A 56,233-nucleotide genomic window follows, 5' to 3' on the forward strand; every position below is an offset into this window, starting at 1 on the left:
AGATGATTGACCGCTATATTCACTTCTACAACCATGAGCGCATTCAGCTAAAAACGGGAGAGGCGCCGCTGGCGCGACGCCTCTCCGCTTAAAACTTCATGTTTTCCTATATCGGTGCCTTTTTGTGCTGTCCGCACAATCTGGGGCGGTTCATCCTGTGGCAGGAAAGGGGCTGTTTTGATGAAAATTTATTTCAGAGTGTCCCGGATCAGGCGGAGCATATTACCAGAGCAGATCTTGTCGATCTCGTCGTCGGTGAAATGGGGCTTGAGGGCATCCACGATCAGGGGAAGGCCGGTGTAATCCTTGAACTCCAGCGTGGAAGTGATGCCGTCAAAGTCCGAGCCAAAGCCCAGAGCATCCAGGCCGGCTTTGTCACGGATGTGGAGCATGTGCCGGACCACCGACTGAATGTCGGTATATTCCGCACCTTCGTTGAGGAACTGGGAGGCAAAGTTGATGCCTACGACGCCGCCCTTTTCGCCCAGGGCATGGAGCATCTCGTCGGTCAGGTTGCGGGTGTGGTTGCACAGGGCCCGGCAGCAGGAATGAGAGGCGATGAAGGGCTTTTTGCTGTGCTTCACCACATCCCAGAAACCGCCGTCGGACAGATGGGACACATCCACTAGCATACCCATTTCGTTCATCCGCTCAATGCAGTCCAGGCCGAACTGCTTCAGGCCCCGGTTCATGATCTCCGGATCTTTGGAGTTGGGGAAGCCCAGGCTGTTTTCATAATTCCATGTGAAGGAGATCAGGCGCACGCCTTTCTGATAAAACTCCTCCAGGCGCTCCATTTTGCCCTCCAGGGGCACGCCATCTTCCACGGTGAGAACGCTGGAAACTTTGCCAGCTGCTTTGTTCGCCATGATGTCATCGTAATTGCAGGCCGGAGCCAGCACATCCTTGTTGGCTTCCAGCTCTTTCAGATAAGCCTTGTAGACAAACTGGAAATAGTCATAGGGAGGCAGGGTGACACCTTTGCCGGCACCGCTGTCGTGGGTGGGGATGAAGATGGCAAAAAATTCTGCCATGGCGCCGCCGCGGATCAGTTTTTCCATGTTGATGTGGCCCGGGTTATTTTGCAGGGTCACTTTTCCCTCCGAGCGGGCGATGCACTCGCCCATGGTGTCGCAATGGGTGTCGATGAAACGCATTTCCATGATCTTGTTCACCTTTCTATAATAAATAATATGGAACACCGCAATAAGAATTACAGGGGATAGAGATCGGCCAGAAGGTATCGCTCCCCGCCGTCGGGGAGGATGGTCACCACGGTTTTCCCCGCCGCTTCTTCCCGGCAGGCCACCGATACCGCGGCGGCCAGAGCGGCGCCGGAAGAAATGCCGCACAAAAGACCTTCGGTGCGCCCCAGTTCCCGGCAAAGCTCCAAAGCATCCGGGGTGCGCACCCTTATGATCTCATCGATGAGGGGCACATTGAGGATGGGAGGAACGAACCCTGCTCCCAATCCCCGGATGGCGTGGGAAGAGGGCAGGCCGCCGGAAAGCACCGGGGAGTCATTGGGCTCCACCGCGATCAGACGGCAGTCCATGCACCGGCTTTTGATAAATTCGCCGCAGCCGGTGAAAGTGGCTCCGGTGCCGATGCCGCAGACAAAATAATCCACCTGGGGAACATCCTGCAAAATTTCCGGACCGGTGCACCGGCGGTGGATCTCGCAGCCCTGGTCGTTTTCAAAAGGAGAAGGCATGAAAGCCCCTAGTTCCTTTTGCAGCTGCCGGGCTTTTTCCAAAGCTCCCGGCAGGCCCTCTCTGCCTGGGGTGAGCACTACTTTGGCGCCATAGGCTTTCAGCAGCTGGGTGAGGGGCGGCTCCACTCCCTCCGGCATGACGATATAGGCCCGCAGGCTCAAAGCGGCACAGGCCATGGCCAGAGAAATGGCGGTGTTGCCGCCGGTGGCTTCGATGACGGCGCCCCCCGGCAGAAGATTCCCTTCTTCCATGGCGGCCAGCAGCATGGAAAACACCGCCCGGTCTTTCACCGAGCCGGTGGGGTTAAAGCACTCCAGCTTGGCCAGGATGGGGGTGCGGCAGCCGTAAAGGGCGCTGAGTTTTGTAAGACGCAGAAGGGGCGTACGGCCCGTCAGCTGGGCTACAGAATCGTAAATTGCCATAAAAATACCCCTCCTTCTTGTGTAATTCTACTATTATTCTGAAATACTGGCAACTGCGGAAAAATATATTTAGAAAAAATGTAGAAAATCCAATTTCCAACTTGTTTAAAGTTATCAAGAATGTTAGAATACAAGTGTAAGAAAGAAAAGTAATTGGAGCCAGGGGGGTTTCAATTCTTTTTTCTATGTCGTCAAAGCAGGAGAAAGCTGAAAACGACGATTTTATTGCAGGAGGAATCGTTATGCACAAGAAGCTCTTTATCCCCGGTCCGGTGGACGTGCGCCCGGAAGTTCTGGCCAAGATGTCCACCCCCATGATCTCCCACCGCGGCAAGGCTGCCACGGAGCTGGGCAAGGATGTCTGCACCAAGCTGCAGAAGGTCTTCCAGACCAACAATGTAATCGTGCTGTCCACCACTTCCGGCTCCGGCCTGATGGAAAGCGCCATCAAGTGCTGCACCGCCAAGCGCGCTGCTGTCTTCTCCATCGGCGCCTTCGGCGACAGATGGTATAAGATGGCTGTGGCCAACGGCGTTCCCGCCGACAAGTTCCGCGCCGAAGATGGTCAGGCCACCGATCCCAAGCAGGTGGACGAAGTCCTGGCTACCGGCAACTATGACCTGGTTACCATTACCCACAACGAGACTTCTGTGGGCATCATGAACCCCATCCGCGAGATCGCTGAAGTCGTGAAGAAGTACCCCGATGTGGTCTTCTGCGTGGACACCGTTTCCTCCATGGGCGGCACCAGCATCCCTGTGGACGAGCTGGGCATCGACTTCTGCATCACTTCTACCCAGAAGTGCCTCGGCTGCCCTCCGGGAATGAGCGTGGCTTCCGTTTCCAAGAAGGCCTATGAGCGGGCCAAGACCGTTCCCAACCGCGGCCTGTATCTGGACATCGTGGAAATCTATGACAAGGTCGTCAAGGATGACAAGTATCAGTATCCCTCCACCCCCAGCGAGTCCCATATGTTCGCTCTGCAGGAAGAGCTGACCTACATGCTGGAAGTGGAAGGCCTGGAGAACCGCTATGCCCGTCATCTGGAGATGGCCGAGTATATCCGCGCCTGGGCCAGAAAGTATTTCGCCATCTTCTCCGATGAGAGATACCTGAGCCCCACTCTGACCACCATCAAGAACACCCGCGGCATCAGCGTGGCCGACCTGAACAAGAAGCTGGGCGAGAAGGGCATCGAGATCTCCAACGGCTACGGCGATCTGAAGGAAAAGACCTTCCGTATTTCCCATATGGCTGACATGACCATGGACGACATGAAGCTGGTCACCTCCGCCATCGAAGAGGTTCTGGGCCTCTAAGCCACAGGGCACCACAATAAAAAACAATATGCGGAAAGCAAGTGGCGAATGTTCTGCGTTCGCCACTTGCTCCATCCGCCCCAATGAAAAAAGGAGAATGCAATTATGATCCGTGTACTCGCTTCCGATGGGATGAATAAAGCGGCTGCTGCCGATCTGCGTGCCAAGGGTTATGAAGTTGTAGAGCAGTTCTATGAGCCCGAAGATCTGAAGCGCGAACTGGCCAACTATGATGTGCTGGTCGTTCGTTCTGCCACCAAGGTCCGCGAGCCCATCATCGATGCTGCTGTGGAAGCCGGTCGTCTGAAGCTGGTCATCCGTGGCGGTGTTGGCGTGGACAACATCGATGTGAAGTACGCCGAGAGCAAGGGCCTGAAGGTCACCAACACCCCCAAGGCTTCTTCTGACTCTGTGGCTGAGCTGGCTCTGGGCCACATGCTGGCCATGGCCCGCTATATCAGCATTGCCAATGTGACTATGCGGGAAGGCAAGTGGGAAAAGAAAAAATATGAAGGTGTGGAGCTGGCCGGCAAGACTCTGGGCCTCATCGGCATGGGCCGTATCTCCCAGTCCATCGCCCGCAAGGCTACCGCTCTGGGCATGAAGGTCATGTACACCGATATCTTCGAGATCAAGGGCCTGCCTGAAGAGTATGTGTGCGCCACTCAGGAAGAAGTGCTGAAGAATGCTGACTTCGTCTCCCTGCACATCCCCGCTGCCAAGGACGGCAAGCCTGTGATCACTGCGGAGCATCTGGCTATGATGAAGCCCACTGCCTTTATCGTCAACACCGCCCGGGGCGGCCTGATCGATGAGGACGCTCTGGTGGATGCTCTGGAGCAGGACAAGCTGGCTGGCGCCGCTCTGGATGTGTTTGCCAAGGAGCCCCTGCAGAACGAGCGCGTCATGAACTGCCCCAAGATCTCCCTGACCCCCCATATCGGCGGTTCCACCAAGGAAGCCCAGGGCCGCATCGGCCAGGAGATCGTTGAGATCATCGAGAATTTCTTTAACAAATAAGGAGAGTACAAAATGGCAGTCGTAAGACCCTTCCGGGCGATCCGTCCCACCAGCGAACTGGCTGACAAAGTGGCGGCCCTGCCCTATGATGTAATGAACAGCGAGGAAGCCCGCCAGATGGTGGTGGGAAACCCCTATTCTTTCCTCCATGTGGACAAGGCGGAGATCGACCTTCCCCCCTCCATCGACCACTACGACAAAAAAGTGTATGAGAAGGCCCGTGACAATCTGAATAAGATGATCACCGATGGCGTCTATATCCAGGATGAGAAGCCCTGCTTCTACCTGTACAAGCAGGTGATGGACGGCCGTCCTCAGGTGGGCATCGTGGGCTGCGCTTCCATCGACGATTACATGAACAATGTGATCAAAAAGCATGAGCTCACCCGTGCCGACAAGGAAGAGGACCGGGTCAACCATGTGGACTACTGCAATGCCAACACCGGCCCCATTTTCCTGACCTACAAGGCCAGAGGCGCCATCAATGCCATTGTGGAAAAGACCATGGCTCAGGCTCCTGTGTATGACTTCGTTTCCGACGGCGTGCAGAACACCGTTTGGGTCATCACCGATGAAGCCGACATCGAAACCATCGGCAAGGAGTTTGTGGCAGCCGGCGACCTGTATATCGCTGACGGCCATCACCGCTGCGCTTCTGCGGCCCGCGTGGGCAAGATGCGCCGGGAGCAGAACCCTGGCTACACCGGCGAGGAAGAGTTCAACTACTTCCTGGCTGTGCTCTTCCCCGATGAGCAGCTGTATATCATGGACTACAACCGGGTTGTCAAGGATCTGAACGGTCTGAGCGACGAAGAGTTTATGGAAAAGATGAAGGGTATGTTCCACATCAAGGAGTATTGCGGCGAAGGTCAGTATCGGCCCGAGAGCAAGCACACCTTCGGTATGTATCTGAACGACAAGTGGTATATCCTCACCGCTCATGGCGACATCTATGATCCCAACGATCCTGTGGATCAGCTGGATGTTTCCATCCTCCAGAAGAATGTTCTCGATCCCCTGCTGGGCATCAAGGATCCCCGTACCGACAGCCGCATCGACTTCATCGGCGGTATCCGCGGTCTGGGCGAGCTGGAGAAGAGAGTCCACGAGGGCATGAAGGTGGCATTCGCTATGTATCCCACCTCCATCGAGGAGCTGATCAACATCGCCGACGCCGGCAAGATCATGCCTCCCAAGTCCACTTGGTTTGAGCCCAAGCTGATGAGCGGCCTGTTCGTCCACCAGCTGTAAAAAGAAATATTTTCCCTTGAGGAAAATCAAAACTCCCGCCTGGAAACAGGCGGGAGTTTTTGCGTTTCGTTGACAAGATGATTTTTCTTGTGATAGGACGAAGAAAAAAAGAGAGGGGGGAGGGCGCGAAAATACTGAAAACAACGAAAGAGGATTTTTATGATTATAGAAATGAACGAAGCATACCGCTCCCTGGTGGTGCGGGATGTGGAAGAGGAATGGGCCGGCCCCTTGGTGGTGACCAGAGGACAGGTTTATGATACCCGGCATTGTCCCGGGCTGATCGCGGTGGAAGAGGGAAAGCTGACAGGCTATCTGCTCTATCGGCCTAAAAACGAAGAATGGGAGATCCTAGTGCTCCACGCCTTGGAGAAAAATCGAGGCATCGGCACTGCTTTGATTGACGCATTGGCCGAAAAAATGAAGGCAGCCGGAGGGAAGAGACTTTCAGTGGTGACCACCAATGACAACATTCCGGCCATTCTCTTTTATCAGCGCCGGGGATTTTCTCTGGGTGAAGTGGGATTCAACGCTTTGGAAGAGACGCGAAAGATCAAGCCCGGTGTGCCTGAAATCGGATGGGAAGGGATTCGCCTTTCCCATGAGCTGGTGTTTTTCCGATCTTTGTAAGTATACAAAAAAAGGACGCCTCAGGCGTCCTTTTTTTGTCGTTTTCTGGCATACAGACGGCAAAGAAGATATCGGGCCAGGAAGGCAGCCGCTGTGCCAAGAAGGATGCCGCCCAGAACATCGGAAGGATAATGGACATAAAGGTAAAGGCGGGAGAAGGCCATCAGAGCGGTAAAGATACAGGCGATGATTCCCGCCTTTTTGTGATAAAACAGCAAACTCACTGCCACGGCTGTGGCGCCGAAGGTATGACCGGAAGGGAAGGAAAAATCCCCCAGCCGGGGCACCAGAAGCTGTGTAAATCCGTTGGCTTCATAGGGCCGGATCCGGCCGATCAATGGCTTTAAGGTCAAATTGCCTGCCAGAAGGCAGAAAATCAAGGCCAAAGCGGCGTTTCGGCCGGCACGGCGGGTTTTGGGAAAGCAAAGAAGCAGGGCGGCCACCAGAATATAAAACCAGCCGCCGTTTCCTAAAATCGTAAACCGAGGGAAAAACCAGTCCAGAAAATCACAGCGGAGATGCTGTATGGCATTCAAAATGCCGTTATCCAGAGAAAGAAGAAAATCCATGTCCGCCTCTTAAAACAGTTGGATGGCGCCCAGCAGACCATAGGAAGCCACTGTCATAATGACTCCGGCGGCAAAGACGCCGGCAATAACGGCAGGCAGGGCATACCGCATTTTTATGTCCAGAAGAGCGGCGATCAAAGAGCCGGACCAGGCCCCGGTGCCGGGCAGGGGAACGGCTACAAACAGAAACAGGCCCACGGCAGAATATTTCTGCACGGTCACCTTGTCGGCTTTTTTCATCAGCCGATCCTCCACTTTTTGTGTGAAGCCGGCAAGCAGACGAGTGGTTTTCAGCCAGGTGAAAATGGGCCGGGCCAGCAGAATCAGGAAGGGCACGGGAAAAATGTTCCCCAGGAAGGAGACCAAAAAGGCATGCTGCCAGGGGATCCCCATGGCGGCGCCAAAGATGATAGAGCCGCGCAATTCGATGAAGGGGATCATGGAAATGATGAAAAGTGCAAAGTCCCTGCCACCAAACAGGAAAAAGTCAAAAATCCGTTGAATGATCTGATCCACAGTGTCTCTCCTTTAAAAGTCGTGATGAGGACCCGCTCAAGGGGTCGAATACAATCATTATATCGGATAGCTGGAGTCGATTCAACTGAGAATAAAAAATTTACAATCTTTTGATCCTGGGATTTCTTTCGAAGATTGCAAGAGCAGTGGAAGAATGTTATACTAATATATTATGATAAAATTATGATTAAGCCTCAGCGGCTGTTTCGGAAAGGAATCTTGTTTATGAGTGATTTTGTGTTGAGTTGCTGCTCCACAGCAGATCTTTCCATGGAGCACCTGAAGAGCCGGGATATTCAGTATATCTGCTTTCACTATTCCCTGAATGGACAAAGCTATCCCGATGATCTGGGGCAGACCATTCCTTTTGACCGTTTCTATCAGGCCATGGCCGATGGGGCGGAGACCAAAACATCCCAGGTCAATGCGGAAGAATATGTGGCCTATTTTACTCCCTTTTTGGAGGCGGGAAAGGATATCCTCCATGTGACGCTGTCCTCGGGGATTTCGGGCACCATCAATTCGGCCCATGTGGCCCGCCAGGAACTGGCGGAGAAATTCCCGGATCGGAAGATCTTCATTGTGGATTCTCTGGGAGCTTCCTCGGGATATGGCCTTTTGATGGATAAATTGGCCGATCTGCGGGATGAGGGTATGGAAGTGGAAGAGCTGGCCCGGTGGACCGAAGAAAACCGGCTGAATGTGCACCATTGGTTTTTCTCCACCGACCTTAGCTTCTATGTGAAGGGAGGACGGATCTCCAAGGCTTCCGGTTGGTTTGGTACGCTGCTCAACATTTGTCCGCTGCTGAATATGGATGATCAGGGCCGCCTGATCCCTCGCTTCAAAATCCGGGGGAAAAATGCGGTTATCCGTGAGATTGAAAAAAAGATGGAGGAATTTGCCCAGAACGGCAAGAACTATGACGGCAAATGCTATATCTCCCAGTCGGCTTGCTATGAGGATGCTCGGGCGGTAGCCGATCTGGTGGAGCAGAATTTCCCCCATCTCAATGGCAAAGTGATGATCAACAGCATCGGCACGACCATCGGCAGTCATACCGGCCCCGGCACTGTGGCCCTCTTTTTCTGGGGGAGCAAACGGGAAAAATAGTATTCAGATCAGAAAAGCCCGCCAGAACACGGCGGGCTTGCCCATGTCGAAAAAGTGGCCTTCGCCACTTTTTCGAGTTTTTGCAAGGGTCTGCATGCAGCCGATTGCCCCCTTTCAGCGGTCAACCGGCCACACTTGTCTCTTGAGAGGTGCAAAAACCGATGCACAGGTCGTCGGTTTTTGCGGATTGATGAGGGGTAGGGCAAAAGAGGTTTTTACATAATAATGGTTGGTCGACAGACGGAAGCCCGCCGGAACACGGCGGGCTTTCACTGTTTATTGATTTTTTGCACGGTGCTATGCTATACTTTATAATTGAGGAAATATAGGGCAAAGCCCTTTTGCATGACGCACTTCCCTCCGGGCGGGAGAGGCGATGGATGATTTTGTCCGGGAAAGAGGAAAGAAAATGACAGAACAAAGTAAAATTCGCAATTTTTCCATTGTAGCTCATATTGACCATGGCAAATCCGTCCCCAGTGAGCTGTGCTCCCTGGGGGCCCCTTGGGATTGGAAATTCCAGCCGGAAATCAATTCCGTCTGGAAGGGTTCGGCCCGGAGGGCCGTCCCATCTTCGATGGGGTCCCTGCGTGGATTTGCTGTAAGGAGGAGCCTTGGATGACAGAACAAAGTAAAATTCGCAACTTTTCCATTGTAGCTCATATTGACCATGGCAAATCCGTCCCCAGTGAGCTGCGCTCCCTGGGGGCCCCTTGGGATTGGAAATTCCAGCCGGAAATCAATTCCGTCTGGAAGGGTTCGGCCCGGAGGGCCGTCCCATCTTCGATGGGTCCCTGCGTGGATTTGCTGTAAGGAGGAGCCTTGGATGACAGAACAAAGTAAAATTCGCAATTTTTCCATCGTAGCTCATATTGACCATGGCAAATCCACGCTGGCCGACCGGCTGATGGAGGCCTGCGATGCGGTTTCCGACCGGGAAATGGAAGATCAGCTGCTGGATAACATGGATCTGGAGAGAGAACGGGGCATTACCATCAAAGCCCGGGCCGTACGGCTCAATTACAAGGCCCAGGATGGAGAGACCTATGCCCTCAATCTGATCGATACCCCGGGCCATGTGGACTTCAACTACGAGGTGTCCCGCTCTTTGGCCGCTTGTGAAGGGGCCATTCTGGTGGTGGATGCTGCCCAGGGAATCGAAGCCCAGACTCTGGCCAACACCTATCTGGCTTTGGAGCATGACCTGGAGATTTTGCCGGTGCTGAATAAAATCGATCTCCCCGCCGCTGATCCTCAGCGGGTCAAGGGGGAGATCGAGGATATTATCGGTATCCCTGCTTTGGATGCACCGGAGATCTCGGCCAAGATGGGGCTGAACATTCCGGCGGTGCTGGAGGATATTGTGCAGAATGTTCCGGCGCCCAAGGGCGATGCTCAGGCGCCGCTGCGGGCATTGATCTTTGACAGCCAATATGACCCCTACCGGGGCGTCATTGTCTACTTCCGGATTATGGAAGGCACACTCTCCACCGGTATGAAGGTGAAGCTGATGGCCACCGGCGGAGAATACGAAGTGCTGGAATGCGGTTATCTGCTGCCCATGGGAATGGGCCCCTGTGAGACCCTGACCGCAGGAGAGGTGGGGTATTTCACCGCTTCCATCAAAAATGTGAAAGACACCCGGGTGGGTGATACCATCACAGAGGCCGCGCGTCCCGCTGCGGAGCCTTTGCCCGGTTATCGTCCGGCCCAGGCCATGGTATATTGCGGCGTTTACACCGAGGACGGCTCCAAATATCCCGATTTGCGGGACGCTTTGGAAAAACTCCAGCTGAATGATGCTGCGCTGTCCTTTGAGCCGGAATCGTCAGCGGCCCTGGGCTTTGGCTTCCGCTGCGGCTTTTTGGGGATGCTCCATATGGAGATCATCCAGGAGCGTCTGGAGCGGGAGTTTGATCTGGATCTGGTGACCACCCTGCCTTCGGTTATTTACGAGATCACCAAAACCGATGGTACGGTAGTGCGGGTGGACAATCCCCACAACTATCCGGATCCCGGTTCCATCGCTCTGTCCAAAGAGCCTTATGCCAAGGTATCCATCATTGCGCCGCCCGATTATGTGGGCAATATTATGCCCATGTGCCAGGAGCGGCGGGGCGAATTTAAAGATATGCAGTATCTGGATCAGAATCTGGTGGAGCTGCACTATCAGATGCCCCTGGGTGAGATCATTTACGACTTTTTCGATGCGCTGAAAGCCCGCACCAAGGGATATGCTTCTTTGGATTATGAGATGTCCGATTATCGGGAAAGCGATCTGGTGAAGGTGGATCTGCTGCTCAATGGAGAGCAAGTGGATGCTCTGTCCTTCATTGCCCATCGGGAAAAGGCATACAGCCGGGCCCGGCGAATCTGTGAAAAGCTGAAGGAAAATATTCCCCGTCAGTTGTTTGAGGTTCCCATTCAGGCGGCCATCGGCGGGAAGATCATTGCGCGGGAAACGGTAAAAGCCATGCGGAAGGATGTGCTGGCCAAGTGCTATGGCGGCGACATCACCCGGAAAAAGAAGCTGCTGGAAAAGCAGAAAGAAGGCAAAAAGAAGATGCGGAGCCTGGGAAGTGTGCAGCTTCCCACCGAGGCCTTTATGGCAGTGCTGAAGCTGGACGAAGAATAATTCATCTTCTTTTTGCCTGGGGCCCCACAAAGTGGGGCGGCGCAAGTGCGCCGGAGGGCGCAGGGGCAATTCATTTGCCCCGAGCCAGTCTGATTTAAGGGGCCCCCGCAAAAGGAAAACCTTTTGCGGGGAGATAAAAAGAAGATGCGGAGCCTGGGAAGTGTACAGCTTCCCACCGAGGCCTTTATGGCAGTGCTGAAGCTGGACGAAGAATAGGCCCTGGGCCCGTGGCCTGAGCAGAGTGAGGCAGCTGAAACGAAGCAGCCTGGGTGAAGGCCGACATGGCCGTCCGGACACCGGACCAATTCATTTGCCCCGAGCCAGTCTGATTTAAGGGGCCCCCGCAAAAGGAAAACCTTTTGCGGGGAAATAAAAAGAAGATGCGGAGTCTGGGAAGTGTACAACTTCCCACCGAGGCCTTTATGGCAGTGCTGAAGCTGGACGAAGAATAGGCCTTGGGCCCGTGGCCTGAACGAAGTGAGGCAGCTGAAACGAAGCAGCCTGGGTGAAGGCCGGTATGGCCGTCCGGACACCGGACCAATTCATTTGCCCCGAGCCAGTCTGATTTAAGGGGCCCCCGCAAAAGGAAAACCTTTTGCGGGGAGATAAAAAGAAGATGCGGAGCCTGGGAAGTGTGCAACTTCCCACCGAGGCCTTTATGGCAGTGCTGAAGCTGGACGAAGAATAGGCCCTGGGCCCCGTGGCCTGAACAGAGTGAGGCAGCTGAAACGAAGCAGCCTGGGTGAAGGCCGATATGGCCGTCCGGACACCGGACCTGGACGAAGAATAGGCCCTGGGTCCGTGGCCTGAACGAAGTGAGGCAGCTGAAACGAAGCAGCCTGGGTGAAGGCCGGTATGGGAGGCCGGACACCGGCCCTGGACGAAGAATAGGCCCTGGTCCCTGTGGCCTGAACAGAGTGAGGCAGCTAAAACGAAGCAGCCCGGGTGAAGGCCGATATGGCCGTCCGGACACCGGACCAATTCACTACCGTTCGGACATCGGCCCCGTGGCCTGAACAGAGTGAGGCAGCTGAAACGAAGCAGCCCGGGTGAAGGCCGACATGGCCGTCCGGACACCGGACCTGGATTGGGAGGAATGATGGGGATTATGGGATTTCGCAAAAAGCAGCCGCCCAAGCCGGCGATCCGGCAGAGCCTGGGTGTCTATATCCATGTACCATTCTGCCGGAAGAAATGCGCATATTGCGATTTTTATTCCCGGCCCTGTAAGGATGAAGGGCTGATGGACCGATATGTGCGGGCTGTGGAACGGCATTTTGGTGACTATTTCCGTGGCAGCGAAAGTTTTGATATCGATACCGTTTATTTTGGCGGCGGGACCCCTTCTTTGCTGGGAGGGAAGCGTTTGCGGCAGCTGCTCAATGCTTTGGAGAAAACCGGAGGCATTGCCAAAGGCGCTGAGATCACCGTGGAATGCAATCCGGAAAGCGTGGATAAAAAGATGCTCCGCACCTTGTTCAAGGCTGGAGTCAACCGGCTTTCCATGGGTGTCCAAAGCGCTCACGACGAGGAGCTTCTGGCCCTGGGCCGGCTGCACACCTTTCAGCAAGCCCGCCAGGCGGTGGCCGACGCCAAGGAAGTGGGGTTTTCCAATATCTCTTTGGACCTGATTTACGGTCTGCCCGATCAGACGATGGAACAGTGGAAAGATTCCGTAGAAAAGATCATCGCTCTGGAGCCTCAGCATATCTCTGCCTACGCTCTCAAGCTGGAAAAGGGTACGCCGCTGTATGAAGAAAATCCGGAACTCCCTCCGGAGGATGTACAGGCCGATATGTATTTTTACGCAGTGGAAAGGCTGCAGCAGGCGGGATTTGAGCAATATGAGATCTCCAATTTTGCGCAGAAGGGCTACCGTTCCCGGCATAACAGCCGCTATTGGGATCTGTCCCAGTATCTGGGGTTCGGTCCTTCGGCCCATAGCTTTTTCGGCGGCCGCCGCTTTTCCTTTATCGCCGATACCCAAGGGTATATCGACGGGGTGGAGGGCAACGGCCCGCTGCTGGAAGAGGCCGAGGAAGTGGCCAGTTTCCATCGGCACGGGGAATACATTATGCTGAAACTGCGCACCACCGATGGAGTGGATGAAGAAGAGTTTTACCGCCGCTTCCGGCTGGAGTTTACTCCCTATGCTCAGCGGCTGAGCAAATACATCCAGGCAGGCTACTGCCAGAAAGAAGGAGGAGTGTGGCGGCTGACACCCAAGGGGATGATGGTTTCCAATGCCATTTTGACCGATGTGCTGGAAAGCGAACTGCTGTAACAGAAAAGAAAAATGAAAAACGGGGAAGAGGTTTGAAAAAATGAAGGACAATCACCGTCAGGAAGGCTATGGCCTGCGGATCGTGCTGATGCTGTTGGGGTTGTTTCTGTGTGCTTTGGGCAGCGTGATCACCATGCGGGCCAATCTGGGCTTTGTGCCTTGGAATGTGTTCCATCAGGGCATCCACAATGTGACAGGAATCACCATCGGTACTGCCAATACTTTGGTTGGAGTCTGCATTTTGTGTATCGATCTTTTGCTTCGTGAACGGATCGGATTGGGAAGCATCTGCAATATGCTGCTCATCGGTCCCTTTACTGATTTTGTCATCTGGACCGATTTGCTGCCCACCATGGACACCTGGTATACCGGCCTTCTGATGCTGGTAGCCGGTATGATGGTGGTAGGTTTCGGCACCTATCTCTATATCCGCTCCCAGTTCGGCGCCGGTCCCCGGGACAGCCTGATGGTGGCCACTGCACGGAAGACCCATTTCAAGCCCGGTTACTGCCGGATCGCCATTGAAGCCACGGTCACCCTTCTGGGCTTCTTTATGGGTGGGCCTGTGGGGCTGGGCACTCTGATAGGCGCTTTTGGTCAGGGTCTGTGCCTCCAGCTGATCTTCCAGCTGACTCGCTTTAAACCCACCGAGATCCGCCATGAGAACTTTGTGGATCTGTGGCGCAATCTGAAAGGCGGACAGGCCGCTGGAAAGAAAATCGGATAAGGAAATTATCTTCAAAAACCGTCTGCCTTTTGGTAGGCGGTTTTTTGCTGCGTGCATAATATGAAATTTGTGAACAAAAATATAATTCGTAAAAATGATTATATAAACATCTTGACAAAAGTTGAAATTGGGTGCATCATAAGCATGAGGAAAGCACAGGAGGTGCAAAATGAAAAAGACATTATATAGCCTGATGCTGTCGGAGGATGTGGTACGGGCGGTGGATGAGCGGGCTCACCAGTTGGGCCTGAGCCGTTCGGGACTGGTCAACCAGATCCTGGCCCAAAGCCTTTCCGTAGCCACTCCCGAAAGCCGGATCAACGATATTTTTCAGCAGATGGAGGCCTTGATGGCCCCGGTGAAAGAGTTGGTACCCTTTTTCGCACCCAATTCCCCCACCATGTCCTTAAAGTCCAGCCTGGCCTATAAATACCGGCCCACAGTGAAATACGAAGTGGAGCTGAGCCGGGGCGGAGAAGGAAAACTGGGGGATCTGAGTGTGGTATTCCGTACCCAGTCGGCCCAGCTCATCGCCGATATGACCGATTTCTTCCGCCTGTGGGTGGGCATCGAGAATGCTCATCTGGCTCCCTTGCTGGGGGCAAGGCTGGAATGCGCTTTATACGAAGGAAAATTCCTGCGGCCCATTCCTCTGCCCTGCAGCCGCAACTGCTCGGCCCAGGACATTGCCCAGGCCCTTTCCCAGTATGTGCAGCTGTTTGACCGGCTGCTGAAAGGGTATCTTTCCGGGGATCTTTCTCCCCAGGATGTGGAAAAGGCCTATTGCGAGGACCTGAAAACCAGAACACTGTACCTTTAAAAATGAGGTGAAGAACAATGAATGCCAATCGCTATACACAGAAAACGCTGGATGCCATCCGCACAGCCCAGCAGATGGCCCAGGAAAATCAGAATCAATATGTGATGCCGGAGCATCTGCTGTATGCTCTGGTGGATCAGGACGGCGGGCTCATCGGTTCCCTTTTGCGGAAGATGAATGTGGATCAGGACGGCCTTTTGGCCCAGCTGGATACCATGATCGGCAACCTGCCCAAGGTCACCGGCAGCAACACCCAGGTGTACGCCGCGCCGGAAACCAGCCAGGCTTTGGATTTTTCCGAGAAGATCGCCGAGAAAATGGGAGACAGCTATGTGTCGGTGGAACACCTGATGCTGGCTTTGCTGGACAAAGGCCCGGCTTCCTTGCGGAAAATGCTCTCTTCCCGGGGAGTGACCCAGGATCGTTTCACCCAGGAGCTGGCCAAAGTGAAAAGCGGCCCGGTCAACTCCGACAACCCGGAGGACACCTATGACGCTTTGCAGAAATACGGCACCGATCTGGTGGAACGGGCCCGCAGCCAGAAGCTGGACCCGGTGATCGGCCGGGATACCGAAATCCGCAATGTGGTGCGCATTTTGTCCCGGAAGACCAAGAACAATCCGGTGCTCATCGGTGAGCCTGGTGTGGGCAAGACGGCCATTGCCGAAGGACTGGCCCAGCGGATCGTCCGGGGGGATGTGCCTGAGGGTTTGAAGGACCGGACAATCTTTTCCCTGGATATGGGCGCGCTGATCGCCGGCGCCAAATACCGGGGCGAATTTGAAGAGCGGCTCAAGGCAGTGCTGGAGCAGATCCGTAAATCGGAAGGGAAAATCATCCTGTTCATCGATGAGCTGCACACCATTGTAGGCGCCGGCAAAACCGAAGGCAGCATGGATGCAGGCAATTTGCTCAAGCCCATGCTGGCCCGGGGCGAACTGCACTGCATCGGCGCTACAACCCTGGATGAATACCGGAAATACATCGAAAAAGACGCCGCTTTGGAACGCCGGTTCCAGCCGGTGATGGTGGATGAACCCACAGTGGAGGACACCATTTCCATTCTCCGGGGTCTGAAAGAGCGGTATGAAGTTTTCCATGGCGTGCGCATCCACGACAATGCTTTGGTTGCGGCGGCCACGCTGTCCCATCGTTATATCACCGACCGTTTCCTGCCGGACAAGGCCATCGATCTGGTGGATGAAGCCTGCGCCATGATCCGTACGGAGATCGACTCCATGCCGGCCGAACTGGACGATCTGCGGCGGAAGATCATGCAGCAGGAAATTGAGGAAATGGCCCTGAAGAAGGAAGAAGATCAGTTGTCCAAGGATCGTCTCCAGCAGCTGGCCAAGGAACTGAGCGAGGAAAAAGACCGCTTCAATGCCATGAAAGCCCGCTGGGAGGCCGAAAAAAGCGGCGTAGATCGGGTGAAAGAGCTGAAGAGCCAGATCGAGCAGATGCACGGAGCGATCGAGCAGGCCCAGAACAGCCTGGAATATGAAAAGGCTGCCAAGCTGAAATACTCCGATCTGCCTGCATTGGAAAAGCAGCTCCAGCAGGCCGAGAGCGAAAGCGAGAAGCACACCGAAAACACGCTGGTGCACGACACCGTCACCGAAGGGGAGATCGCCGATATTGTAGCCAAATGGACCGGTATCCCGGTGAGTCGCCTGATGGAAGGAGAACGGGAGAAGCTGCTGCACCTGGACGAAGTGATCCACAAACGGGTGGTGGGCCAGGATGAAGCGGTGCGCCTTGTTACCGAAGCCATTCAGCGTTCCCGGGCAGGTATCGCCGATCCGGGCCGGCCTATCGGCAGCTTCCTGTTCCTGGGCCCCACCGGTGTGGGCAAAACCGAGCTGGCCAAATCCCTGGCCGACTGCCTCTTTGACGATGAACACAATCTGGTGCGCATCGATATGACGGAATATATGGAGAAGTTCTCGGTGTCCCGCCTCATCGGCGCCCCTCCGGGATATGTGGGGTATGATGAGGGCGGACAGCTCACCGAAGCGGTGCGCCGCAAGCCTTACAGCGTGGTGCTTTTTGACGAGGTGGAGAAGGCCCATCCCGATGTGTTCAATATTTTGCTCCAGATCCTGGACGACGGCCATATCACCGACAGCCAGGGCCGGAAGGTGGATTTCAAAAATACTATCATCATCCTCACCTCCAACCTGGGCAGCCAGGAGCTGCTGGGCGGCATCAGCCAGGACGGAGAGATCTCCGAAGGGGCGAGAAACGCCGTGATGGGTCTGCTGAAGCAGTCCTTCCGTCCGGAGTTCCTTAACCGTCTGGACGAAGTGGTTCTCTTCAAGCCCTTGACCAAGGAAAACCTGACGGGCATCATCGATATCCTTATGGCCGGACTGAGAAAGCGGCTGGCGGATAAGACCCTGACCCTGGAAGTGACCGGGCAGGCCAAGGATCTGCTGATCCAGCGGGGATACGATCCCATCTATGGCGCCCGGCCTCTCAAGAGATATCTGCAAAGCAGTGCCGAGACGCTGATTGCAAAATCCATCCTGCGGGGCGACTTGCCTGCGGGCAGCACTCTGGTGCTGGATGTGGAAGATGGAGAGCTTACCTGCCGGAAAAAGTAAAGAAAAAGGACCCGAAAGGGTCCTTTTTTGAGCGTGTCGAAAAACTTATATGATGAAAAAAGACCGTTTGCCCTACTCTTCATCAATCCGCAAAAAGCCGCGACCTGTGCGTGGCTTTTTGCACTTCTCAAGGGGCAAGTGTACGCCAAAGGCGTGCATGCAGCCCCTTGTAAGAACTCGAACAAGTGACCTCCGGCCACTTGTTCGACATGAAAAAAGGACCCGAAAGGGTCCTTTTTTTATGTGCGAAAAGACGGAAAAGACCAGGGAGACAGAGTATGGTAGAGGAAAGGGCCGGAGAAAGGAGGGAAGAAAATCGGCCTGGAAAGGAGGAGAAATGGACATACAGTACAAGGCTTGTGCACCGGAAAACTACACCCGGGGCCGGAAAGAGCCTGTTCGCTTTCTGGTCATTCACTATACGGCCAACGATGGGGATACCGCCCAGGGCAATGCTGCCTATTTTGCAAGGGAAAACGGAGGGCATACCTCGGCTCACTATTTTGTAGATGAAAAGGAGGTATGGCAAAGCGTAGGGGAGGGGGATACCGCCCATCACTGCGGCGCCCAGAACTACCGCCATCCCCTTTGCCGCAACCACAACAGCATTGGCATCGAGCTGTGCAGCCGGAAAGGGGCGGAGGGCTATTATTTTCTTCCCCAGACGGTGGAGCGGGCCATTTTGCTTACCCGTCTGCTCATGGGAAAATACGGTCTGGGACCGGAAGATGTGCTGCGGCATTACGATGTGACGGGAAAAAACTGTCCGGCCCCTTTTGTGGAGAATCCGGAAGCGTGGAAAGATTTTCAAAACAGACTGCAAGAGGAGGAATGGGAAATGGAACTGCCTGCATGGGCAAAAATCACCTATCATTGGCTGGATGAGATGCCGGATTGGGCCAGAAACGCGGTGAGCAAAGCGATCGCCCAAGGCGTGATTGATACCAATGAGGACAACTCAGTAACCCTGCCTGGTCTGAATCTTCAGACCATTGTGTGGATGGACAGGGCGGGGCTGCTGGGTCAGAAAGAGGGATGATGAATGGATAAACTGTTGGAAGTGAAAAAGACGGTTACCGCTTTGATGGCGGCCCTTTCGGCCTTTTTGGGCTGGATGGGCTGGCTGGTGGTGCTCTATGCTGTGAGCATGGGCATCGACTACCTTACCGGCAGCGCTCTTGCGGCCAAAAACGGAGACTGGCAAAGCCAGAAGGCCCGGGAGGGATTGTGGCACAAGGCCGGCAGCATTCTGGCGGTTATCGTGGCCGCTTTGGCCGATTTTCTCCTGGGGCTGGTGCTGAAAAACCTGCCTTTGAGTTTGCCTTTTACCTACACCGTGCTTTTGTGCCCGGTGGTGCTGGTGTGGTATATCCTCACCGAAATGGGAAGCATTGTGGAAAATGTGGGAGAAATGGGAGCACCCGTGCCGGCATTTTTGAAAAATATCATTGCGGCTCTCCATACCGGTGTGGAAGAAAGCGGGGACCATCTGGCGGGGAAAAAATAAAGAAAAGGCGCGGAAACCACGCTCCGCGCCTTTTTTTAATCTTTTCGGTATTTTTTAGGGGTAAATTTCTGTTTGGCCAGCCGCTTGGTCATTTCCAGCTGGTTTTCCAGGCTGGCACGCAGTAGTTGGCGGGTTTCCTCATCCAATGGCTCTCCGTCAAACATCAGACCGTCACCGGCTTCTTCCAGCAGGGCCAGGGTTTCCGACAGCTTTTGGGCCACATCCCGCACCGGTGGATCGTCCGGCAGAGGCGCTTGTCCCGGAGCCTCCACCAACTGGGCTTTGGTAATGCCGAAATATTGGGCCAGCAGTTGGATCTTATCGATGCGGGGATAGGCATTGCCGCTGATCCACTCACACACGGTGGAGTAGGGCACCTGCAAGGCACTGGCGATCTGCTTACGGCTGACACCCAGCCGGGCCATTTGCCGCTTGATATTTTCCCCCATGATTTTTTTATTGCCCAGATCGTTCATACAATCAACCCCTTGATACAATTATACGATATTATCGTATAAAACGCAAGAGCTCAAGGAGAAAATACGATTTAATTGTTGACAAAACGATTAAATCGTATTACAATAAGTGCAAGATCAGAAAAGGAGTGAAGAACAGATGGCATTGACATTGCGTGCGGCCCGGATCAACAAGGGCCTGAGCCGTCAGGAGGCGGCAAAACTGCTGGGGGTGGGAGTTTCCACCATCGGCAATTATGAACGGGGCGTATCCTATCCTGATGTACCGGTGATCCGGAAAATGGAGCAGGTTTACGGCATTCCCTACGGAGAGATGATCTTTGGGACGGGGAAGGAAGAAAATGCAGATGGGGGAGAGTAAGCAGCTGCTTTTTCAGGCGGCTGCTTTGTGGGAACAAATCGGAGAAAAGCGGCTCTACATAGGCCCTGAAGGGGTGATGGTGCCGCCGGAAACCTTTTTCGCTGTGTTTTCCTATTGGGAGGACGGCGGCCAGCAGCTGGAGGACGGCCGGAGGCTGCTTCACACCAAGCTTCAGGGCGTGCCGGTTTATTGCTGGGGCCGGGTGAGCTGAGCCTTTGGAAAACCGTTGCAATCTCCCGTTCCCTTTGCTACAATCAAGACAGAGGAAAGGGGAGGAAAGGCTATGGAAACACTGCATTTTGCCCATATCAGCGATACCCATCTCACCTGTCAGGGCAGCAGCCCTTTTATGCAGCGGGTAGCCCGGGAGGTACGGGATCCCTGGGACAATCTGAGGGACTGCCTTGATCAACTTCAGGGGAAAGCATTGGATTTTGTGCTTCTTACCGGCGATCTTGTCCATGAGGGCGAAGAAGAGGACTACAAGGCGCTGAAACGATTGCTGGAAGAAAAATTGCCGGGCGTGCCTTTGTGCTGTGCCATGGGGAACCATGACCATCGCCTGGCCTTCCGCCGGGGATTTCTGGGAGAGGATACAGGGGATGCCGGGCCCTATCTGGCCTACACCCAGGTGAAGGGATTGGGCATTGTTACATTGGATTCCCCTTACCTCCATGGAACAGAAGGTACATTGCCCCCGGATCAGCTGGAGTTTCTGCGCAAGTCTTTGGAGCAAAATCCGCCCCGGGGAAATATTGTCATCCTCCACCATCCGGTGGTAGGGCAGCAGCCCTGGGGACCGATGAAAGCGCCGGAAGAATATTTTGAGATTCTGAAAAAAGGAAATGTGCGGGGTGTTTTTGCCGGCCATCTCCATTGTTCCTTCCATGGCTGGAGGGGAGATGTGCCCCACTATACCGCCGGCTCTTTGGCTTTCGGCATTGACATGGAAGAAAAAAGCTCGGTGTATACCGACCAGTGGTGTTATCACCTGTGCCGTATGGAGGAGGACGGAAAAGTGTCCTTCTGGCCGGTGGCCCTGTCACCTGCGCGCCAGGTGCTTCAGGTAAAACCGATGGGATCATGAAAAAAGATTCCCCGGAAATTTCCGGGGAATCTTTCTTTTTGTCCCATAAAAGCGCCTTTTGTTGACAAGGTCCCGGGGGCGGTGTAAACTAAAGAATGAATTTATGGGCCTTTATGGCTCTGAACCCAGGAAAGGGGAAGAACAATGAAGGCTCTTTTCAAGAAAACCTCCGGCGGTGCCGGGGCCGATTGTTGGCTGTTGGCCCTTCTGCTGGCGGCATTTTTTTTGTTTCAGCTGCCTCGGCTGAATCAGGCGCCTTGGGAAAACTACGATAGCTGGCGTCAGACCGATACCTATACCATCGCCCAGAATTACGCCCGGCTGGATATGAATCCCCTGCGGCCCCAATTCAATTACGATGGGCCGGGGGACAACTATGTACAGCTGGAGCTGCAGGTGATGCCCTATCTGTCGGCTTTGCTCTTCAAGTTGATGGGCCGGGAGCCCTATTGGGTACCCAGGCTGATCAGCCTGCTGTTTTTCATGGGCTCAGCGGTGTTTTGCTATGGTATTGGCCGCAGGCTGTTGAAAAACCGCTGGGCGGCGTTGGGGGCTTTTGCATTTTACCTGGTCATGCCCATCAGTTTGCTGTACGGCCGGGCCATCATGCCGGAAGCGGCCGCGCTGTTTTTCTATACAGCTGCCATCTATTTCTTTCTCCGGTGGTATCAGGGCGGAGGAAAAGGTGTTCTGGCATTCTCCGGGGTGATGATGGGTCTGGCCATTATGGAAAAAACGCCCACGGCTTTTGCCGGTCTGATGATCCTGGTACTCTTTTTCCGAAAAAGAGGGCTCTCCAGTTTGAAAGACCCCATGTTTTATGGCTATGGGGCGCTGTCTTTGGGGCTGCCGCTATTTTATTATTGGTATGCCGGACAGGTGGCCACCTTTACCTTTGTGTCGGGAATTGCCGAAAAACACATTTTGAAAAGTGCTTTCACCGCCATTTTCACTTCCCAGGCCTGGGAGTTTTTCCAGCGGGAAATGCCTTTGTTTTTCAGTTGGCCGGTGCTCATCGGGATGGTGCTGGGGGCTTTGTGCTGTCTGAAACAAAAAAACCTGCCTCTTCTTCTCTGGATGCTGTCCATGGCTCTGGAAATAGCCACCATTGTGGCGGTCATCCGATTTGGATATTATATGGTGTTTCTGGCGCCGCTGTTTGCCCTTCTGTGCGCCGCTTTGCTGCTGGAAGTGGGAAAGGTGATTCCCAAAGCCGGAGCGGTGCTGGGGTGTGTGCTGTGCGCTGCTGCGTTTTATCACAGCCTGACTGTGGCCTGGCCCATGGCGTCTGTCAATGAGACCATCACAGCTCAGGCCCAGGTGATCCAGAAGATGACCGATGAGGAGGATGTACTGGCGGTGGCCTCCCAGGACCCGGTGCTGCTGGGAGCTTGTCAGCGCATGGGCTATCGGGCCAATCTCCGGTATTATGATTATGTCCCACAGGAGCCGGAAGAAGAACTCGCCTATTTCCTGGGCCATGGTGTCCGGTATTTTGTAGCTCCTGGCGGCGTGGTTGCCGGGGAAGACGGGGAAGAATATCTGGAGCTGCTGCGGTCCCGGTATCCTTTGGTGTATCAAGGAGAAGAATGTTTGATTTTTGACCTGGAGGGGAAAGTATGATGGCACAGCTGCGGGGAGCTTACCAAAAACTGCCCCCTATTTTGAAATATCTGCTGATCTCTGTTTTCGTCACGGTAGTGGATGCTGCCATTGTGTGGGTGCTGTCCATCCGCATGGGAGTGGGACTGGGGATCGCCAACACCGCAGGGGTGGTAGTGGGGCAGCTGATCCACTATGGCCTGGCTTCCGGGCAGGTGTTTGAGATGGAGTTCGGAACGGTGGGAGCGGTGATTTATTTCAGCACCTTCCTGCTGGGGTTATTGCTGGCCAACTGGATCATCACCACTGTCTTTGCCCTGTGCCAGGGGCTGATGGGGGAAAACCTGGCCTTTCTTGTTTCCAAAGGATGTTCGGTAGTGGGGCCCTTTTTTGCCCTCTATTTCCTGCGGAAAGGTTTGTATGCTTGTGTGAAAAGGAGAAGAAGCAAATGAATACATTGTTTGCCTGCCTGCCCTGCTATAACGAAGAAGAAAATATCATCCCCCTGACTCTGGGGTGGCTGGAGCAGGAAGAGGCTTTGAAAAAGGAGGGATTTTCCCTCCAGGTGGTGGCCATCGACGACAAGAGCACCGACAGCACAAAGGAAAAGATCACCCAGCTGGAGCGGGAGCATCCCCAGGTGCATCTGGTGGCCCATGAAAAGAATATGAATCTGGGCGGCGGCGTCAATACGGCGGTGACCTATTTCCTTCAGCACGGCGTGCCCGGGGATCTGTGCGTGCTGATGGATGGGGACAACACCCATGACCCCAAGTATGTTCATTCCATGATCCAGGCGGTGCGTCGGGGAGCCGATGTGGTCATTGCTTCCCGTTACCAGGGCGGCGCCGAAGTTCACGGGGTGCCTCGCCACCGGCTGCTGCTCAGCGATGGAGCCAAGCTTTATTATTCCCTTATGCTCCGGGTGCCCAAGGTGAAGGACTACACCTGCGGTTACCGGGCCTATACCTACCAGAGCCTTCAGCGGGCCCGGAAAAAATACGGGGACAAACTGATCACCCAGCGTTCCTTTGCCTGCATGATGGAGCTTTTGTATAAGCTCTACCGCAGCGGCTGCCGTTTTGACGAAGTACCCTTTTCCTTGCGCTATGACAACAAAGGCGGGGAAAGCAAAATGCGGGTGCTGCGTACCATGAAGGATAGTCTCAAAACCGCCTGGCAGCTGCGCCGGGGGAAAATCTGAAAAAAGTGCAAAAAAAAAGATCCGGCCGTCGATCCGGATCTTTTTTTTGGCCCTTTCAGGGCCAGTGAAACAATATGAGAAACAGAAAAGAGAGATGAAAGGGAAAAGAGGCAATGAAGCGGGAGGGGGGATCCCGCGGGGGTTTCAATTCTCTTTGCCCTGATCACAGTTTTTATTCTAATGGGAAAATGTAAAGAGAGCATACACTTTTTTTAAATAATATTTGAACAATCAAACATGATTGGAGGCAAGCAGATCGTAGAGCTTGTAGATATCTCCGGCCCCCATGGTGAAGATCAGATCTCCGGGACGGGCCTGCCGGCGGATAAACTCCGCGGCTTCCGGAAGGGTGGGGGCAAAAACAGCACCGGGAATCCGGTCCACCAGGCTCTTGGAAGAAATGTGGTTCACATTGGTCTCCCGGGCGGCGTAGATCTCGGTGAGAACGGCAATATCCGCATAGGAGAGAGCCTGGGCAAATTCATCAAACAAGGATTGGGTGCGGGAATAGGTATGGGGCTGGAATACGCAGATCACCCGATCGTAGCCCATGCTTTTGGCGGTTTTCAATGTAGCGATAATTTCGTCCGGATGGTGGGCGTAATCGTCGTAGATTACAGCGCCCTGGAAGGTGCCTTTCCGCTCAAAGCGCCGGCCTACACCGGTATAGCCACCCAGACCGGCGGCAAAGGCCTTGCCGGGAACTCCCAGAGCGTGGCAGGCCGCAGCGGCGGCCAGAGCGTTTTTCATATTGTGCTCTCCAGGCACCTGAAGGGTAGCCCGGCAGTAAAATTCGCCGAAGCAGATGATATCAAAGGAGTAATATCCCAGATTTGATTCCACATTCTGGGGATACACATCCCAGCCTTTTTCCAGACCAAAGCGGATGATCCGCCGATTCACGCCGGCCACAGCTTTCTCCACATGGGGATCTTCACCGTTGGCCACCACCAGACCTTCCTTTTCCGGCACCAGACAGGCAAAGCGGTGGAAGCTGTGGATGATGTCATCGGTGCTGCTGAAAAAGTCCAGATGGTCCCGTTCGATGTTGAGCAAAATGGCGATGGTGGGAAGAAAACTCAGAAAGGAGTTGCGGTATTCACAGGCTTCGGCCACAAACAGATCCTTGGCGCCAATGCGCAGGCTGCCGCCGATCATGGGCAGCTCGCCGCCTACCATGACGGTAGGATCCATGTGAGCGCAAAGGAGCACTTCGGTGAGCATGGAGGTGGTGGAAGTTTTACCATGGGTACCGGCCACACAGAGGGCATGGTTGTAGCCTTGCATCAGAAGGCCCCAGGCCTGGGCACGCTCCAGAACAGGGAGGCCCCGGCGGCGGGCTTCTTCGATTTCCGGGTTGGTATCGGGGACGGCGGCGGTACGGATGACCAAAGCGGCATTCCCCAGCTGTTGAGCGCTGTGGCCGATGTAGACGGTGATATCCTGGCGGCGGAGCATGGCCACGGCGGGGGAATGATCCCGGTCGCTGCCCTGAACGGTGGCGCCCATCTGCTGGAGAAGGCGGGCCAGAGCCCGCATGGAGACGCCGCCGATGCCGCAGAGATGAATGACTTTGTGCTCTTCGATCAGTTGTTTCAGGTGCTGATAGTTCATATGTTCTCATCCTATTCACCCTGCCTGGCAGGGATGGGGTATTTTAAAAAGAAAATGAAAAGGCAGAAACCCTGACAAAAAAGGCTGGAATAGTTCTTTTTTGTCGCAAGAGAGAGTCTGGCCTTAAAACCTCACTTTATTATATAGCATTTTCCATGGAATATAAATAGAAATTTTCACACAGGTGGTGGAAAAGTAAAATCTTACCCATCGGCTATACAAAAAAATGGGGAAATGCTATAATGAATGGGAATGGAAGGGAGAGAGGGGAAAGCCATGAAAACCTTGATTTTGACGGTATCCACCGGCTGGGGACATACGGCCACAGCCATGGCTATCGAGGCCCGTCTGCGCCAGATGGGAGGCGGCGCACATACCATTGATGTATATAAATATATCAACAGCTTTATTTCCGAGACGCTGGACAAAAGTACCGCCATTTATACCAAGGTGGCTCCTGATATCTATCGGCTGGTTTACGATTATCTGGAAGGCGGCGTGGAGGTGGATCAGCGGAATATCTTCAGTCTGGTCAATCGGCTGTGTTCCTATAAACTGGCCCGTTTGGTGGAGGATTACGATCCCGATGTGATTGTGTGCACCCATGTGTTCGCCGCCCAGCTGGCCAATGAGTTGAAAATGCGGGGAAAGACCCGGGCCCGTATCGTGGGCATTGTCACCGATTATACCATCCATCCCTACTGGGAAACGGTGTCCTGTGTGGACTATGTGGTGACGGCCAGCGAAGTGCTCACCTACCGTGGAATCAAGCGGGGGATCTCCGAACGGCGGATCAAGCCTTTGGGCATCCCGGTGCATCCCAAGTTCAATGAAAGCCTTTCCAAAGAAGAGGCCCGGAAGAAGCTGGGGCTTTTGCCGGAGGGAGATGTGGTGCTGATGATGGGAGGCGGCCTGGGTTATGGCCTGGCGGCCAGCGAAGTGGAGCGGCTGCTCTATCTCCGTCATTCCTTCCAGCTGCTCATCGTCTGCGGCAAAAACAAAAAACAGCAGAAACAGTTTGAAAAATACCGGCAGGAGCATGGGTTTGAACATCTCCATGTTTATGGATTTGTGGACAATGTACAGGAAATGATGGATGCCGCTGATATTCTGGTGAGCAAGCCCGGTGGCCTGACGGTAAGCGAAGCTCTGGCCAAAAAGCTGCCCATGGTGGTGGTCAATCCCATCGCCGGCCACGAAGAGAGGAACCTGGAATTTCTTCTCAACTGCGGGTTGGCGGTCAGCGCCACCAAAACATTCCCCCTGGATGAAGCGGTCAATCTGCTTCTCAGCATTCCCCGCCGCCGGGAGGAGATGCGCCGGGCCATTGAAACGGTGGCCAAGCCCCATGCCCTGGAGGACATCTGCCAGTTTATCACCACATTACAGCTGCCCGGCAATCCCGTATGACAAAGCCATAGATAAAAAACCGCCGGAAGATCCGGCGGTTTTTTGCTGCTATGTGGAAAATGTTTGTTGACAAAATATATTATTCGTTATATAATATTGGCAACAAAATAGAAAGCAGGTGATTCCATGACATTTCAGCTGGGGGCCGCGCTGCTGGACGCCTGTGTGCTGGCGGTGCTCTCCCGGGGGGACGCGTATGGTTATGTGCTGACCCAGCAGGTGCGCCAGGTGATCGAAGTGTCGGAAACCGCTTTGTATCCGGTGCTTCGCCGTTTGCAGAAGGACGGATGCCTGGACACATATGACCAGCCCTATCAGGGACGGAACCGGCGCTATTACCGGGTCACCCCCCAAGGCGTGGAGAGGCTGGAAGAATACCGGCAGCAGTGGTGTCTGTATAAGAGCCGGGTGGATACGATTTTGCTCAAGGAGGGACAGGAGAATGACGAAGGATGAATTTCTCACCACATTGCGCACATTGATCCAGGATATGCCTCCGGAGGACCGGAGGGATGTGATGAATTACTATACCGAGTATTTTGAAGACGCCGGACCGGAACGGGAGCAGGAGGTGCTGCACCAGCTGGGGAGCCCGGAGCAGGTGGCACGGGAAGTGCTGGGCGGCGGTTTTGCACCGGCCCAGGAACCGGCGGGGGCGCCGAGAAGGAGCCGCGGGTTGATTTCGGCCATTGCCATGATCTGTGCCGCTCCCATTGCGCTGCCGCTGATGGCCGCCGGGGTGCTGGTGGTGTGCTGTATGGCTTTGGCTGCACTGCTGTGTGTAGGCGGACTGTTGCTGGCCGCCGTAGTTGTGGTGATGATGGGCGGAGTCAGCATGGGAGCAGCCCTGTTTGCCGGTGGATTGGGAAGCGGCACTGTGCTCTATTTTCTGGGAAGCGGTCTGGTTCTGCTGGCATTTGGTGTGTTGTTCGTGGCTCTCTTTGTTCGGTTTGGTGTTTTCTGTTTCCGGAAAATCACCGACTGGGCCAGTGACTTTGTGAATCGAAGGAGGGTTCGGCAATGAAAAAGGGCTTTCGCAATTTTGTACTCCTTTGTGTGGGCGTGGGAGTGGTAGGAGCGGCCATGGCGGCGGCCGGAGCGGCCATGGGCGGCCGGACCAGCCTGCAGTTGAAGCGGCCGGGCGCCTCTTTGGAGATCAGCCCCTGGGGGATCCGCTTTGCCCAGGGAAGCAATACCAGCCATGGATTTCTGGATGGGCTGGACGAAATGCTGGATGCCTTGGATGATCTGGGCAAAGGGGATTTTATCAGCCGCATTCCCGATGGGGACGACGATTGGAACCTGATGGGGGAAGATGAAGTGACCCGCCGGCAGCTGGAGGGGTTTGGCTCGCTCAAAGTGGAAGTGCGCCAGCTGCCGGTGGAAGTGAAGGAGGGAGACGGGTTTGCCATTGCCTGCTATGGAGAGGAGACGATGGATGCCCTGTCCTATACTTTGGAAAACATGGAACTGACGGTGAAACAGCAAAAGGATCTGACCCAGATGGGCGGACACAAAGTGGTCATCACCATGCCGCGAAACAGCGCCATGGAAGAAATCGATATCCAGAGCGACAGCGGGGCAGTATCTCTCCAGCTGGAGGATGACATCCTGGCCACCAGCATCACGGTGCAGACCAAGACTGCTTCCATGAGTGTGGATGTGGAAATGTGTACCGCTTTGCTGCTGGAGACCCAGTCGGGAGCCATTTCCCTGGAGGAAGAAAACATCGGTACAGCCAGGGTGAACACGGTCAGCGGCGCCATATCGGTGGAAGGAGCTTTGCTGGGGCAGCTGGAAGTGACAAGCCAGAGCGGCGTCATCAATGTGGATGTGGATGGATATGAGCAGGACTACGCCTATACCTGTTCTTCCCAGGGTCTTGTGGCGGTGAATGGAAACCCGGGCAGTGCATCGGGGGGACAGGGCCATAATACCGTTCATTTGAAAAGCCAGACCGGTTTGATCAACCTGGAATTTGACGATTGAATATAGTTTGAAAGCGCGGGGATCTTCCCCGCGCTTTTTCCATGGGAGCGCCCGGTTGCGAAGGAAAAGGCGGCATGGTATACTGAAGCGGATATTTGTCCTTATGCTGGAAAGGAGGGGCTTTGAGATGCCCCAGCGATTTGATGTGATTTTTTGGGATTTTGACGGCACTCTGGCTCACTCCCGCCACTTGTGGACCAATTCCATCTGTGATGCGTTGAAACAGGCCGATCCGGGGACCGGTATCGGTTTTGATCAGCTGCGCCCTCTGACCCGTGCCTGTTATCCATGGGACCAGCCGGAGGAAAATTACCGCCGCTTGCAGGGGACAGAGTGGTGGAGCTATATGGAAAAGCAGTTTGCCCGGGCCTATGAACAGGCCGGGGTGAAAACAGAGATTGCCTGGAATGCGGCCGCACGGGTGCGGGGCGAGATCCTCCGGCCGGAAAAATACCATTTGTTTGAAGACACCTTTTGGGCGCTGGAATATTGCCGCAAAGAAGGCTGCCGGAATGTGCTGCTTTCCAACAACTATCCGGAGCTGGAGGAAATTACAGCCGTGCTGGGTCTCACTCCCTGGCTGGACGGCATGGTGGTTTCCGGGCAGGTGGGCTGGGATAAGCCACGGCCAGAGATTTTCCGCTTGGCTTTGGAGCAGGCCGGAAAGGGCGCCCGGTGCCTGATGGTGGGGGACAATCCGGTAGCCGATATTCAGGGAGCCCGGAACTGCGGCATTCCTGCGGCGTTGGTGCACAAGGAAGCGGACTGCGATGCCGACTATCACAGTGATACCTTGCGTGGGCTGGTGGAACAGATTTTTGTTCCATCGGAGGTTTCTGGCACATTTTGATAAAATTTTCCGATGAAATCTATGGAAGATGGCAGATATCCCCGGCGTACCCTTTCTGCTATACTGTTTCCAAAGGGGGAACAACAGGAAGGGGGGAATCCGCCAGAAGGCGGAAAATATGAAAAGAGGAAGAGTTGGAAGTACAGCGGTGGATATGACCCAGGGAACGCCCTGGAAACAGATTTTGCGTTTTGCGCTGCCGCTGCTTTTGGGAAATTTGCTTCAGCAGCTATACAACACGGTGGATGCCGCTGTGGTGGGAAATTTTGTGGGAAGCGAGGCCCTGGCCGCCGTGGGTACCAGTGGTCCGGTCATCCAGCTGCTGGTGGGATTGTTTTTGGGGATGAGTCTGGGCGCCGGTATTCTGATCTCCCAGTTTTTCGGAGGGAAGGTATTCGGCAATATCCAGCGGGCGGTAAACACCGCCATGCTGCTCACGCTGACTTTGGGACTTTTGGTCACAGCCATTGGCCTGCCTTTGGCCCCAGTGATCCTCCAGGCTTTGCAGGTTCCCGAAAAGGTGTATCCCATGGCGGTGAGCTATTTGCGGGTGATTTTCTGCGGCGTCACACCGATGATGTTTTATAACATGGTGGCTTCCATTCTCCGGGCTTTGGGAGACAGCCGCACGCCTCTGGTAGCTTTGGGCATCGCCAGCATCATCAATATCATTCTGGACTTGTTTTTCGTCATCGTCTGCGGCTGGGGCGTCGCCGGTGTGGCCTGGGCCACGGTGATCGCCCAGACCCTTTCGGTGTTTTTCAGCGGCTGGCGGCTGCACCACATGGAGGAATACACCCGCCTGTCCCGGGATTTTATTCACCCCGATTTGCATATGCTGGGACGGATGGTGCGTCTGGGTCTGCCTTCGGGCATCCAGCAGACAGCTTTTTCGGCAGGAATGATGCTGGTGCAGAGCATGATCAATTCCTTTGGCCAATATGTAATGGCAGCCTATGTGGTCACCATGAAAGTGGATGCCTTCTGTGTTATGCCCCTGATGAGCCTGGGGCTGGCCATGACCACATTTACCGGACAGAACATCGGCGCAGGAGATATCCCCCGGGTGGAAAAAGGCTGCCGCCAGGGTCTGTTGCTGACGGTGTCCATCACCGGCGGACTTTCCGTGCTGCTGTTTTTCTTTGGAAAGTATCCCCTGATGCTTTTTACCCCGGAACCGGAACTGCTGACCGAAGGAATGCACCTTCTCCGCATTCTCTGCCCCTTTTATTGGGTCATCGCTGTCAGTGATCTGCTTACCGGTGTGATGCGTGGGTCGGGAAATACCATCATCCCCATGATCAATTCCATGATCTGTCTCTGTCTGATCCGTATCCCGCTGATGTATTGGCTGGTTTCTTTGTTCCACAGCGCCGATGCTTTGTATTACAGCATGGTGATCGGTTGGTGCGTGGGTGCTACCTTTATGAGCCTTTTTTACAAGTTCAGTCCCTGGCGCCGCCGGGCCTTGGAAAAATACAAAAAGGAGCAGCAGCTTCTGGCTGAAAAATAAGGAATGGTTTGTCAAAAGCCGCCGGGCCGCAAAGCCTGGCGGCTTTTTTGAGGGGAAAATGAGAACTTCTTTTGAACAAACAGCCTCTTTGCTTGACGGCCCCTTTTCTTTTTGAGTAAGATAAAAGACAAAGACGCAAAAGGCTGATTGGATACGGATGGGAGCCAATATGAAAGGAAAAAAACTTTTTTGCTGTGGAATATTGCTGGTGATGTGTTTGGGGATCCATGGGTGGGCCGCCCCTTCCGATCTTCTGATGGAAGAAGGGGAAATGGATTTTGATCAGGCGTATGAACTGCTGATGGCCCTGACCCCGCAGGAGCTTTTGGACGACATGGAGCGAGCATATCAGATTGTGGCAGACAGCCCCCACAGCGAAGAGGAAGATGTGCTCACTCCCTGGATGGCAGCGATGATTGACCGGTTGGAGGAATATGGAGACGAAGATCTTTTGTCCATTATTCTGGACAAAAGCCGTTCAATTCCTTTTCGGGCCATGGTGATTCAGCTGCGGGAGATGCAGACCGGTGGAGAAGAGACCGATGAGCGCCTGTATCAGATGCTTCTGGATGAGGAGGAAGAAGAGTATCTGCGCACCACATTGCTTCTGCATCTGGAGTTTTCCACACCGGATGAGGAGCAGCTTCTCCAGCAGCTGGCGCAGCAGGATGGAGATTTGGGAGAATACGCCGGAAAAAAGCTGGAATGGAGCAGCCGGGAGGAAAATTATCAGCAAATTTCCCGGCCCCAGGAGGAAGAATCTCCGGAAGCTCAGGAAAGCACGCCGGTGGAGCCGGTTTCGCCCGGACAGGAAGAAGGGAGAAGGGTCTGCTGGACCATTCTGCTTTTTTCCTGCAGTTTTTTGGTGGGAGCCGGGGTATGGCGGCAGCTGGGAGGAAAGTTGTTCCTGCCGGAGCAGGAGGAGTAAGGGGCTTTGCTTTTTGCGTGAGAAGCTGGTATACTGTCACTTGTAATGATTTTCAAAGGAGAGGATAATTTGATCCGCGAGATGACAGCCCGGGATGAAAAACGGTATTTGGACATGGGCCAGGAGTTTTACAGCAGCAATGCTGTACTGCATCCCATTCCCAGGGAGATTTACCACAAGAATTTTCAGGAGATGCTTCAGGGCAGCCCCTACATCAAAGGGTATATCATCGAAAAAGATGGCCAGACAGCAGGATATATGATTCTGTCTTTCACCTATTCTTCGGAAGTGGGGGGCATGGTGGTGCTCATTGAAGAGCTGTTTCTCCATGAAAACTTCCGTGGATGTGGTCTGGGCACCGAAGCGCTGGATTTTGTTCGGAAACAATTTCCCCATGCGGCCCGGTTCCGTTTGGAAGTGACGCCGGATAACGGCGGGGCGGCCCGGCTTTATGCCCGTAAGGGTTTTGAGCCACTGGACTACCGTCAGATGGTGATCGACCCGCCGGCAGAAAGCCGATAAGGCACAAAAGCCGCCCTGGTGGGGCGGCTTTTTCTAAAACAGAAAAGTGTGGGAAAAAGAGAAAGGAGAGGATGTGCGTTGACAGGGGAAGTGAAGAAAAAAAGGGTGGCCACCGATATGACCCAGGGCAACCCGGCCAAACTCATCTGTCTGTTTGCCTTGCCGCTGCTGTTTGGAAATGTGCTTCAGCAGCTTTATAATATGGTGGACAGCATTGTGGTGGGCAACTTTGTGGGAGATGCCGCCTTGGCCGCCGTGGGAACCGGCTTTCCGGTGATTTTTATGCTGGTGTCGTTGTTTATGGGCTTGGGCACCGGCGCCACCGTTATGATCTCTCAGTTTTATGGGGCGGGAGACAAAGAAAGCCTGCGTAAAACCGTGGCCACCATCTACAATGCCATTTTGGTGGGAGCGGTGCCGCTGACCATTGTGGGAATTTTGCTGGCAGGGCCGCTGCTGCGCATGATGAATGTGCCGGAAGATGCCTATGACATGGCCCACACCTATGTGATGGTGGTCTTTGCCGGAGTTGTGGGCAATTTGGGATACAATGTGAATGCCGGCATTTTGCAGGGACTGGGCAACAGCCGTACCACGCTGCTGTTTTTGTCCATTGCCTGTGTGATCAACATCGTACTGGATCTGGTGTTTGTCATTGTGTTCTCCTGGGGGGTAATGGGTGTGGCCCTTGCCACCATTATTGCCCAGTTCTGTTCCTGGTTGTTTGGAATTTTTTATATCAACAAGCATTACAAGGAGATACGGATCCGCCCGTTCCACTGGGATTTTGACCGGCATCTTTTTGGGAGAGCCATGAAGCTGGGCATTCCCTCCGGCATTCAGCAGGCGCTGTTTTCCGTGGGGATCATGGTGCTGCAAACACTGATCAACCGCTATGATACCGCATTTATCGCCGGATTCCAGGGGGCCAACAAACTGGATACCTTTGGATTTATGCCGGTGCAGAGCTTTGCCATTGCTGTGACTACCTATGTGGGACAGAATATCGGGGCCGGCAAGATGGAACGGGTCAACCGGGGTATGTGGTATACTGTGGCCATGTCCTGTGCGGTCAATGCGGTGGTGGCCATTTTCCTGGTGCCTCTGGGGCCGGTGTGCATGCGGCTGTTTTCCCAGGATGCTCAGGTGATTTTGGCAGGCTGCGCCTATCTGAACCGGATCATGCCTTTTTATGTGGTGTTTTCCTTTATGTTCATTCTGAATGCAGTGATGCGGGGAGCCGGTGAGACCATTGTGCCCATGATCTCTACCCTGATCTCTCTGTGGCTGGTGCGTATTCCGGCTGCGTATTTCCTGGCGGATCACTTTGGCCGGGACAACCTGTTCTATTGTTATGTAGTGGGTTGGCTGGTGGGTATGGTCGTATCCGGCCTTTACTATTTGTCTGGAAGGTGGAAGAACAAATCCATTGTGGCGCGCACATAAATCAAGGAAAACCACTTCACAGGCTGTCTTTTCGGGGAAAATTGCTCATTTCTTTTTGAGAGAGACTGTGGTATACTGAATATATATGTCCTCTCTGGGAGGAGCGTTTGAAAACAACGGACAGATCCTTAAGGAGTGTAAGAATGTCTCAGAAAAAGAAAAAGAACCCCGCCGGTCAGCCCGCATTGCCAAAGAAGAAAAAATGGCTTCGGGTGCTGGTGATCGTATTGGTGTCTCTGGCGGTATGGAGCGGCGCCTGTTATTTTTGCTATGCCTATGGCATGAGCCAGGAGAAAAGCCGCCTGGCGGAGATGCTGGATCCCGATCTGGCCGAGCAGGCCGACAGTCTGAAGTGGGTCACGGCTGTGGATGAGCCCATGACCGATGAGCAGCTGAAAGAACGGACCAAGCTGATTTTGGGAAATATCGAGTTTCAGGTGAAGTGTTTTGGCCGTAAGACCAACGCAGACGGCACACCTTTTCTGGATGCCAATGGAGAGCAGACCCATATCACCTATGAAAGCGCATTGGAGCAGGGGCTTTTCCAGGAACCCGATGTGGCCGATATGGATGTGTATACCACCAGTGATCCGGAGCGCGGCTGGGATCTGCGGGTGGTGGAGACCCCCATGGGCAATGTGACCTACCGCAGCAAGGATGAGAGCGTCACCCGGGTCAGCCGGTTCTATACTGCCGATTCGGAAGCCAATGCTCCCATCGAAACGGCAACAGAAGCAGTGGAGCGGGCCAATGCCTACTATCAGTGGGGCCTGCCTTTCCCCACCGGTTATGAGATGAGCAGCGTCACAGAGGAAGAGGGCCAGTGGGTGGTCACCTATCAGCGGGTGGCCCGGCTGAAGAATCTGCCTAAACTGCGTTCCCAGGGCCAGACGGTGCAGGTGGTCATTTCTGCAGAAGATGGAGAGATGGTCTCTGCCGATTGTCTGGACTTGATGCTCATCCAGGTGGGAAGCGATCAAACTCCCATTTCTCAGGAAGAAGCGGTGAAGACCGCGGAAGAAAGCCTTGCAGAGGGCGGCATTTCCGGTACGGTGTTCCAGGCGGCCGACTACGCCATTGTGGAGCCCAACTTCATCTTTACTCCCAAAGAAGGCGGTTACACCTACGATCCGGAGACCCATTTGACCCGGGCCGTGTGGAGTGTGATCTTTCTCCATGAAGATGAAACACCAGGGAGCTATGAGGTGTATATCGATGCCTATACCGGCCAGCCTTTGGGTGGCCTGATCCACGAAGAATAATCAAAGCGTATTGTCAAGAAAACCGCCGGGTTTCCCGGCGGTTTTTTCTATGGGGGGATGCTTCTGTCCCGCTCCCAAGCAGTTGGATGAACCAGGGCAAAGAAATGCTTTGGAGGTGGGTTGGACCTTTGTTGACAGCAGTTTATTCCGGGTGTATCCTAAAATCAAACAAAGGAAAGGATGGAAGTGGATATGAACATTTTGATCGTCAGCGGAAGCCCGCGCAGAGGGGGCAATACCGATATCATGGCAGAGACTTTCCGGGAGGAAGCGGCGAAAAATGGCCATCAGGCGGAGCTGATCAGCCTGAGCGGAAAGAAGATCGCCCCTTGCCTGGGATGTCAGTATTGCTTCAGTCACGATGGACAGTGCGTCCAGAAAGACGACATGGCCCAGCTGCTGGAGATGGTGGATAAAGCCGACCTGCTGGTGCTGGCTTCTCCTATTTATTGGTTCGATGTGAGTGCCCAGCTGAAATGCTTTATCGACCGGCTGTATGCCCGGGGCAAAAAGGGCTTCCATCACAATCAGGCGGCATTGCTGCTGGATTCTGCTTCTCCTGGGGTATACGATGCAGCCATCAGTCAGTATAAAGCCATCTGTGCCTATTTGAAATGGGAGGACAAGGGTATTATCACCATCCCTGGTATGAAGCAGAAGGGAGATATGGCCCAAAACGCCGATCTGGAGAAGGTACGCCAGCTGGCCAGGGGTTTGTAAAGAATGGACCAGGTCTACAAAGAAAAAGCTCTGTGCTGCGGATGCGGTGCCTGTAAGGACGCCTGTCCCTATGGGGCCATTGGGATGGAGCCCGATGAGGAAGGGTTCCTTTATCCGGTGATCCGGGAAGATCTGTGCCGGGACTGTGGCCTGTGTCAGAAGATCTGCCCTTTTTCTCAGGGAAAGGGTGTGGGATCAGAGCCGGCTTTCTATCTGGCCAAGCACAAGGATGCCCGGGTGCTGTCCCTTTCTACCTCCGGCGGGGCATTTACCGCTTTGTCGGACGCCATGCTCCGCCGGGGCGGAGTGGTCTATGGAGCGGTGCTGGATGAAAACCTTCAGGTGTGCCACACCCGGGCCGCGACCCCGGAAGAGCGGGACCCTATGCGGGTATCCAAATATGTGCAAAGCCGTTTGGGGGATACCTTTTCCCGGATCAAGGCCGATTTGCTGGAGGGACGCCCGGTGCTCTTCACCGGCACGCCCTGTCAGAATGCCGGCCTGCGGGCCAGCCTGGGGGCGTTGGGGGAAAAGGAAGAACTGGTGTGCTGCGATGTGATCTGCTACGGCATCCCCAGTCCCGGAGCCTGGGAAGCCTATAAAAAGCTGCTGGAGCAGGAACGGGGCGGAAAGCTGGAATGGGTCTCCTTCCGTTCCAAAGCCTTGGGATGGAGCCGGGTGGGAAGCAATAAGATTTTCCAGTACCAGACCAGTGCTATGCCGGTGCGGGGGGAGGACCCTCGGTTTTATCAGATGTTTTTTGAGAACCGGTCGATCATTCGTCCTAGCTGTGGAAACTGTCCCTATCCTCAGCCGTATCGGTGCACTGATGTGACCATTGCCGATTACTGGGGAATCGAAAAATTTGATCCCCGGGCTTATGATAGCCGGGGCGTCAGTCTGATTCTGGTCTCTACCCCCAAAGGAGGGCGGCTGCTGCAAGAATGCGCCGGAGACCTGATGCTGGAACAAAGGCCCGGAGAAGAGGCTTTGTCCCAGCAAGGCCGCTTGCAAGGGCCGGTACAGCTGCCGGAAAACCGCCAGGAATTTTGGCGTATCCTGGAGGAAGAAGGGCTGGAAAAGGCTCTTTTCTGGGCCTTTCCAGAGGAAAAGTAAACAGGGGAAAAAGAAAAGCCGCAGGATATTTCCTGCGGCTTTTGTGCTGCTTTTTTAATTTTCGGTGTAGATCAGGGGCATACGCCGTTTGTGCTCGGTGACCCGGTGGGCCCTCTGGATGATCTGATCGTGATCGTTGCCGCAGGAGCCGGTGGCCATATAGGACTCGATTTCCCCATAGGTGACGCCCATCTCGTCCTCATCGGTCTGGCCTTCAAAAAGACCGGCCGAAGGGGCTTTTTTGATGATGTTTTCCGGAGCTTTCAGATAGGCCAGAAATTCGTAAATTTCAGTGACTGTCAGGTCGGAAATGGGGTTGAAGTCGCAGGCGCCGTCACCCCATTTGGTGAAGTAGCCCATATAGCGTTCGCATTTGTTGCCGGTGCCCGCCACCAAAGCGCCGCGGCTCTGGGCGATGGCATACAAAGTGGTCATCCGCAAACGGGGGGCAATGTTGCCCACAGAAGGCTGGGTCAACTGTTCCACGCCCTGGATCTGTTCCAGAAGGGTCTGGCGCACCTGGGTCAGATCCACAGTCACAGTTTCGATCTGGAACTGTTTGGCAACCGCCAGGGCATCTTCCATATCTTCGCCGAAGTTCCGGGAAGAGTGACAGGGCATGGCTACACCCAGCGTATTTTCGCAGGCCAGCTTGCACAGAATGCCCACCAGGGCGCTGTCCTTACCGCCGCTGTTGCCATAGACGATACCCTGGCAATGGGCATCTTTCAGGGCAAATTGGATAAAGGCCACTCGCTTTTTTAGTTCTTGTGCGTAATCTCTCATGTGACTCCGTCCTTTTTCAAAGCCTACTCCGGCCGCAGCCGGAGTAGGCCGCTTTCTATCAGATCTCAATGACTCCTTCAAAGACCTTCTGGACATTACCGGTCATAAACACCGCCTGAGGGGTGTAGCGGATCATCAGCTCACCGCCCAGCAGTTTGACATTGATGTCCTTGTTTTCCAGGCAATGGCCCCGCAGCACGCTGGCTACCGCAGCAGCGCAGGCGCCGGTACCGCAGGAGAAGGTTTCACCGCTGCCCCGTTCCCACACCCGCATCTGGATGGTGGTGCGGTCCAGCACACGGACAAACTCGGTGTTGACACCCTGGGGGAAGAGGGGGTGGTGCTCAAAGAGCGGGCCGATCTCCGAGAGAGGGAGATTGTCCAGGTTGTCGCAGAAGACCACGCAGTGGGGATTGCCCATGGAAAGACAGGTCACTTCATATTCCTTGTCACCCACGGTGATGGTGCGGCCCACAGCGTCTGCGCCGGGCAGATTCACCGGAATCTGATCCGGGTTCAGAATGGCCTTGCCCATGTCCACCGTCACAGAAGCCACCGAGCCGCTTTGCACATACAGATGCAGGCTGCGGATGCCGCTGAGGGTTTCAATGGTCATATCCTGCTTTTGGACAATGCCCTGCTCATACAGGTATTTGCCCACACAGCGGATGGCGTTGCCGCACATTTTTCCCTCGCTGCCGTCCAGGTTGAACATGCGCATCCGGGCATCGGCTTTCTGAGAGGGGCAGATGAGCACCACGCCGTCGCCGCCAATGCCGAAATGCCGGTCGGAAAGGAGCACGGCCAGGCTTTCCGGACTTTCCACATGCTGGTCAAAGCAGTTGAAATAGATATAGTCATTGCCGGCTCCCTGCATCTTGGTGAAGCGGAGGGAGACACGCTCCTTGCGCATATGGTTCAGATCCACAAGGCCGGTGCTGTGCTGGCTGTAACGGCTGCGCAGACTGTCGGCCAGGGCAGAAGCAGTGTCCATGGAAGTCAGGCAGGGAATACCCAGTTCCACAGCCTTCCGGCGGATCTTCACGCTGTCCAGCCAGGGCAGGCGGCCCTTGGAGGAGGTAGAGAGGATATAGCTGATCCGGCCGCTTTCCAGCAGTGTGGCAGTGTTTTCATCGGACTCGTGGATTTTGCTGACCACATGAGCGGAGAGACCGGCCTCTTCCAGCACCCGGGCAGTACCCTGGGTGGCATAGAGCTCAAAGCCCAGGGAAGCAAACTTCCGGGCCAGGGCGGCCACTTCGTGCTTGTCGGTGTCGCACACGGTCAGCAGCACGCCGCCGGTGCGCTCCATCCGGTATCCGGCACCGATCAGGCCTTTGTACAGAGCCTCTTCCAGAGTCTTGCCAATGCCCAGCACTTCGCCGGTGGATTTCATTTCCGGCCCCAGCTGTACATCCACATCGGTGAGTTTTTCAAAGCTGAATACCGGAACCTTCACTGCCACATAGGGGGGCGGGGGATACAGGCCTGTGCCGTAGCCCATGTCGCCGAGTTTCTCACCCAGCATGGCCCGGGTAGCCAGGTCCACCATGGGAACACCGGTGACTTTGCTGATATAGGGGATGGTGCGGGAGGAACGGGGATTGACCTCGATGACATAGATCTCCCCTTCATGGATCAGATACTGGATGTTCACCAGTCCCCGTGTATTCATGGACAGGGCCAGATCCCGGGTATAGGAGATGATCTTTTCCACCTGCAGGCCATTCAGGTTCCAGGCCGGATAGACGGCAATGGAGTCGCCGGAGTGCACGCCGGCCCGTTCCACATGCTCCATGATACCGGGGATGAGTACATCTTCTCCATCGCAGATGGCATCCACTTCCAGCTCAATGCCCATGAGATATTTGTCAATGAGCACCGGGTTTTCGATTTTGTGAGACAGGATGATTCCCATGTATTCTTCGATATCATCGTCGCTGAAAGCAATGATCATATTCTGTCCGCCCAACACATAGGAGGGACGCATGAGCACCGGATAGCCCAGGCTGCGGGCAGCGTCCAACGCTTCTTCCTTGGTCATCACCGTCAGGCCCTTGGGACGGCTGATGTGGAGTTTTTCCAGCAGGGCGTCGAACCGCTCCCGGTCTTCCGCCATGTCGATGCTGTCTGCCGGAGTGCCCAGGATGCGCACGCCCTGGCTCTCCAGGAAGTTGGTCAGCTTGATGGCGGTCTGGCCGCCGAAGGCTACTACCACGCCCACCGGTTTTTCGGTTTCGATGATGTTCATCACATCTTCCGGGGTGAGAGGCTCAAAATACAGCCGGTCACCGGTGTCAAAGTCGGTGGACACCGTTTCCGGGTTGTTGTTGACGATGACCACATCATAGCCGGCTTTTTTTAGCGAGCGGACACAGTGAACCGAAGCGTAGTCAAACTCGATGCCCTGACCGATGCGGATGGGGCCCGAGCCAAAGACGATCACCGTCTCTTTGCCGCTCTGGTGCTCTGCGATAAACTCGGCCGCCTCGTTTTCTTCATCGTAGCAGGAGTAGAAATAAGGGGTTTCGGCATCAAACTCAGCGCCGCAGGTGTCTACCATCTTGAAGGAAGCGGACAGATGACAGGGCAGTTTGGAGCCGGAAATGCTCTCCAGCACTTTGTCCGGGAAGCCCAGGCGCTTGCCTTCCCGGTACTGTTCTTCGGTGAGGGAAACACCGCAGATGGCGTTTTCATACCGGGCGATGTTCTGGAGTTTATGCAAAAACCACAGGTCGATCTTGGTGATGTCGTGGATCTCCTGGGGGGAGAAGTCCCGCTTCAAGGCTTCATAAATGACAAACAGACGCTCGTCGTCGCACACGCTGATCTGGGCCCGCAGCTCGTCATCGGTGAGCTTTTGCAGCTTGGGCAGGGTCAGGCTGGAAAGGCCGATCTCTGCACCCCGCACCGCCTTGTGGATGGCGCTTTCGAAATTCTGGGCAATGGCCATCACTTCGCCGGTGGCTTTCATCTGGGTGCCCAGCAGACGCTTGGCGTAGACGAATTTATCGAAGGGCCACTTGGGCAGCTTGACGGCCACATAGTCCAGGGTGGGTTCAAAGCAGGCGCAGGTCTTGCCGGTGACGGCGTTGGTGATCTCGTCCAGGGTATAGCCGATGGCGATGAGTGCGGCTACCTTGGCGATGGGATAGCCGGTGGCTTTGGAAGCCAGAGCGGAGGAACGGGACACACGGGGGTTGACCTCGATCACGGCGTATTCAAAGCTGTCCGGATTCAGGGCAAACTGGCAGTTGCAGCCGCCTTCGATACCCATGGCGGTGATGATGCTGAGGGCCGCCGAACGAAGCATCTGGTATTCTTTGTCCGAGAGGGTCACAGCCGGGGCGATAACAATGCTGTCGCCGGTGTGGACGCCCACAGGATCGAAGTTTTCCATGGAGCAGACGGTGATTACATTGCCCTTGCTGTCACGCATGACCTCAAATTCGATTTCCTTCCATCCGGAGATGCATTTTTCGATGAGCACCTGGGTGATGGGGGACAGGCGCAGGCCGGCGGCAGCGATGTGACGCAGTTCTTCCTCATCTTGGGCGATGCCGCCGCCGCTGCCGCCCAGAGTGAAGGCGGGACGGACGATGACAGGATAGCCGATCTCCTTGGCAAAAGACAAAGCCCCTGTCAGGTCGGTGACCACTTTGGAAGGAATCACCGGCTGACCGATGCTCTCCATGGTGTCTTTGAACACCTGGCGGTCTTCGGCCTTGTCGATGGTCTCCGGATTGGCGCCCAGCAGCTTTACATTGTGCTCTGCCAGGAAACCGTCTTTGGCCAGCTCCATGGACAGGTTCAGGCCGGTTTGTCCGCCCAGGGTGGACAGAAGGCTGTCGGGTTTTTCTTTTTCAATGATCCGTTTGACGGTGTCCAGGGTCAGCGGTTCGATGTAGATCTCATCGGCCATAACACCGTCGGTCATGATGGTGGCCGGGTTGGAGTTGATGAGCATGACCTCCAGCCCTTCTTCTTTCAAGGCCCGGCAGGCCTGGGTACCGGCGTAGTCAAACTCAGCGGCCTGGCCGATGACAATGGGGCCCGAGCCGATGACCAGTACTTTTTTGATATCCGGGTTTCTGGGCATTATCGCATCTCCTCCATCCGTTTGATAAATTGGTCAAAGAGAAATTGAGTATCCAGGGGGCCGCCGCAGGCTTCCGGATGGAACTGAACGGTGAACACCGGAGCGTTTTCATAGACGATGCCTTCACAGGTGCCGTCATTGGCGTTGACCATACTCACCTGAGCATGGGAGGGGAGGGCATCGCTGTCCACAGCATAGCCGTGGTTCTGGCTGGTGATATAGACCCGGCCGGTGGCAATATCCCGCACCGGCTGGTTTGCACCACGGTGGCCGTATTTCAGCTTGACGGTTTTGCCGCCCTGGGAAAGGGCCAGCAGCTGATGGCCCAGGCAGATGCCGAAAATGGGCACACCCGATTGATAGAGCTTGCCGATCTCATGGATGATCTGGGTGTTTTCCGCCGGATCGCCAGGACCATTGGAGAGCATGATGCCATCGGGAGAATAGGAAAGCACTTCCCCGGCCGGAGTGTGAGCCGGAAGGGTCAGCACCTCGCAGCCTCTCTTCACCAGGCTGCGGCGGATATTCTCTTTGGCGCCGAAGTCCATGAGCACCACCCGGAACCGGGGCTCTTCCGGGGAATCGGTGCGGGGGCTCTGGCAGGTGACATGATCCACTGCGTTCTGGATGGTGTAGCCCCGCAGCTCTTCCAGAATGCCGGGAAGATCGGAGATGTCCTGGGTGATCTTGCCATTCATTACGCCCTGGCGGCGGATCAGTTTGGTCAGCCGGCGGGTGTCGATGCCGTAGATGCCGGGAATACCGCTTTGCTGCAAAAAGGCATCCAGGTCGCCCTGGCAGCGGAAATTGGAGGGCTCATGGCACCATTCCCGCACGATGTAGCCCTTGACCTGCACCTTGCTGCTTTCAAAGTCCGGGGGAATCACCCCGTAATTTCCCACCAGGGGAAAGGTTTGCACCACGATCTGTCCGTAGTAGCTGGGATCGGTAAGTGTCTCCAGATAGCCGGTCATACCGGTGGTGAAGACGGTTTCGCCGCAGGTATTTGCCACAGCGCCGAAGGCTTTGCCCTCCATCACTGTGCCATCCTGAAGCACCAGATAGGCTTTTTGATCCATATATAAATTCCCTTCTTTTCCGATTATTCAAATTGGTTTTTATGATGATCCTGTCCCACATCGATGGGATATTCTCCGGAGAAGCAGCCGGTGCAGAAACGGGCACGGCTGGTGTGGCAGGCCTCTTTCAGCCCCTTGATGCTGATATAACCCAGGCTGTCGGCGCCGATGTGCTGGCAGATCTCCGGGATGGACATTTTGTTTGCGATCAGATTTTCTTCACTGTCGATATCGGTGCCAAAATGGCAGGAATGGGTAAAGGGCGGGGCGGAAATGCGCATATGCACTTCTTTGGCTCCGGCCTGCTTGAGCATCCGCACGATCTTGGCGCTGGTGGTGCCCCGGACGATGGAATCGTCCACAAGAACAATGCGTTTGCCTTCCAGGTTGGCCCGCACCGGATTGAGCTTCAGGCGCACGGCCGCATCCCGCTGGGACTGGGAGGGGAAAATGAAGCTGCGGCCAATATACCGGTTTTTCACAAAGCAGGGAATATAGGGCAGGCCGCTTTCCTGGGAATAGCCCATGGCGGCCTCCAGACCGCTGTCGGGCACGCCGCACACCAAATCGGCTTCCACCGGATATTCCCGGGCCAGCTGGATGCCCATGTTGTACCGGGCTTCGTAGACGCTGAGCCCATCGATCACAGAGTCGGGACGGGCAAAGTACACATATTCAAAAATGCACAGACCTTTGTTGTCTTTTTCCAGTATCTCGCAGGCAGTCAGGTTGCCGTTGGGGTCGATGACCACCATTTCTCCCGGCTCGATGTCCCGGATGAAGCGGAAGCCGGCGCTGTCCAGAGCGCAGCTTTCCGAAGCAATGGCATGGCCATGGTCATTTTGGCCCAGACACAGAGGACGGAAACCCCAGCCGTCCCGCACGGCGATCATTGTACCGTCGGAGGAGAGGACGATCAAAGAAAAAGCTCCTCGCAACTGACGGGCCGCTGCCGTCACGGCCACCTGGAGATTGCCATTGCGGATGATCTCATAGGCGATCAGAGCCGAAATGACCTCGCTGTCCGAGGTGGCGGAAAAGGCGCAGCCGTACTGGGAGAGGAGCTCTTTCAGTTCACCGGCGTTGACGATGTTGCCGTTGTGGGCGATGGCAATGCGGCCCCGCAGAAATTCGGTGACCACGGGCTGTACATTGGCGCAGCTGTTGCCGCCGGTGGTGGAGTAGCGCACATGGCCGATGCCGATGCCCGAGGCGGGCAGCTTTTTCAGGGTGTCACCGTTGAACACTTCGCTGACAAGCCCCATATCCTTGTGGCACAAAATGGCGTTTTTGGAAAGCACAGCAATACCGGCGCCTTCCTGGCCCCGGTGCTGCAAAGCCGACAGGGCGTTGTAGGTGATGCCGGCGGCTTCCTGGATGTTGATGTGCACTCCAAATACGCCGCATTCTTCGTGTAATTTGTCTCCCAGCATTGGTGATCCTCCATCATTTGGAATAAACAGACTCTTTGAAAAGCCGGCCCTTTGGGAAAAAGGCCGGCAGGCACCGGGCCCCGGGAATGTGCCGGGGCCCGGATCGGGCAGGCGGCCGCAGCCGCTTTTTACATAACCAGGTACTGATCCCGCTCAGCGCCCACAGAGACATAGGTGATCCGGCAGCCCACGGCCTTCTCCAGATAGTGGATGTAGTCCAGGGCTGCGCGGGGCAGATCCTGCACCCGGCGGCAGCGGGAAATGTCGCACTTCCAGCCAGGCAGGTAGTCATAGATGGGCTTGGCGTTTTCCAGGTCCTCGCCGGTGGGGAAGTTGTCGGTGCGCTTGTCGCCCACCTGATAGGCAACGCAAACCGGGATCTTGTCCAGATAGGAAAGGACATCCAGCTTGGTCAGAGCGATTTCATCAGCGCCCTGCATGCGCACGCCGTAGCGGGAGGCAACGCAGTCAAAAGCACCCACCCGGCGGGGCCGGCCTGTGGCAGCGCCGTATTCGCCGCCGGCTTCCCGCAGACGGTCGGCCTCTTCGCCGAACAGTTCCACAGTGAAGGGGCCCTCGCCCACACAGGAGGAATAGGCCTTCATGATGCCGATGCTCTTGCTCAGCTTGTGGTTGGGAATGCCTGCGCCGATGGGAGCATAGGCGGCAATGGTGGAAGAAGAAGAGGTGTAGGGATAGATGCCGAAATCGATATCCCGCAGCGCACCCAGCTGGGCTTCAAACAGGATCTTCTTGCCGGCCTTTTCCGCCTCATCCAGGTAGACGCTGGTGTCGCAGACAAACTCCTTCAGAGGATCGCCGTAGGTGCGCAGCCAGCCCATCACACCTTCCACGGTGATGGGTTCGGCATGATAGCCCCCTTCCACAAGCAGGTTTTTCCATTCCACGGCGCTTGCCAGCCGCTTTTCCATGGCGGCGGGATGGAGCAGATCGCCCATGCGCAGCGCCCGCTTCATGTATTTGTCTCCATAGACCGGAGCGATGCCCCGGCGGGTGGAGCCGAACTTGGCATCGCCCAGCCGGTCCTCTTCCAGGTTGTCCAGCATTTTGTGATAGGGAAGGCAGATGACCGCTTTGTCACTGATCTTCAGGTTCTTGGGGGAAACAGGAACCCCGGCGTCCCGGAGGTTTTTGATTTCGCCCATCAGATGCTCCAGGTCGATGACCATGCCGTTGCCCATCACATTGACCACTTCCGGCCGCAGGATGCCCGAAGGCAGCAGGTTCAGAATGAATTTGCCCAGGGGATTGACCACGGTGTGGCCGGCGTTGTTGCCGCCCTGGTAACGGACGACGATATCATAATTCTCAGACAAAAGGTCCACCATGCGGCCCTTGCCCTCATCGCCCCAGTTGATGCCGGTGATCGCAGTAAGCATAACAGTTTCCTCCCGATATTCCAAAATGATCTGGCTGCAAAAAGCAGGCGTCCATTAAAGGACAAAAGCACTCTTCTTTTCCCCTTTAATGAACGCCTTTGTTCATTTCATAAATTATATAGTACGCTAAAGTGCCCGTCAAGAGATTTTGCTTTTTTTCCCAGATATTCCATGGAGTTTTGTCACTTTGACGCCACTGGAAGAAAAAAGATGGCGGAAAAAAAGCAGATTGACCAGAGCGGAAGAGAATTGCGGGAAAAAGGGGAGGCTGGTATACTGAAAGGCAAACAGACGCCGGGAGGCGGGAGAGGATGGATGCAGGGTGTATACATTGATTTTGAACGGTTCCCCCCGGAGAGGGGGGGACACCAGTGCGCTGATCGGCGCTTTCTGCCGGGAGATCAGGGGACAGGTGGAGCAGATCGATGCCTACGGGATGAAGATCTCCCCCTGTGTGGACTGCCGCCGCTGCGCCGGAGGCGGAGGGTGCGTTCTGAATGATGGAATGCAGGAGATCTATGAGAAGGTGCGTATGGCCCAGGTGCTGGTGCTGGCCTCGCCCCTTTATTTTTCCACCCTTACCGGTCCGCTGCTTTCTCTGTGCAGCCGGTTTCAGGCCCAGTATATGGCCAGACAGAAAGAAAAAAGAGGATGGGAACAGACCAAAGGCGGGCTGGTGCTGCTCACGGGCGGCGGCAGCACCAAAGATCCCTCCTGTGCTTTTCAGACGGCCCGGATCGTTCTGCGGGAGATGGGGGCAGGACAGATCCGCCAGGTGGCCAGCATCGGCACCGATCACCTTCCCGCCAGAGAGGATGAAGAGGCGCTTCGGCAGGCTATGGCGGCGGCCCGGGAGTTCAATTCCATGTTTGCGTAGGAGCCGGAAAAGACTCAGGCGGTGAGCACACCGTTTTCTCCGGTGAGAAGCAGCAGGATGTTTTCCTCTTCTCCCGTCTGGGTGTTGAGATAAACCAGGCACTCTGCCCCATCGGAGGTGGAACAGAGAAATTCATAGCAGTCGATCTCTTTGGCTCCTGCCGAAGGGATGATGGCCTGGCCCCGGCGCTTGACGGTGAGAAGAGGGGAAAGCAGGGTTTCGGCTTCCTCGATGGACAGAGCGGAAGGGGTAAACTCCCGCGCCCGGTGATTCATCACATAGCCCCGGCTTTCAAAGCCCAGGATGGTGCCGTTGTCCAAGGCCACGGTGACCTTAATAAGGTCAGGGTAAAGCAGCCGTCCTTCTTCCACCGGAGCGAAGTTCACCATCACAGTTCCCTGGTTTGTTTCATAATAGCTTCGGCACATATTGGCATAGCCCCGGCTGCGGAGAAACTCCTGGGCAATGATGGCGCCCTGTTCCGGGGAGAGGGTGGGAGCGGTGAGCGCCCGGCCATCGGTGAGCAGCAGCGCCCGGCCTCCCTGCTTTGTCAGCAGCAAAGAGATATTTTCCCCTTCCAGGCGGTAACAGGGGATGGTGCCTTGGGTTTCACCGGTGACGGTGAGCGCATCCTGGGAGAGACCGCAGAAGGCTGCGCCCTGGGTGAGGGCCTCTTCCGGAGACAGTACGGGCAAAGACTGAAGGGCCAGCGGCTCCAGCTGATCCAGATGGTCGGAAAAGGGGCCATCATAGGTGAGAGAAGGATAATCCTCCTGTTCCGGGGCATCGGTGTCAAAATCCCCGGCGGATACGGCCTGCTGGGGAAAATGCAGGTTTTGTCCCAGATCGGCCTGGGTGGACAGAAGCTCCAGGGAGAGCCGGTCGGCGGCCTGATGGAGCGAGGTGAGTGTGTCATATTCCTGCCCTGTCAGGGCCGTGTCCCGACCGATGAGGGTATAGGCATATTCTCCCGTCTGGTTGATGAATTTCTGAACCGAAGCAAGTCCTTCCGTTTCCGGCGGCAGGGAAGAGAGGGCTTGGGAAGCCGCGGCGGCTTCCCTCCAGATCTGGGACGACATCTGTGAGAGCATGGATGATGTGCCGCAGCAGCGGGCCTTCTGCAAGGCGGTCTCCAAAGAAGAAACGCTGCTGACCAGCTGGGAATAGGCTTGCTGACGCAGCTGCACCTCACGGCGCTGGGACTCTTCCCAGCGGAAGCGGAAGAAAAAAGCGGCAGTCAGAGAAAGAAGGCTGACACAAAGCAAAAAGCTGATCAGACGCTTTTGGGGGACGGTCTCATACATGACAATAAGCTCCCTTCACGGCAGTTTCAAAAAGCATATTCTTATCTTTTGTAAAAATGGAGGAATTATCCCGGTAAAATCCCCAAAGCTCTTGTCCCAAAGGACCCCATGTGTTAAAATCACTTTATATGCCTGTGGGACATTTCCCCAAGGAGGAAAGGAAAAATGGAGTTTCATTTTTTGGATAGATTTCAGCAGATGGCTCCGCCGGCCGGCGGCGATGTGCTGAAAATGGCATCGGCCCCCGGGGTGATCCCCTTTTCGGCGGGCAACCCTTCGGCGGAGACCTTCCCGCTGAAGGAAATGGAGCAGGTGACAAAAGAGCTGTTTGCCCGGCAAGGAGCGGCCGCCCTGTTCCAGTACGGCCTCAGCGAGGGCTATGGTCCTCTGCGGGAGCTTCTCCAGAACCGGATGGTGGGCAAACACGGCACGGGCCGGGAATTTGACCAGCTGATGGTCACCAGCGGCGGACAGCAGGTCATTCAGCTGTTCACCCGTCTGATGGTGGAGGCGGGGGATGCTGTGATCGTGGAAGAACCCACCTTTATGGGAGCGCTGAACACCTTCCGCTCTGCCGGTGCCCGCATTCGGCCGGTGCCCATGGAGCCGGACGGTATGGACCTGGATCGGTTGGAAAACCTGCTGAAAGAAGAAAAGCAGATAAAGTTCATCTATGTGATCACCACCTTCCAGAACCCCACCGGCTTTTCCACCAGCATGGAAAAGCGGAAGGCTATCTATCAGCTGGCGCAGAAATACGATGTGATGATCCTGGAAGACAATCCTTATTTTGAGCTGCGGATCAGCGGAGAATACCAGCCGCCCCTGAAAAGCCTGGATGAAGAGGGCCGGGTGATTTTTGCAGGGTCTCTTTCCAAGATATTGTCTCCTGGCGTGCGTCTGGGTTACGCCCAGGCCCACAAGGATGTGATCGCCCGTATGACAATGTTGAAACAGGCCGGGGATGTCCATTCCAACCTGTTTTTCCAGGCGGTGGCGGCGGAGTATTTTGCCCGGTACGATCTGGATGCCCATATTTCTGCCTGCACAGCTCTTTATAAGGAAAAGCGGGACCGGATGCTGTCGCTGCTGGAAAAGAATCTTCCGGAAGGGGTCACATTCTCCCGGCCGGAAGGGGGCCTGTTTGTCTGGCTCCAGCTGCCGGAGGGGCTGGATGGGACAGATCTTGCGGCCCGCTGCGCCCAGAACAAGGTGGCCGTGGTGCCGGGGGCTGTTTTTCTGGCTGACAGCACACAGGTTTCGGCCGGTGTGCGGCTGAACTATTCCACCCCCAGCCATGAGCAGATCGACAGAGGCGTGGAAATACTGGCAGGATGTGTCAGAGAGATCATGGGTTAGGATGTGAAAAATAATGATGGAAGAAAAAATAGAACAGAAACAGGAAACCCAGGCCCAGCAGGCTCCCCGGCCCAAAACGGTGTTCAGCGGCGTGCAGCCCTCGGGTAAGCTGACCTTGGGCAATTATCTGGGAGCCATGGGCAACTGGGTGGCTTTGCAGGAGGAAAACCGGTGCATTTTCAGCGTGGTGGATCTTCATTCCATCACGGTGCGCCAGGAGCCGGCGGCCCTTCGCCGTCAGACCCTGGAGGTGCTGGCCCAGTATATGGCCTGCGGCATCGATCCGGAAAAAAGCCTTCTGTTTATCCAGAGCCATGTGTCGGCCCATGCCGAGCTCTCCTGGGTGCTCAACTGCTATACCATGTTCGGCGAATTGTCCCGCATGACCCAATTCAAGGATAAATCCAAAAGCCATGCCGATAATGTGAATGCGGGATTGTTTACCTATCCTGTGCTCATGGCTTCCGATATTCTGCTGTATCAGACCGATTTTGTGCCGGTGGGGCAGGATCAGAAACAGCATGTGGAGATTGCACGGGATATTGCCGAGAGATTCAACGGCATTTACGGCAATGTGTTCACCGTGCCCGAGCCCCGCATTGCGGGAACCGGCGCCAAAATCATGTCCCTGGCCGATCCCACAAAGAAGATGAGCAAATCGGACAAAAACCAAAATGCCTTTGTGCTTCTGATGGACAAGCCCGAGGACATCATGCGGAAATTCAAGCGGGCCGTCACCGACTCCGGCAGCGAAGTGCGCCGGGGAGAGGGAAAGCACGGAGTGAACAACCTGATCGCCATTTACAGCGCGGCCGTAGGCTGTACGCCGGAAGAAACCGAAGAACGCTTTGCCGGCAAGGGCTATGGCGACTTTAAAAAAGCGGTGGGCGAAGCGGTGGTGGAAGTGCTGCGCCCGGTGCGGGAAAAAACAGAAGATCTCCTGCGCAACAAGGATTATCTGGAAAAGGTTTATACCCAGGGCGCAGAAAATGCGTCCCGCATTGCCGGGCGCACCCTGGAAAAGGTCTATAAAAAAGTCGGGTTTATCAAGAAACCCTTCTGATGGGAGCTTTGAATAGAAATGATAGACAATAGTGTTTTGATCACATCCTTTTTTGCCTTCAGTGTGGCGCTGGCCATTTCTTTTGCCATGACGCCCATTGTCAAGCTGTTTGCCAAAAAGGTAGGGGCCATCGATGTGCCCAAAGACGCCAGGCGGATGCACAAGGTGCCCATTCCCCGGCTGGGAGGCCTGGCTATTTTCCTGGGTTTCCTCATCAGTATTCTGCTGTTCGGCCGTATCGATCCCCAGATGAAATCCATTTTGCTGGGTGCGGTGTTCATCGTCATGCTGGGTGTGGTGGATGATATCCACCCCCTCAAACCGCTGGTGAAGTTCGGCGGTCAGATCGTGGCGGCTCTGATCCCGGTACTGTCCGGTGTTGTGGTGCAGCGGCTGATGAATCCCTTTGGCGACGGGAAGTATTTTGAACTGGGGCTTCTGGCTGTGCCTCTGACGGTGATCTGGATTGTGGGCGTCACCAACGCCGTCAACATGATCGACGGTCTGGACGGTCTGGCCGTGGGCGTTTCCACCATCGCCACCGTGACGGTGTTCACCATTGCCGTGCTGGTCAGCGAAAGCTATATCGCCGTGACCATGGCCGCTCTGGCCGGCGCCTGCATGGGCTTCATGCCCTATAACATGAACCCTGCCAAGATCTTCATGGGGGATACCGGCTCCATGTTTCTGGGATATTTGCTGGCCACCATCTCCATCCAGGGCCTGTTCAAGTTTTATGTGGGCATTTCCTTTGCCGTGCCCTTTATCATCCTGGGGCTGCCCATCTTCGATACCACTTTTGCCATCATCCGCCGGCTGCTGAAGGGCCAGAGCCCCATGCACGCCGACCGGGGCCATGTGCATCACCGGCTTATCGATATGGGCTTTGACCAGAAGCAGTCGGTTGCTATTCTGTATATGCTCTCGGTGGTGCTGGGCCTGTCCGCTGTGGTGCTGGCCACCAGCGGTGAGGTGAAGATCATCATCCTGGCCGTGGCCATTCTGGCTTCGGTGCTCATCGGCCTGAGCGTCACCGGCCACGATCAGAAAAAGGAAAAAGAGCAGCTGGAAAAAGAGCAGGACGAGGGGACGGACGACGCCCCGGGAAGCGAGGAAAAGCATGGATAAGATCAAAGTGATGTCGGTTTTCGGCACCCGGCCGGAAGCCATCAAAATGGCGCCTCTGGTGAAGGAACTGGAGAGCCGGGAGGAAGTGGAAAGCATTGTTTGCGTCACCGCCCAGCACCGGGAAATGCTGGATCAGGTGCTGGAGGCTTTCCAGATCGTCCCGGACTATGATCTGGATATTATGGAGCCTTCCCAGACATTGATGCGCATCACCGTCAAAGCCCTCACCGGCCTGGGAGATGTGCTGGAAAAGGCAAAGCCCGATCTGGTGCTGGTCCATGGCGATACCTCCACCACCTTTGTGGCGGCTCTGGCTTCTTTCTATGCCAAGGTAAAAGTGGGCCATGTGGAAGCGGGACTGCGGACCTTTGACAAATATTCCCCCTTCCCGGAAGAGATGAACCGGACCCTGACCACCGATATTGCCGATCTGCATTTTGCACCCACCAAGGCCAATGTGGCAAACCTCCATCGGGAGGGTGTGGAGAAAAATGTCTATATCACCGGCAATACCGTCATTGACGCGCTGAAAACCACAGTGCGGGACAGTTACACCTTCCAGTGCCAGCGGCTCAATGAGATCGACTATCAGAAGGAGCGGGTGGTGCTGCTCACAGCCCATCGCCGGGAAAACTACGGCGAACCCTTCCAGAATATCATGGACGCCGTGCGTATGGTGGCGGAGAAAGAGCCGGATGTGCGCTTTGTCTATCCGGTGCATCTCAGCCCCTATGTGCAGCAGATGGCCCGGGACAACCTGGGGAATATACCTAATGTGGACCTGGTGGAGCCGTTGGGCGTGATGGATATGCATAACCTGATGGAGCGGGCCACCTTGGTGATGACCGATTCCGGCGGTATCCAGGAGGAAGCGCCTTCCCTGGGCAAGCCGGTGCTGGTGCTGCGCCGGGAGACCGAGCGGCCCGAGGCTGTGGAGGCCGGCACAGTGCGTATGGCCGGCGTGGAAGCCAAAGAAATTGCAGAGAAAGCATTGAAATTGCTGAACGATCCGGAGGAATACGGCAAAATGGCCCGGGCAGTCAACCCCTATGGAGACGGTGAGGCCTGCCGCCGCATTGCCGATGCGATTTTGTATGCCTTTGGAAAAGCAAATCAGCCCCCCGAGGATTTTACGCCGGGCACCGAGGAATAAGGGAGACCCATGAAAAAGGGGAAAATGGCTCAGGCGGTGGCGGCCGTCACCGCCTTGCTGCTGGTAGCGGTGCTCATCAGCTTCTATCTTTCTATGGTGGAGATGGAACCGGCCGGGACGATCACCCTTCCTTCTTCCCAAGGTTCTGTTTCTGCCGATCCGGACAAATTGGGGGAAAATGGGCCGTTGGTGGACGGGGTGCAGGTGAATGAGTCCAATGTTCTTTCTGTCATTGCCGCGCTGCACCGGCCCAAGGAATACACCTATGAGCTGGAGAGTACCCTTTCCTATCACAGCGCAGAGGATGTGCTGCGCATCAAAGGGGCCGTGCAAGGCCGCCGCAGTCATATCCAGCAGCTTTCGGAAGGCGGATATGTGGAAAAGGAGATCATTATTGCGCCCTCCGGTTATTATGCCTGGCGCAGCGGACAGGTCAATCCCTATGTGGGGACACTGGGACAGAGCCTTCCTCAGGATGGGGAACTCACCGCATTTTATGATGATGCCAGCCGGGTGCCCACTTATGAATCGGTACTGGAGCTGGATCCGTCGCAGATCCTGGAAGCCGGATATGTGGAAAAGGATGGAGAAGCCTGCATTTATGTGAAGGTGGAAAACGCTCTGGCCGGTACCCAGGACAGCTATTATATCGCCGTTTCCAATGGCCTTTTGTACCGGGCGGAAAGTGAGAAAAAAGGCATGACCACCTATTCCATGAAGATGATCCGGGTCACAGTGGAGGATGTGCCTGAGAGCCGGTTTCAGCTGCCCAATGGTCAGATCGTGGAAGAGGAGTAACGGTTCTTCCGGTGTTTTTGCAAGATCTTGATTGCCATGAAAGAGTCGGTTATGTATATGGCCCCGGCGATACTGCCGGGGCTGGGTGCATCGAAAAAAGTGTGAGAACCACTTTTTTCGGATTTTTGCAAGGGTCTGCGTGCACGCCTTGGGCGCACACTGGCCCCTTGAGAAGTGCAAAAAGCCACGCGCAGGTCGCGACTTTTTGCGAATCCATAGGGAGAGGACGAACGGTTTCTTTTCGTATATGGATTTTCGAGAGTTTATGCCCCGGCGATACTGCCGGGGCTGTTTTTGAGTCAGATTGTTTTGGGGGACAACAGAACACAATGACAAATGACATGACAAAAGGCAGCCCCATGAGGCTGCTGCTGGCCTTTTCCATTCCTCTTTTTATCGGGAATGTGTTTCAGCAATTTTACAGCATGGCCGATACGGTGATCGTGGGACGCACCATTGGCGTGCAGGCTTTGGCGGCGGTAGGAGCTACCGGTGCCATATCCTTTTTGATCCTGGGCTTTGCCCAGGGGCTGACCAGCGGCTTTTCGGTGATGGCAGCCCAATGCTTTGGCGCAGGAGAAGAGGAACGGCTTCGGGACAGTGTGGCCACTTCCGTTTTGCTGTGTGTGGGAAGTACTTTGGTCATCACCGTTTTGGCGGTGGTCACCGCCCGGCCGCTGCTGGAAGTGATGAATACTCCGGGAGATATCATCGACGATGCCTGGCGGTATATTGTGGTGATCTATTACGGTATTGGCGCCGCCATTTTTTATAATATGATCTCCGGCATTATCCGGGCGGTGGGAGACAGCCGCACGCCGCTGTATTTTCTCGTCATCGCCTGCATCATCAACATTATTCTGGACTACGCTTTTATCACCTTTTTCGGCATGGGCGTGGCCGGAGCTGGTTGGGCTACGGTCATTGCCCAGCTTCTGGCCGGACTGATGTGCCTTTTTTATGTGAAGCTCCGGTTCCCTGTGCTGCACCTGAAAAAACAGAACTGGCATTGGGACAAAGGCTTTGCCTGGCAGCATCTGCGGGTAGGGTTGCCCATGGCTTTTCAGTTTTCCATCACAGCGGTGGGGGTCATGGTGCTGCAAACGGCCCTCAATGGCTTCGGGTCTACGGCGGTGGCCGGGTTTACCGCCGCCACCAAAATCGAGAATCTGGCTACCCAGGCTTTGGTGACACTGGGGGCGGCCATGGCCACCTATGCGGCGCAGAATTATGGCGCGGGGCAACCCCGGCGTATTCGTCAGGGCGTGCGGGCCAGCGGAAAACTGGCTCTGGTGTTCAGTCTGGTGGGCGGAGCTCTGGTGATGATTTTCTGCAAGGGACTGGTAAGCCTTTTCCTGGGAGAAAACGACGGCGCTGTAACGGCCTATGCCCAGACCTATCTGAACATCGTAGGGCCATTCTTCTTCATTCTGGGGCTGCTGTTTATTTTCCGCAATACCTTGCAGGGAATGGGATTCGGAGGCATTCCTCTGCTGGCCGGTGTCAGTGAGTTGGTAGTTCGTGTGGCGGCGGCCATGTGGCTGGCCGATGCCTGGGGATTTGACGGTGTGTGTGCGGCAAGCTCCATTGCCTGGGTACTGGCCACCGCTCTTTTGCTGGGTGGCTATGTTGTCATTTTGAATAAAGTGGAACGGTATCCGGCCCAATATGGCCGTATGCCTGCAAACAAGGAGGAGCAGGAATGAAGCTGCGGGAATACCGGCCGGAGGATTGCACACGGCTGATGGATCTGTTTTGGGACTCGGTGCATGGGGCTGCTTGCCGGGATTATACCCCGGCCCAGCTGGATGCCTGGGCTCCCCGGGAAATGGACGAAGAGCGCTGGGGCAGAATCTTTTCCCACCACCGCACCTTTGTGGTGGAGGAAGGGGAAAAAATCTGGGGATTTGCCACTTTGGACGGGGATTATTTCGATCATCTTTTTGTCAGCAGCACGGCTCAAAGGCGGGGCGTGGCCAGGTGCCTGGCCGATCGGATCGAGCAGACCGCCAAAGAACAGGGCTTTTCCTGTATTTCGGTGCACGCTTCCCTCACGGCCCGGCCTTTTTTTGAGAAACGGGGCTATCGGATGCTGAAAGAGCAGCAGGTGGAGCGCCGGGGCCAGCGGCTGACCAATTTTGTGATGGAAAAGGATCTGTAAACAAAAAGGCCCCCAAAGGGCCTTTTTTCATACTGTCAAGAAATTTATGCAGCAAAAAAACTATCTGCCCTACCCCTCATCAATCTGTAAAAAACGGCGACCTGTGCGTCGGTTTTTACACCTCTCAAGGGGCAAGTGTGCGCCAAAGGCGTGCATGCAGACCCTTGCAGAAGCTCGAAAAAGTGGTTTCAACCACTTTTTCGATATTCTAAAAAAGGCCCCAAAGGGCCTTTTTGTCAAAATCCCAGCAGAAGCAGAGCCCCTACAATGAGCAAAGTATCCGCCAGATTGGATTTTTCACCGTTTTCATCGGTATCCGCCAACAGGAAATAGACCAGCACCAAGAGCAAAATGGTGTC

The 56,233-nt window shown here is 55.1% G+C and carries 52 protein-coding genes (1 of these 52 cut by a window edge); 39 read left to right on the top strand and 13 right to left on the bottom strand.

Annotated elements, in window-relative coordinates; all coding sequences use genetic code 11:
* Positions 1–188: 188 nt before the first annotated feature.
* Both H6A25_RS06600 and H6A25_RS06605 read right to left on the bottom strand, forming a co-directional pair.
* The gene (locus H6A25_RS06600) at positions 189–1,163 is read right to left on the bottom strand and encodes a dipeptidase (RefSeq protein WP_204751178.1); all 975 of its coding nucleotides are present in this window, start codon (positions 1,161–1,163) and stop codon (positions 189–191) included.
* 50 nt (positions 1,164–1,213) lie between these two features.
* The gene (locus H6A25_RS06605; protein WP_204751179.1) at positions 1,214–2,137 is read right to left on the bottom strand and encodes a PLP-dependent cysteine synthase family protein; all 924 of its coding nucleotides are present in this window, start codon (positions 2,135–2,137) and stop codon (positions 1,214–1,216) included.
* A gap of 242 nt (positions 2,138–2,379) precedes the next feature.
* Between H6A25_RS06605 and H6A25_RS06610 the strand changes: the two genes are divergently transcribed.
* The 4 genes from H6A25_RS06610 to H6A25_RS06625 all read left to right on the top strand — a co-directional run bounded on the left by H6A25_RS06610 (position 2,380) and on the right by H6A25_RS06625 (position 6,357).
* Positions 2,380–3,456 (top strand): pyridoxal-phosphate-dependent aminotransferase family protein, encoded by a 1,077-nt coding sequence (locus H6A25_RS06610; RefSeq protein ID WP_204751180.1) that lies wholly within the window; start codon positions 2,380–2,382, stop codon positions 3,454–3,456.
* A 105-nt stretch (positions 3,457–3,561) separates the two neighbouring features.
* The gene (locus H6A25_RS06615) at positions 3,562–4,476 is read left to right on the top strand and encodes a D-2-hydroxyacid dehydrogenase (RefSeq protein ID WP_118428539.1); all 915 of its coding nucleotides are present in this window, start codon (positions 3,562–3,564) and stop codon (positions 4,474–4,476) included.
* A 12-nt stretch (positions 4,477–4,488) separates the two neighbouring features.
* Positions 4,489–5,727: a DUF1015 domain-containing protein gene (locus tag H6A25_RS06620; RefSeq protein WP_204751181.1), complete on the top strand. Its 1,239-nt coding sequence runs from the start codon at positions 4,489–4,491 to the stop codon at positions 5,725–5,727.
* Between the two features lie 159 nt (positions 5,728–5,886).
* Positions 5,887–6,357 (top strand): GNAT family N-acetyltransferase, encoded by a 471-nt coding sequence (locus tag H6A25_RS06625; RefSeq protein ID WP_204751182.1) that lies wholly within the window; start codon positions 5,887–5,889, stop codon positions 6,355–6,357.
* 20 nt (positions 6,358–6,377) lie between these two features.
* Here the strand turns inward: H6A25_RS06625 and H6A25_RS06630 are convergent, their stop codons facing one another.
* On the bottom strand, positions 6,378–6,926 hold the full coding sequence (locus tag H6A25_RS06630; protein WP_204751183.1) for a phosphatase PAP2 family protein: 549 nt from the start codon (positions 6,924–6,926) through the stop codon (positions 6,378–6,380).
* Between the two features lie 9 nt (positions 6,927–6,935).
* The gene (locus tag H6A25_RS06635; protein WP_345941589.1) at positions 6,936–7,442 is read right to left on the bottom strand and encodes a COG2426 family protein; all 507 of its coding nucleotides are present in this window, start codon (positions 7,440–7,442) and stop codon (positions 6,936–6,938) included.
* 225 nt (positions 7,443–7,667) lie between these two features.
* Between H6A25_RS06635 and H6A25_RS06640 the strand changes: the two genes are divergently transcribed.
* From H6A25_RS06640 to H6A25_RS06680, 9 genes are all read left to right on the top strand, one after another.
* The gene (locus H6A25_RS06640; RefSeq protein WP_204751184.1) at positions 7,668–8,555 is read left to right on the top strand and encodes a DegV family protein; all 888 of its coding nucleotides are present in this window, start codon (positions 7,668–7,670) and stop codon (positions 8,553–8,555) included.
* 618 nt (positions 8,556–9,173) lie between these two features.
* A complete protein-coding gene (locus H6A25_RS06645; RefSeq protein WP_204751185.1) occupies positions 9,174–9,368 on the top strand; it encodes a hypothetical protein in 195 nt (64 codons plus the stop codon).
* 13 nt (positions 9,369–9,381) lie between these two features.
* Complete coding sequence (gene lepA, locus H6A25_RS06650) at positions 9,382–11,190, top strand: translation elongation factor 4 (protein WP_204751186.1); 1,809 nt, start codon at positions 9,382–9,384, stop codon at positions 11,188–11,190.
* 1,108 nt (positions 11,191–12,298) lie between these two features.
* Positions 12,299–13,474, top strand: a complete 1,176-nt coding sequence (hemW, locus tag H6A25_RS06655; protein WP_204751187.1) for a radical SAM family heme chaperone HemW — start codon at positions 12,299–12,301, stop codon at positions 13,472–13,474.
* A 40-nt stretch (positions 13,475–13,514) separates the two neighbouring features.
* Positions 13,515–14,201 carry a YczE/YyaS/YitT family protein gene (locus H6A25_RS06660; RefSeq protein WP_204751188.1) on the top strand — a complete coding sequence of 229 codons (687 nt, stop codon included), beginning with the start codon at positions 13,515–13,517 and terminating at the stop codon, positions 14,199–14,201.
* A gap of 169 nt (positions 14,202–14,370) precedes the next feature.
* A complete protein-coding gene (locus tag H6A25_RS06665; protein ID WP_204751189.1) occupies positions 14,371–15,021 on the top strand; it encodes a CopG family transcriptional regulator in 651 nt (216 codons plus the stop codon).
* Positions 15,022–15,038: 17 nt separating this feature from the next.
* Positions 15,039–17,627, top strand: a complete 2,589-nt coding sequence (gene clpB / locus H6A25_RS06670) for an ATP-dependent chaperone ClpB (protein WP_204751190.1) — start codon at positions 15,039–15,041, stop codon at positions 17,625–17,627.
* A gap of 337 nt (positions 17,628–17,964) precedes the next feature.
* On the top strand, positions 17,965–18,666 hold the full coding sequence (locus H6A25_RS06675) for a peptidoglycan recognition protein family protein (RefSeq protein ID WP_204751191.1): 702 nt from the start codon (positions 17,965–17,967) through the stop codon (positions 18,664–18,666).
* A gap of 3 nt (positions 18,667–18,669) precedes the next feature.
* Positions 18,670–19,134, top strand: coding sequence for a phage holin family protein (locus H6A25_RS06680; protein ID WP_204751192.1), 465 nt, complete (start codon positions 18,670–18,672; stop codon positions 19,132–19,134).
* Positions 19,135–19,169: 35 nt separating this feature from the next.
* Here the strand turns inward: H6A25_RS06680 and H6A25_RS06685 are convergent, their stop codons facing one another.
* Positions 19,170–19,610 carry a helix-turn-helix domain-containing protein gene (locus H6A25_RS06685; protein WP_204751193.1) on the bottom strand — a complete coding sequence of 147 codons (441 nt, stop codon included), beginning with the start codon at positions 19,608–19,610 and terminating at the stop codon, positions 19,170–19,172.
* Between the two features lie 139 nt (positions 19,611–19,749).
* Here H6A25_RS06685 and H6A25_RS06690 point away from each other — a divergent pair, with 139 nt between their 5' ends.
* The 6 genes from H6A25_RS06690 to H6A25_RS06715 all read left to right on the top strand — a co-directional run bounded on the left by H6A25_RS06690 (position 19,750) and on the right by H6A25_RS06715 (position 23,864).
* Entirely contained in the window at positions 19,750–19,971 is a 222-nt protein-coding gene (locus tag H6A25_RS06690) for a helix-turn-helix domain-containing protein (RefSeq protein WP_243423271.1), read from the top strand.
* Entirely contained in the window at positions 19,958–20,182 is a 225-nt protein-coding gene (locus tag H6A25_RS06695; protein WP_204751194.1) for a hypothetical protein, read from the top strand. Before H6A25_RS06690 ends, H6A25_RS06695 begins: the two co-directional genes overlap by 14 nt.
* A 72-nt stretch (positions 20,183–20,254) precedes the next feature.
* Positions 20,255–21,058: a metallophosphoesterase family protein gene (locus H6A25_RS06700; RefSeq protein WP_204751195.1), complete on the top strand. Its 804-nt coding sequence runs from the start codon at positions 20,255–20,257 to the stop codon at positions 21,056–21,058.
* 144 nt (positions 21,059–21,202) lie between these two features.
* Positions 21,203–22,681 (top strand): ArnT family glycosyltransferase, encoded by a 1,479-nt coding sequence (locus H6A25_RS06705; RefSeq protein WP_204751196.1) that lies wholly within the window; start codon positions 21,203–21,205, stop codon positions 22,679–22,681.
* Complete coding sequence (locus H6A25_RS06710; RefSeq protein WP_204751197.1) at positions 22,678–23,112, top strand: hypothetical protein; 435 nt, start codon at positions 22,678–22,680, stop codon at positions 23,110–23,112. The genes H6A25_RS06705 and H6A25_RS06710 overlap by 4 nt, the downstream gene beginning before the upstream one ends.
* Positions 23,109–23,864 carry a glycosyltransferase gene (locus H6A25_RS06715; RefSeq protein ID WP_204751198.1) on the top strand — a complete coding sequence of 252 codons (756 nt, stop codon included), beginning with the start codon at positions 23,109–23,111 and terminating at the stop codon, positions 23,862–23,864. Before H6A25_RS06710 ends, H6A25_RS06715 begins: the two co-directional genes overlap by 4 nt.
* A gap of 231 nt (positions 23,865–24,095) precedes the next feature.
* Here H6A25_RS06715 and murC read toward each other — a convergent pair whose 3' ends face one another.
* The gene (gene murC, locus H6A25_RS06720) at positions 24,096–25,478 is read right to left on the bottom strand and encodes a UDP-N-acetylmuramate--L-alanine ligase (RefSeq protein WP_204751199.1); all 1,383 of its coding nucleotides are present in this window, start codon (positions 25,476–25,478) and stop codon (positions 24,096–24,098) included.
* Positions 25,479–25,754: 276 nt separating this feature from the next.
* Between murC and H6A25_RS06725 the strand changes: the two genes are divergently transcribed.
* The 12 genes from H6A25_RS06725 (at position 25,755) to H6A25_RS06780 (ending at position 37,234) form a co-directional block, all read left to right on the top strand.
* Complete coding sequence (locus tag H6A25_RS06725) at positions 25,755–26,888, top strand: MGDG synthase family glycosyltransferase (protein ID WP_204751200.1); 1,134 nt, start codon at positions 25,755–25,757, stop codon at positions 26,886–26,888.
* A 126-nt stretch (positions 26,889–27,014) separates the two neighbouring features.
* The gene (locus H6A25_RS06730) at positions 27,015–27,344 is read left to right on the top strand and encodes a PadR family transcriptional regulator (RefSeq protein ID WP_204751201.1); all 330 of its coding nucleotides are present in this window, start codon (positions 27,015–27,017) and stop codon (positions 27,342–27,344) included.
* Complete coding sequence (locus H6A25_RS06735) at positions 27,331–27,912, top strand: DUF1700 domain-containing protein (protein WP_204751202.1); 582 nt, start codon at positions 27,331–27,333, stop codon at positions 27,910–27,912. Before H6A25_RS06730 ends, H6A25_RS06735 begins: the two co-directional genes overlap by 14 nt.
* Positions 27,909–28,877 carry a DUF4097 family beta strand repeat-containing protein gene (locus tag H6A25_RS06740; protein ID WP_204751203.1) on the top strand — a complete coding sequence of 323 codons (969 nt, stop codon included), beginning with the start codon at positions 27,909–27,911 and terminating at the stop codon, positions 28,875–28,877. The genes H6A25_RS06735 and H6A25_RS06740 overlap by 4 nt, the downstream gene beginning before the upstream one ends.
* 127 nt (positions 28,878–29,004) lie before the next feature.
* A complete protein-coding gene (locus H6A25_RS06745; protein ID WP_204751204.1) occupies positions 29,005–29,727 on the top strand; it encodes an HAD family hydrolase in 723 nt (240 codons plus the stop codon).
* 118 nt (positions 29,728–29,845) lie between these two features.
* The gene (locus tag H6A25_RS06750; RefSeq protein WP_204751205.1) at positions 29,846–31,240 is read left to right on the top strand and encodes an MATE family efflux transporter; all 1,395 of its coding nucleotides are present in this window, start codon (positions 29,846–29,848) and stop codon (positions 31,238–31,240) included.
* 169 nt (positions 31,241–31,409) lie between these two features.
* Positions 31,410–32,168 carry a hypothetical protein gene (locus tag H6A25_RS06755; protein WP_204751206.1) on the top strand — a complete coding sequence of 253 codons (759 nt, stop codon included), beginning with the start codon at positions 31,410–31,412 and terminating at the stop codon, positions 32,166–32,168.
* A gap of 69 nt (positions 32,169–32,237) precedes the next feature.
* On the top strand, positions 32,238–32,690 hold the full coding sequence (locus H6A25_RS06760; RefSeq protein WP_204751207.1) for a GNAT family N-acetyltransferase: 453 nt from the start codon (positions 32,238–32,240) through the stop codon (positions 32,688–32,690).
* Positions 32,691–32,768: 78 nt separating this feature from the next.
* Positions 32,769–34,136, top strand: coding sequence for an MATE family efflux transporter (locus tag H6A25_RS06765; protein WP_243423272.1), 1,368 nt, complete (start codon positions 32,769–32,771; stop codon positions 34,134–34,136).
* A gap of 143 nt (positions 34,137–34,279) precedes the next feature.
* Positions 34,280–35,398 (top strand): PepSY domain-containing protein, encoded by a 1,119-nt coding sequence (locus tag H6A25_RS06770; RefSeq protein ID WP_204751208.1) that lies wholly within the window; start codon positions 34,280–34,282, stop codon positions 35,396–35,398.
* Between the two features lie 192 nt (positions 35,399–35,590).
* On the top strand, positions 35,591–36,118 hold the full coding sequence (locus H6A25_RS06775; RefSeq protein ID WP_204751209.1) for a flavodoxin family protein: 528 nt from the start codon (positions 35,591–35,593) through the stop codon (positions 36,116–36,118).
* 3 nt (positions 36,119–36,121) lie between these two features.
* Positions 36,122–37,234 carry a Coenzyme F420 hydrogenase/dehydrogenase, beta subunit C-terminal domain gene (locus H6A25_RS06780; protein WP_204751210.1) on the top strand — a complete coding sequence of 371 codons (1,113 nt, stop codon included), beginning with the start codon at positions 36,122–36,124 and terminating at the stop codon, positions 37,232–37,234.
* Between the two features lie 54 nt (positions 37,235–37,288).
* On the opposite strand, the gene nadE is transcribed toward H6A25_RS06780, so the two are convergent.
* The 5 genes from nadE to H6A25_RS06805 all read right to left on the bottom strand — a co-directional run bounded on the left by nadE (position 37,289) and on the right by H6A25_RS06805 (position 46,031).
* Positions 37,289–38,020 carry an NAD(+) synthase gene (gene nadE, locus H6A25_RS06785; RefSeq protein WP_204751211.1) on the bottom strand — a complete coding sequence of 244 codons (732 nt, stop codon included), beginning with the start codon at positions 38,018–38,020 and terminating at the stop codon, positions 37,289–37,291.
* Positions 38,021–38,078: 58 nt separating this feature from the next.
* Positions 38,079–42,119: a carbamoyl-phosphate synthase large subunit gene (carB, locus tag H6A25_RS06790; RefSeq protein ID WP_204751212.1), complete on the bottom strand. Its 4,041-nt coding sequence runs from the start codon at positions 42,117–42,119 to the stop codon at positions 38,079–38,081.
* The gene (locus H6A25_RS06795; protein ID WP_204751213.1) at positions 42,119–43,198 is read right to left on the bottom strand and encodes a carbamoyl phosphate synthase small subunit; all 1,080 of its coding nucleotides are present in this window, start codon (positions 43,196–43,198) and stop codon (positions 42,119–42,121) included. The genes carB and H6A25_RS06795 overlap by 1 nt, the downstream gene beginning before the upstream one ends.
* A gap of 23 nt (positions 43,199–43,221) precedes the next feature.
* Positions 43,222–44,631, bottom strand: coding sequence for an amidophosphoribosyltransferase (purF, locus tag H6A25_RS06800; protein WP_204751214.1), 1,410 nt, complete (start codon positions 44,629–44,631; stop codon positions 43,222–43,224).
* A gap of 128 nt (positions 44,632–44,759) precedes the next feature.
* Positions 44,760–46,031, bottom strand: a complete 1,272-nt coding sequence (locus tag H6A25_RS06805; protein ID WP_204751215.1) for an adenylosuccinate synthase — start codon at positions 46,029–46,031, stop codon at positions 44,760–44,762.
* Between the two features lie 322 nt (positions 46,032–46,353).
* Here H6A25_RS06805 and H6A25_RS06810 point away from each other — a divergent pair, with 322 nt between their 5' ends.
* Positions 46,354–46,908 carry an NAD(P)H-dependent oxidoreductase gene (locus H6A25_RS06810; RefSeq protein WP_204751216.1) on the top strand — a complete coding sequence of 185 codons (555 nt, stop codon included), beginning with the start codon at positions 46,354–46,356 and terminating at the stop codon, positions 46,906–46,908.
* Between the two features lie 14 nt (positions 46,909–46,922).
* On the opposite strand, the gene H6A25_RS06815 is transcribed toward H6A25_RS06810, so the two are convergent.
* On the bottom strand, positions 46,923–48,212 hold the full coding sequence (locus H6A25_RS06815) for a PepSY1/2 domain-containing protein (protein WP_204751217.1): 1,290 nt from the start codon (positions 48,210–48,212) through the stop codon (positions 46,923–46,925).
* 165 nt (positions 48,213–48,377) lie between these two features.
* Here H6A25_RS06815 and H6A25_RS06820 point away from each other — a divergent pair, with 165 nt between their 5' ends.
* From H6A25_RS06820 to H6A25_RS06850, 7 genes are all read left to right on the top strand, one after another.
* Positions 48,378–49,571, top strand: coding sequence for a PLP-dependent aminotransferase family protein (locus tag H6A25_RS06820; RefSeq protein WP_204751218.1), 1,194 nt, complete (start codon positions 48,378–48,380; stop codon positions 49,569–49,571).
* A 13-nt stretch (positions 49,572–49,584) separates the two neighbouring features.
* A complete protein-coding gene (gene trpS / locus H6A25_RS06825) occupies positions 49,585–50,634 on the top strand; it encodes a tryptophan--tRNA ligase (protein ID WP_243423273.1) in 1,050 nt (349 codons plus the stop codon).
* An 18-nt stretch (positions 50,635–50,652) separates the two neighbouring features.
* Positions 50,653–51,762: an MraY family glycosyltransferase gene (locus H6A25_RS06830; protein WP_204751219.1), complete on the top strand. Its 1,110-nt coding sequence runs from the start codon at positions 50,653–50,655 to the stop codon at positions 51,760–51,762.
* Entirely contained in the window at positions 51,755–52,915 is a 1,161-nt protein-coding gene (wecB, locus tag H6A25_RS06835) for a non-hydrolyzing UDP-N-acetylglucosamine 2-epimerase (RefSeq protein WP_204751220.1), read from the top strand. Before H6A25_RS06830 ends, wecB begins: the two co-directional genes overlap by 8 nt.
* Before the next feature lie 9 nt (positions 52,916–52,924).
* Positions 52,925–53,713, top strand: a complete 789-nt coding sequence (locus H6A25_RS06840) for a hypothetical protein (RefSeq protein ID WP_204751221.1) — start codon at positions 52,925–52,927, stop codon at positions 53,711–53,713.
* Positions 53,714–54,072: 359 nt separating this feature from the next.
* Positions 54,073–55,419, top strand: coding sequence for an MATE family efflux transporter (locus H6A25_RS06845; RefSeq protein WP_243423274.1), 1,347 nt, complete (start codon positions 54,073–54,075; stop codon positions 55,417–55,419).
* Entirely contained in the window at positions 55,416–55,874 is a 459-nt protein-coding gene (locus H6A25_RS06850) for a GNAT family N-acetyltransferase (RefSeq protein ID WP_204751223.1), read from the top strand. The genes H6A25_RS06845 and H6A25_RS06850 overlap by 4 nt, the downstream gene beginning before the upstream one ends.
* Positions 55,875–56,110: 236 nt before the next feature.
* Here the strand turns inward: H6A25_RS06850 and H6A25_RS06855 are convergent, their stop codons facing one another.
* Positions 56,111–56,233: the end of a hypothetical protein gene (locus H6A25_RS06855; protein WP_204751224.1), read on the bottom strand. Its footprint extends 183 nt past the window's final position; only the last 123 of its 306 coding nucleotides appear in the window; its start codon lies off the right edge, out of view; it ends in the stop codon at positions 56,111–56,113.

The sequence above is a fragment of the Intestinimonas butyriciproducens genome, assembly GCF_016901775.1.
Lineage (GTDB): Bacteria > Bacillota > Clostridia > Oscillospirales > Butyricicoccaceae > Pseudobutyricicoccus.

Excerpts from the sequence above, each read along its gene's own strand:
- H6A25_RS06600 (WP_204751178.1), bottom strand. The coding sequence starts at position 1,163 with ATGGAAATGCGTTTCATCGACACCCATTGCGACACCATGGGCGAGTGC.
- H6A25_RS06605 (WP_204751179.1), bottom strand. The coding sequence starts at position 2,137 with ATGGCAATTTACGATTCTGTAGCCCAGCTGACGGGCCGTACGCCCCTT.
- H6A25_RS06610 (WP_204751180.1), top strand. The coding sequence starts at position 2,380 with ATGCACAAGAAGCTCTTTATCCCCGGTCCGGTGGACGTGCGCCCGGAA.
- H6A25_RS06615 (WP_118428539.1), top strand. The coding sequence starts at position 3,562 with ATGATCCGTGTACTCGCTTCCGATGGGATGAATAAAGCGGCTGCTGCC.
- H6A25_RS06620 (WP_204751181.1), top strand. The coding sequence starts at position 4,489 with ATGGCAGTCGTAAGACCCTTCCGGGCGATCCGTCCCACCAGCGAACTG.
- H6A25_RS06625 (WP_204751182.1), top strand. The coding sequence starts at position 5,887 with ATGATTATAGAAATGAACGAAGCATACCGCTCCCTGGTGGTGCGGGAT.
- H6A25_RS06630 (WP_204751183.1), bottom strand. The coding sequence starts at position 6,926 with ATGGATTTTCTTCTTTCTCTGGATAACGGCATTTTGAATGCCATACAG.
- H6A25_RS06640 (WP_204751184.1), top strand. The coding sequence starts at position 7,668 with ATGAGTGATTTTGTGTTGAGTTGCTGCTCCACAGCAGATCTTTCCATG.
- H6A25_RS06645 (WP_204751185.1), top strand. The coding sequence starts at position 9,174 with ATGACAGAACAAAGTAAAATTCGCAACTTTTCCATTGTAGCTCATATT.
- lepA (WP_204751186.1), top strand. The coding sequence starts at position 9,382 with ATGACAGAACAAAGTAAAATTCGCAATTTTTCCATCGTAGCTCATATT.
- hemW (WP_204751187.1), top strand. The coding sequence starts at position 12,299 with ATGGGATTTCGCAAAAAGCAGCCGCCCAAGCCGGCGATCCGGCAGAGC.
- H6A25_RS06660 (WP_204751188.1), top strand. The coding sequence starts at position 13,515 with ATGAAGGACAATCACCGTCAGGAAGGCTATGGCCTGCGGATCGTGCTG.
- H6A25_RS06665 (WP_204751189.1), top strand. The coding sequence starts at position 14,371 with ATGAAAAAGACATTATATAGCCTGATGCTGTCGGAGGATGTGGTACGG.
- clpB (WP_204751190.1), top strand. The coding sequence starts at position 15,039 with ATGAATGCCAATCGCTATACACAGAAAACGCTGGATGCCATCCGCACA.
- H6A25_RS06675 (WP_204751191.1), top strand. The coding sequence starts at position 17,965 with ATGGACATACAGTACAAGGCTTGTGCACCGGAAAACTACACCCGGGGC.
- H6A25_RS06680 (WP_204751192.1), top strand. The coding sequence starts at position 18,670 with ATGGATAAACTGTTGGAAGTGAAAAAGACGGTTACCGCTTTGATGGCG.
- H6A25_RS06685 (WP_204751193.1), bottom strand. The coding sequence starts at position 19,610 with ATGAACGATCTGGGCAATAAAAAAATCATGGGGGAAAATATCAAGCGG.
- H6A25_RS06690 (WP_243423271.1), top strand. The coding sequence starts at position 19,750 with ATGGCATTGACATTGCGTGCGGCCCGGATCAACAAGGGCCTGAGCCGT.
- H6A25_RS06695 (WP_204751194.1), top strand. The coding sequence starts at position 19,958 with ATGGGGGAGAGTAAGCAGCTGCTTTTTCAGGCGGCTGCTTTGTGGGAA.
- H6A25_RS06700 (WP_204751195.1), top strand. The coding sequence starts at position 20,255 with ATGGAAACACTGCATTTTGCCCATATCAGCGATACCCATCTCACCTGT.
- H6A25_RS06705 (WP_204751196.1), top strand. The coding sequence starts at position 21,203 with ATGAAGGCTCTTTTCAAGAAAACCTCCGGCGGTGCCGGGGCCGATTGT.
- H6A25_RS06710 (WP_204751197.1), top strand. The coding sequence starts at position 22,678 with ATGATGGCACAGCTGCGGGGAGCTTACCAAAAACTGCCCCCTATTTTG.
- H6A25_RS06715 (WP_204751198.1), top strand. The coding sequence starts at position 23,109 with ATGAATACATTGTTTGCCTGCCTGCCCTGCTATAACGAAGAAGAAAAT.
- murC (WP_204751199.1), bottom strand. The coding sequence starts at position 25,478 with ATGAACTATCAGCACCTGAAACAACTGATCGAAGAGCACAAAGTCATT.
- H6A25_RS06725 (WP_204751200.1), top strand. The coding sequence starts at position 25,755 with ATGAAAACCTTGATTTTGACGGTATCCACCGGCTGGGGACATACGGCC.
- H6A25_RS06730 (WP_204751201.1), top strand. The coding sequence starts at position 27,015 with ATGACATTTCAGCTGGGGGCCGCGCTGCTGGACGCCTGTGTGCTGGCG.
- H6A25_RS06735 (WP_204751202.1), top strand. The coding sequence starts at position 27,331 with ATGACGAAGGATGAATTTCTCACCACATTGCGCACATTGATCCAGGAT.
- H6A25_RS06740 (WP_204751203.1), top strand. The coding sequence starts at position 27,909 with ATGAAAAAGGGCTTTCGCAATTTTGTACTCCTTTGTGTGGGCGTGGGA.
- H6A25_RS06745 (WP_204751204.1), top strand. The coding sequence starts at position 29,005 with ATGCCCCAGCGATTTGATGTGATTTTTTGGGATTTTGACGGCACTCTG.
- H6A25_RS06750 (WP_204751205.1), top strand. The coding sequence starts at position 29,846 with ATGAAAAGAGGAAGAGTTGGAAGTACAGCGGTGGATATGACCCAGGGA.
- H6A25_RS06755 (WP_204751206.1), top strand. The coding sequence starts at position 31,410 with ATGAAAGGAAAAAAACTTTTTTGCTGTGGAATATTGCTGGTGATGTGT.
- H6A25_RS06770 (WP_204751208.1), top strand. The coding sequence starts at position 34,280 with ATGTCTCAGAAAAAGAAAAAGAACCCCGCCGGTCAGCCCGCATTGCCA.
- H6A25_RS06775 (WP_204751209.1), top strand. The coding sequence starts at position 35,591 with ATGAACATTTTGATCGTCAGCGGAAGCCCGCGCAGAGGGGGCAATACC.
- H6A25_RS06780 (WP_204751210.1), top strand. The coding sequence starts at position 36,122 with ATGGACCAGGTCTACAAAGAAAAAGCTCTGTGCTGCGGATGCGGTGCC.
- nadE (WP_204751211.1), bottom strand. The coding sequence starts at position 38,020 with ATGAGAGATTACGCACAAGAACTAAAAAAGCGAGTGGCCTTTATCCAA.
- carB (WP_204751212.1), bottom strand. The coding sequence starts at position 42,119 with ATGCCCAGAAACCCGGATATCAAAAAAGTACTGGTCATCGGCTCGGGC.
- H6A25_RS06795 (WP_204751213.1), bottom strand. The coding sequence starts at position 43,198 with ATGGATCAAAAAGCCTATCTGGTGCTTCAGGATGGCACAGTGATGGAG.
- purF (WP_204751214.1), bottom strand. The coding sequence starts at position 44,631 with ATGCTGGGAGACAAATTACACGAAGAATGCGGCGTATTTGGAGTGCAC.
- H6A25_RS06805 (WP_204751215.1), bottom strand. The coding sequence starts at position 46,031 with ATGCTTACTGCGATCACCGGCATCAACTGGGGCGATGAGGGCAAGGGC.
- H6A25_RS06815 (WP_204751217.1), bottom strand. The coding sequence starts at position 48,212 with ATGTATGAGACCGTCCCCCAAAAGCGTCTGATCAGCTTTTTGCTTTGT.
- H6A25_RS06820 (WP_204751218.1), top strand. The coding sequence starts at position 48,378 with ATGGAGTTTCATTTTTTGGATAGATTTCAGCAGATGGCTCCGCCGGCC.
- trpS (WP_243423273.1), top strand. The coding sequence starts at position 49,585 with ATGATGGAAGAAAAAATAGAACAGAAACAGGAAACCCAGGCCCAGCAG.
- H6A25_RS06830 (WP_204751219.1), top strand. The coding sequence starts at position 50,653 with ATGATAGACAATAGTGTTTTGATCACATCCTTTTTTGCCTTCAGTGTG.
- wecB (WP_204751220.1), top strand. The coding sequence starts at position 51,755 with ATGGATAAGATCAAAGTGATGTCGGTTTTCGGCACCCGGCCGGAAGCC.
- H6A25_RS06840 (WP_204751221.1), top strand. The coding sequence starts at position 52,925 with ATGAAAAAGGGGAAAATGGCTCAGGCGGTGGCGGCCGTCACCGCCTTG.
- H6A25_RS06845 (WP_243423274.1), top strand. The coding sequence starts at position 54,073 with ATGAGGCTGCTGCTGGCCTTTTCCATTCCTCTTTTTATCGGGAATGTG.
- H6A25_RS06850 (WP_204751223.1), top strand. The coding sequence starts at position 55,416 with ATGAAGCTGCGGGAATACCGGCCGGAGGATTGCACACGGCTGATGGAT.